The sequence below is a fragment of the Nocardioides sp. YR527 genome (assembly GCF_900101045.1).
GTDB lineage: Bacteria > Actinomycetota > Actinomycetes > Propionibacteriales > Nocardioidaceae > Nocardioides.
Window position 1 is genome coordinate 731,320 of record NZ_FNFN01000001.1, and the last position, 55,038, is coordinate 786,357.

55 protein-coding genes and 1 riboswitch (2 of these 56 cut by a window edge) are annotated in these 55,038 nt (G+C 70.0%); of the genes, 29 read left to right on the forward strand and 26 right to left on the reverse strand.

Going from position 1 to position 55,038, the window contains the following annotated elements; translation table 11 throughout:
- Nucleotides 1–801, reverse strand: partial view of a lipase family protein gene (locus tag BLT25_RS03520; RefSeq protein ID WP_176883567.1) — the 5' portion only. It extends 540 nt beyond the left edge of the window; 801 of the gene's 1,341 nt are visible here — the first part of the coding sequence; its start codon is at nt 799–801; its stop codon lies off the left edge, out of view.
- 87 nt (nt 802–888) lie between these two features.
- The gene (locus BLT25_RS03525) at nt 889–1,512 is read right to left on the reverse strand and encodes a GyrI-like domain-containing protein (protein WP_091041923.1); all 624 of its coding nucleotides are present in this window, start codon (nt 1,510–1,512) and stop codon (nt 889–891) included.
- Nucleotides 1,513–1,572: 60 nt separating this feature from the next.
- Between BLT25_RS03525 and BLT25_RS03530 the strand changes: the two genes are divergently transcribed.
- Nucleotides 1,573–1,986, forward strand: a complete 414-nt coding sequence (locus tag BLT25_RS03530) for an MmcQ/YjbR family DNA-binding protein (protein ID WP_091042477.1) — start codon at nt 1,573–1,575, stop codon at nt 1,984–1,986.
- The gene (locus BLT25_RS03535; protein ID WP_091041925.1) at nt 1,983–2,498 is read left to right on the forward strand and encodes a putative immunity protein; all 516 of its coding nucleotides are present in this window, start codon (nt 1,983–1,985) and stop codon (nt 2,496–2,498) included. The genes BLT25_RS03530 and BLT25_RS03535 overlap by 4 nt, the downstream gene beginning before the upstream one ends.
- A gap of 11 nt (nt 2,499–2,509) precedes the next feature.
- Here the strand turns inward: BLT25_RS03535 and BLT25_RS03540 are convergent, their stop codons facing one another.
- Complete coding sequence (locus BLT25_RS03540) at nt 2,510–3,742, reverse strand: low temperature requirement protein A (protein ID WP_091041927.1); 1,233 nt, start codon at nt 3,740–3,742, stop codon at nt 2,510–2,512.
- Between the two features lie 103 nt (nt 3,743–3,845).
- On the opposite strand from BLT25_RS03540, the gene BLT25_RS03545 reads away from it, so the two are divergent.
- Nucleotides 3,846–4,202, forward strand: a complete 357-nt coding sequence (locus tag BLT25_RS03545) for a TraR/DksA family transcriptional regulator (RefSeq protein WP_091041930.1) — start codon at nt 3,846–3,848, stop codon at nt 4,200–4,202.
- On the opposite strand, the gene BLT25_RS03550 is transcribed toward BLT25_RS03545, so the two are convergent.
- Nucleotides 4,199–4,411, reverse strand: a complete 213-nt coding sequence (locus tag BLT25_RS03550; RefSeq protein WP_091041932.1) for a hypothetical protein — start codon at nt 4,409–4,411, stop codon at nt 4,199–4,201. The two genes, BLT25_RS03545 and BLT25_RS03550, sit on opposite strands and share 4 nt — an antisense overlap.
- A gap of 24 nt (nt 4,412–4,435) precedes the next feature.
- Between BLT25_RS03550 and BLT25_RS03555 the strand changes: the two genes are divergently transcribed.
- Together BLT25_RS03555 and BLT25_RS03560 are read left to right on the forward strand one after the other, a co-directional pair.
- A complete protein-coding gene (locus BLT25_RS03555) occupies nt 4,436–4,738 on the forward strand; it encodes a hypothetical protein (protein ID WP_091041935.1) in 303 nt (100 codons plus the stop codon).
- 72 nt (nt 4,739–4,810) lie between these two features.
- Nucleotides 4,811–5,200, forward strand: a complete 390-nt coding sequence (locus tag BLT25_RS03560) for a DUF1304 domain-containing protein (RefSeq protein ID WP_091041937.1) — start codon at nt 4,811–4,813, stop codon at nt 5,198–5,200.
- On the opposite strand, the gene BLT25_RS03565 is transcribed toward BLT25_RS03560, so the two are convergent.
- Nucleotides 5,181–6,179 carry an alpha/beta fold hydrolase gene (locus tag BLT25_RS03565; RefSeq protein ID WP_091041940.1) on the reverse strand — a complete coding sequence of 333 codons (999 nt, stop codon included), beginning with the start codon at nt 6,177–6,179 and terminating at the stop codon, nt 5,181–5,183. The two genes, BLT25_RS03560 and BLT25_RS03565, sit on opposite strands and share 20 nt — an antisense overlap.
- 84 nt (nt 6,180–6,263) lie before the next feature.
- Between BLT25_RS03565 and BLT25_RS03570 the strand changes: the two genes are divergently transcribed.
- A complete protein-coding gene (locus tag BLT25_RS03570) occupies nt 6,264–7,277 on the forward strand; it encodes a tyrosine-type recombinase/integrase (RefSeq protein ID WP_256328431.1) in 1,014 nt (337 codons plus the stop codon).
- Nucleotides 7,278–7,286: 9 nt separating this feature from the next.
- On the opposite strand, the gene BLT25_RS03575 is transcribed toward BLT25_RS03570, so the two are convergent.
- The 3 genes from BLT25_RS03575 to BLT25_RS03585 all read right to left on the reverse strand — a co-directional run bounded on the left by BLT25_RS03575 (nt 7,287) and on the right by BLT25_RS03585 (nt 14,506).
- Complete coding sequence (locus BLT25_RS03575; protein ID WP_091041946.1) at nt 7,287–8,069, reverse strand: class I SAM-dependent methyltransferase; 783 nt, start codon at nt 8,067–8,069, stop codon at nt 7,287–7,289.
- 119 nt (nt 8,070–8,188) lie between these two features.
- Nucleotides 8,189–11,476, reverse strand: a complete 3,288-nt coding sequence (locus tag BLT25_RS03580) for a S8 family serine peptidase (RefSeq protein WP_091041948.1) — start codon at nt 11,474–11,476, stop codon at nt 8,189–8,191.
- Between the two features lie 102 nt (nt 11,477–11,578).
- Nucleotides 11,579–14,506 (reverse strand): helix-turn-helix transcriptional regulator, encoded by a 2,928-nt coding sequence (locus BLT25_RS03585; RefSeq protein ID WP_176883569.1) that lies wholly within the window; start codon nt 14,504–14,506, stop codon nt 11,579–11,581.
- A 181-nt stretch (nt 14,507–14,687) separates the two neighbouring features.
- On the opposite strand from BLT25_RS03585, the gene BLT25_RS03590 reads away from it, so the two are divergent.
- The gene (locus BLT25_RS03590; RefSeq protein ID WP_091041952.1) at nt 14,688–16,052 is read left to right on the forward strand and encodes an FAD-binding oxidoreductase; all 1,365 of its coding nucleotides are present in this window, start codon (nt 14,688–14,690) and stop codon (nt 16,050–16,052) included.
- A gap of 10 nt (nt 16,053–16,062) precedes the next feature.
- Here BLT25_RS03590 and BLT25_RS03595 read toward each other — a convergent pair whose 3' ends face one another.
- Entirely contained in the window at nt 16,063–16,440 is a 378-nt protein-coding gene (locus BLT25_RS03595; RefSeq protein ID WP_091041954.1) for a hypothetical protein, read from the reverse strand.
- A 117-nt stretch (nt 16,441–16,557) separates the two neighbouring features.
- Here BLT25_RS03595 and BLT25_RS03600 point away from each other — a divergent pair, with 117 nt between their 5' ends.
- The gene (locus tag BLT25_RS03600) at nt 16,558–17,076 is read left to right on the forward strand and encodes a pyridoxamine 5'-phosphate oxidase family protein (protein WP_256328432.1); all 519 of its coding nucleotides are present in this window, start codon (nt 16,558–16,560) and stop codon (nt 17,074–17,076) included.
- Between the two features lie 70 nt (nt 17,077–17,146).
- Complete coding sequence (locus tag BLT25_RS03605; protein ID WP_256328433.1) at nt 17,147–18,352, forward strand: M20 metallopeptidase family protein; 1,206 nt, start codon at nt 17,147–17,149, stop codon at nt 18,350–18,352.
- Between the two features lie 4 nt (nt 18,353–18,356).
- Here BLT25_RS03605 and BLT25_RS03610 read toward each other — a convergent pair whose 3' ends face one another.
- From BLT25_RS03610 to BLT25_RS03630, 5 genes are all read right to left on the reverse strand, one after another.
- Entirely contained in the window at nt 18,357–18,869 is a 513-nt protein-coding gene (locus BLT25_RS03610) for a hypothetical protein (RefSeq protein WP_091041957.1), read from the reverse strand.
- Between the two features lie 30 nt (nt 18,870–18,899).
- Nucleotides 18,900–19,184 (reverse strand): DUF202 domain-containing protein, encoded by a 285-nt coding sequence (locus tag BLT25_RS03615; protein ID WP_091041959.1) that lies wholly within the window; start codon nt 19,182–19,184, stop codon nt 18,900–18,902.
- Nucleotides 19,181–19,540, reverse strand: coding sequence for a YidH family protein (locus BLT25_RS03620; RefSeq protein ID WP_091041961.1), 360 nt, complete (start codon nt 19,538–19,540; stop codon nt 19,181–19,183). Before BLT25_RS03620 ends, BLT25_RS03615 begins: the two co-directional genes overlap by 4 nt.
- Before the next feature lie 5 nt (nt 19,541–19,545).
- Nucleotides 19,546–20,865, reverse strand: coding sequence for an MFS transporter (locus BLT25_RS03625; RefSeq protein WP_176883571.1), 1,320 nt, complete (start codon nt 20,863–20,865; stop codon nt 19,546–19,548).
- 101 nt (nt 20,866–20,966) lie between these two features.
- Nucleotides 20,967–21,572 carry a TetR/AcrR family transcriptional regulator gene (locus tag BLT25_RS03630; RefSeq protein ID WP_091041967.1) on the reverse strand — a complete coding sequence of 202 codons (606 nt, stop codon included), beginning with the start codon at nt 21,570–21,572 and terminating at the stop codon, nt 20,967–20,969.
- A gap of 65 nt (nt 21,573–21,637) precedes the next feature.
- Between BLT25_RS03630 and BLT25_RS03635 the strand changes: the two genes are divergently transcribed.
- From BLT25_RS03635 to BLT25_RS03650, 4 genes are read left to right on the forward strand one after another with little or no spacing between them, the layout of a single operon-like run.
- On the forward strand, nt 21,638–23,248 hold the full coding sequence (locus BLT25_RS03635) for a class I adenylate-forming enzyme family protein (protein WP_256328434.1): 1,611 nt from the start codon (nt 21,638–21,640) through the stop codon (nt 23,246–23,248).
- Between the two features lies 1 nt (nt 23,249).
- Nucleotides 23,250–24,434, forward strand: a complete 1,185-nt coding sequence (locus tag BLT25_RS03640) for an acyl-CoA dehydrogenase family protein (protein ID WP_091041973.1) — start codon at nt 23,250–23,252, stop codon at nt 24,432–24,434.
- Nucleotides 24,434–26,254: an alkyl/aryl-sulfatase gene (locus BLT25_RS03645; protein ID WP_091041976.1), complete on the forward strand. Its 1,821-nt coding sequence runs from the start codon at nt 24,434–24,436 to the stop codon at nt 26,252–26,254. The genes BLT25_RS03640 and BLT25_RS03645 overlap by 1 nt, the downstream gene beginning before the upstream one ends.
- The gene (locus BLT25_RS03650; protein ID WP_091041978.1) at nt 26,251–27,747 is read left to right on the forward strand and encodes an acyl-CoA carboxylase subunit beta; all 1,497 of its coding nucleotides are present in this window, start codon (nt 26,251–26,253) and stop codon (nt 27,745–27,747) included. Before BLT25_RS03645 ends, BLT25_RS03650 begins: the two co-directional genes overlap by 4 nt.
- On the opposite strand, the gene BLT25_RS03655 is transcribed toward BLT25_RS03650, so the two are convergent.
- The 3 genes from BLT25_RS03655 to BLT25_RS03665 form a co-directional block, all read right to left on the reverse strand.
- Nucleotides 27,744–28,247: a DUF5994 family protein gene (locus BLT25_RS03655; RefSeq protein WP_091041980.1), complete on the reverse strand. Its 504-nt coding sequence runs from the start codon at nt 28,245–28,247 to the stop codon at nt 27,744–27,746. The genes BLT25_RS03650 and BLT25_RS03655 overlap by 4 nt on opposite strands.
- A gap of 96 nt (nt 28,248–28,343) precedes the next feature.
- Nucleotides 28,344–29,222, reverse strand: a complete 879-nt coding sequence (locus BLT25_RS03660; RefSeq protein WP_091041983.1) for an LLM class F420-dependent oxidoreductase — start codon at nt 29,220–29,222, stop codon at nt 28,344–28,346.
- Between the two features lie 42 nt (nt 29,223–29,264).
- The gene (locus BLT25_RS03665; protein ID WP_091041984.1) at nt 29,265–29,612 is read right to left on the reverse strand and encodes a winged helix-turn-helix transcriptional regulator; all 348 of its coding nucleotides are present in this window, start codon (nt 29,610–29,612) and stop codon (nt 29,265–29,267) included.
- A gap of 129 nt (nt 29,613–29,741) precedes the next feature.
- Here BLT25_RS03665 and BLT25_RS03670 point away from each other — a divergent pair, with 129 nt between their 5' ends.
- Complete coding sequence (locus tag BLT25_RS03670; protein WP_091041987.1) at nt 29,742–30,092, forward strand: DoxX family protein; 351 nt, start codon at nt 29,742–29,744, stop codon at nt 30,090–30,092.
- A 17-nt stretch (nt 30,093–30,109) separates the two neighbouring features.
- On the opposite strand, the gene BLT25_RS03675 is transcribed toward BLT25_RS03670, so the two are convergent.
- Nucleotides 30,110–31,528, reverse strand: coding sequence for an alpha/beta hydrolase family protein (locus tag BLT25_RS03675; RefSeq protein ID WP_091041988.1), 1,419 nt, complete (start codon nt 31,526–31,528; stop codon nt 30,110–30,112).
- A 116-nt stretch (nt 31,529–31,644) separates the two neighbouring features.
- Here BLT25_RS03675 and BLT25_RS03680 point away from each other — a divergent pair, with 116 nt between their 5' ends.
- A complete protein-coding gene (locus BLT25_RS03680) occupies nt 31,645–32,067 on the forward strand; it encodes a PPOX class F420-dependent oxidoreductase (RefSeq protein ID WP_091041990.1) in 423 nt (140 codons plus the stop codon).
- Between the two features lie 66 nt (nt 32,068–32,133).
- Here the strand turns inward: BLT25_RS03680 and BLT25_RS03685 are convergent, their stop codons facing one another.
- A complete protein-coding gene (locus tag BLT25_RS03685; protein WP_091041992.1) occupies nt 32,134–32,568 on the reverse strand; it encodes an SPW repeat protein in 435 nt (144 codons plus the stop codon).
- 135 nt (nt 32,569–32,703) lie between these two features.
- On the opposite strand from BLT25_RS03685, the gene BLT25_RS03690 reads away from it, so the two are divergent.
- The 7 genes from BLT25_RS03690 to BLT25_RS03720 all read left to right on the forward strand — a co-directional run bounded on the left by BLT25_RS03690 (nt 32,704) and on the right by BLT25_RS03720 (nt 37,588).
- Nucleotides 32,704–33,069, forward strand: a complete 366-nt coding sequence (locus BLT25_RS03690) for an MmcQ/YjbR family DNA-binding protein (RefSeq protein WP_091042483.1) — start codon at nt 32,704–32,706, stop codon at nt 33,067–33,069.
- A gap of 84 nt (nt 33,070–33,153) precedes the next feature.
- Nucleotides 33,154–33,429 carry a hypothetical protein gene (locus tag BLT25_RS03695; protein WP_091042485.1) on the forward strand — a complete coding sequence of 92 codons (276 nt, stop codon included), beginning with the start codon at nt 33,154–33,156 and terminating at the stop codon, nt 33,427–33,429.
- 97 nt (nt 33,430–33,526) lie between these two features.
- Nucleotides 33,527–34,276, forward strand: a complete 750-nt coding sequence (locus tag BLT25_RS03700; RefSeq protein WP_091041995.1) for a VOC family protein — start codon at nt 33,527–33,529, stop codon at nt 34,274–34,276.
- 9 nt (nt 34,277–34,285) lie between these two features.
- The gene (locus BLT25_RS03705; protein ID WP_091041997.1) at nt 34,286–35,410 is read left to right on the forward strand and encodes an endonuclease/exonuclease/phosphatase family protein; all 1,125 of its coding nucleotides are present in this window, start codon (nt 34,286–34,288) and stop codon (nt 35,408–35,410) included.
- An 89-nt stretch (nt 35,411–35,499) separates the two neighbouring features.
- Nucleotides 35,500–36,780 (forward strand): CehA/McbA family metallohydrolase, encoded by a 1,281-nt coding sequence (locus BLT25_RS03710; protein WP_256328435.1) that lies wholly within the window; start codon nt 35,500–35,502, stop codon nt 36,778–36,780.
- A gap of 92 nt (nt 36,781–36,872) precedes the next feature.
- Complete coding sequence (locus BLT25_RS03715) at nt 36,873–37,064, forward strand: hypothetical protein (protein WP_091042002.1); 192 nt, start codon at nt 36,873–36,875, stop codon at nt 37,062–37,064.
- The gene (locus tag BLT25_RS03720) at nt 37,061–37,588 is read left to right on the forward strand and encodes a DoxX family protein (protein WP_091042005.1); all 528 of its coding nucleotides are present in this window, start codon (nt 37,061–37,063) and stop codon (nt 37,586–37,588) included. Before BLT25_RS03715 ends, BLT25_RS03720 begins: the two co-directional genes overlap by 4 nt.
- On the opposite strand, the gene BLT25_RS03725 is transcribed toward BLT25_RS03720, so the two are convergent.
- Nucleotides 37,543–38,013 (reverse strand): GNAT family N-acetyltransferase, encoded by a 471-nt coding sequence (locus tag BLT25_RS03725; protein WP_218131222.1) that lies wholly within the window; start codon nt 38,011–38,013, stop codon nt 37,543–37,545. The two genes, BLT25_RS03720 and BLT25_RS03725, sit on opposite strands and share 46 nt — an antisense overlap.
- Before the next feature lie 185 nt (nt 38,014–38,198).
- Here BLT25_RS03725 and BLT25_RS03730 point away from each other — a divergent pair, with 185 nt between their 5' ends.
- Nucleotides 38,199–38,927, forward strand: a complete 729-nt coding sequence (locus BLT25_RS03730; RefSeq protein WP_091042008.1) for a peptidylprolyl isomerase — start codon at nt 38,199–38,201, stop codon at nt 38,925–38,927.
- A 126-nt stretch (nt 38,928–39,053) separates the two neighbouring features.
- Here the strand turns inward: BLT25_RS03730 and soxR are convergent, their stop codons facing one another.
- Nucleotides 39,054–39,527: a redox-sensitive transcriptional activator SoxR gene (gene soxR / locus BLT25_RS03735; RefSeq protein WP_091042011.1), complete on the reverse strand. Its 474-nt coding sequence runs from the start codon at nt 39,525–39,527 to the stop codon at nt 39,054–39,056.
- Nucleotides 39,528–39,588: 61 nt separating this feature from the next.
- Here soxR and BLT25_RS03740 point away from each other — a divergent pair, with 61 nt between their 5' ends.
- Nucleotides 39,589–40,287 (forward strand): SDR family NAD(P)-dependent oxidoreductase, encoded by a 699-nt coding sequence (locus BLT25_RS03740; protein WP_091042012.1) that lies wholly within the window; start codon nt 39,589–39,591, stop codon nt 40,285–40,287.
- Complete coding sequence (locus BLT25_RS03745; RefSeq protein ID WP_091042015.1) at nt 40,284–41,345, forward strand: S-adenosylmethionine:tRNA ribosyltransferase-isomerase; 1,062 nt, start codon at nt 40,284–40,286, stop codon at nt 41,343–41,345. Before BLT25_RS03740 ends, BLT25_RS03745 begins: the two co-directional genes overlap by 4 nt.
- Nucleotides 41,346–41,358: 13 nt before the next feature.
- Here the strand turns inward: BLT25_RS03745 and BLT25_RS03750 are convergent, their stop codons facing one another.
- Nucleotides 41,359–41,796, reverse strand: coding sequence for an OsmC family protein (locus tag BLT25_RS03750; protein WP_091042016.1), 438 nt, complete (start codon nt 41,794–41,796; stop codon nt 41,359–41,361).
- Nucleotides 41,797–41,833: 37 nt separating this feature from the next.
- On the opposite strand from BLT25_RS03750, the gene pepN reads away from it, so the two are divergent.
- From pepN to BLT25_RS03770, 4 genes are all read left to right on the forward strand, one after another.
- The gene (pepN, locus tag BLT25_RS03755; protein WP_091042019.1) at nt 41,834–44,284 is read left to right on the forward strand and encodes an aminopeptidase N; all 2,451 of its coding nucleotides are present in this window, start codon (nt 41,834–41,836) and stop codon (nt 44,282–44,284) included.
- A gap of 61 nt (nt 44,285–44,345) precedes the next feature.
- Nucleotides 44,346–45,545 carry an exonuclease SbcCD subunit D gene (locus tag BLT25_RS03760; RefSeq protein WP_176883573.1) on the forward strand — a complete coding sequence of 400 codons (1,200 nt, stop codon included), beginning with the start codon at nt 44,346–44,348 and terminating at the stop codon, nt 45,543–45,545.
- Complete coding sequence (locus tag BLT25_RS03765) at nt 45,545–48,466, forward strand: AAA family ATPase (protein WP_091042023.1); 2,922 nt, start codon at nt 45,545–45,547, stop codon at nt 48,464–48,466. Before BLT25_RS03760 ends, BLT25_RS03765 begins: the two co-directional genes overlap by 1 nt.
- 192 nt (nt 48,467–48,658) lie before the next feature.
- A complete protein-coding gene (locus BLT25_RS03770; protein WP_091042026.1) occupies nt 48,659–49,882 on the forward strand; it encodes an SGNH/GDSL hydrolase family protein in 1,224 nt (407 codons plus the stop codon).
- A gap of 50 nt (nt 49,883–49,932) precedes the next feature.
- Here BLT25_RS03770 and gcvP read toward each other — a convergent pair whose 3' ends face one another.
- The 4 genes from gcvP to BLT25_RS03790 all read right to left on the reverse strand — a co-directional run.
- Nucleotides 49,933–52,821: an aminomethyl-transferring glycine dehydrogenase gene (gcvP, locus tag BLT25_RS03775; protein WP_091042028.1), complete on the reverse strand. Its 2,889-nt coding sequence runs from the start codon at nt 52,819–52,821 to the stop codon at nt 49,933–49,935.
- 64 nt (nt 52,822–52,885) lie between these two features.
- Nucleotides 52,886–52,976: riboswitch (glycine riboswitch) on the reverse strand.
- 81 nt (nt 52,977–53,057) lie between these two features.
- On the reverse strand, nt 53,058–53,675 hold the full coding sequence (locus tag BLT25_RS03780; RefSeq protein ID WP_091042031.1) for a MerR family transcriptional regulator: 618 nt from the start codon (nt 53,673–53,675) through the stop codon (nt 53,058–53,060).
- A 175-nt stretch (nt 53,676–53,850) separates the two neighbouring features.
- Nucleotides 53,851–54,318, reverse strand: a complete 468-nt coding sequence (locus BLT25_RS03785) for a bifunctional nuclease family protein (RefSeq protein ID WP_091042032.1) — start codon at nt 54,316–54,318, stop codon at nt 53,851–53,853.
- A 64-nt stretch (nt 54,319–54,382) separates the two neighbouring features.
- Nucleotides 54,383–55,038, reverse strand: the 3' portion of a protein-coding gene (locus BLT25_RS03790; protein WP_091042035.1) for a transcriptional regulator FtsR. The gene runs 97 nt beyond the window's last position; 656 of the gene's 753 nt are visible here — the last part of the coding sequence; its start codon lies beyond the right edge, outside the window; its stop codon occupies nt 54,383–54,385.

Below are 55,038 nucleotides of genomic sequence, written 5' to 3' on the forward strand. Positions count from 1 at the left end.
GTCGATGCCCTCTGCGGTCGCCCGGAGGTCTGCGGGCGGCGCGCCGACGTAGGCGCCGACGAGGTTGATCTCGGGAGCGTACGTCGCGGCGAGCTCCGAGGCCGATCCGGTCGCCCCGCCGCCCTGGCTGTAGCCGTAGAGCGCGACTCGCGACCCGGCGGTCACCGATGCCTCCGGCACCTCGCGCGCTGCCCGCGCGGCGTCGAGGACGGCGTGACCGCCGTCGACACGGTCGACGTAGGTGTGGAGCCGGTCGGTGGCGCCCAGGCCGACGTAGTCGGTGACCATCACCGCCACGCCGCGCGCCAGGAGACGGTAGATCCCGATGTCCTCGTAGCCCACCGAGACCGTCTTGCCGTTGAAGAGGATCGGACGCTCCAGACCCAGTGAGGCGGAGCACTGGTCGCCCTGGCCCATGGTGCCGGGCGCAACGACCACGAGCGGCCGGTCGCCGGCACCGCTCCAGGCCGCGAACGGCTCGATGTAGGCGCCGGTCACCGCGGCCGGGGCGCCGTTGTTGTCGGTGGTCTTGTACATGACCCGGGTCGCGGTGCCGGGCAGCGAGCCGATGCCCGGGATCGAGAGGCCGACGCCGAGGGGGAGCGGCTCGGTGCGTACGAGCGCTCCGTTCGCGCCCGGCAGCGTCGCCGGCGGGTTGTAGAACTCCGGGATCTCGACGCCGCGGGAGACGACGGTGGTGCCGGTGTCAGCGGCGACGGCAGGGGCAGCCAGGGCGGCCGGAGCGACCGCAGCGACGGCCAGGGCGGTGGCAAACAACATCCGTGGTGCGTGCTGAGACATGGGGGACTCTCCTCACGTGAGCGGGACCACTTCGTCCCGAGTTACTGAAGAGTAATGTGATCGCCGTCACGACGACAAGGGTTTCAGTCAACATTCGTACACCGAAACCGGCTGACGCAGGATCGTCCTCAGCCTGGCGGGCTCCACCCGCCGCGGATCACCGAGATAGATCTCGTGATGCTTCCCGGTCATCCGCAGCCCGCGCTCCGGGATGAACCGCTCGTGCATCTCCTCGAGGACCGGGCCCTCCGCGTCGTACGGACCGATGTGCAGGGTCTGCACACAGGAGCCCTCCGCGAGCGTCTCCCGCCGGACCTTGTCCAGGCTTGCGGGACGGTCCTTGGCGGAGACCTTGGCCACGGCATCCTCGAACATCTGTTCGGTGATCCAGTCGGGCGTCATGATCATCGCCGTCCAGTCCCACTGCGACTTGTCCCGCGTCCGGGTGAACGCGTCCATGTCCTCGGCCCACCACAGCGCCTCCAGCGGCGGCACCACATAGTCACGGCCATCCGTCTTGCTGGCGAACTTCAGCGTGTACGCCACCGGATAGAGCGCCGCCAGCGCGTCCGCGTACTCCTGGGCGGTGTTGGGGTCGCCGTGCCCGTCGACCATCAGGTAGGGGAGTGGTGGCATCTCGAGGACCCGGAACTCACCCTGTCGCGCCCGATAGCCGTCGATCGTCTTCTTCAGATCCACCTTCGCCGCCATGGGCCCATGATGCCGCGAAACTCGGGTGCCGTCGGCGGAGTCTGCGCCTACGCTCCGGACATGGCAACCGTGGAGGACGTGCGCTGGCTCGGCTCGAGCCTCGAGCGGTCCTACGAGGTCTTCGTACGCGGTCGGCTCAAGTTCCGGGTCGGCTCGATCGTCTATGTCGCCTTCTCCCTGGACGAGACCGAGATGGGGTTCGGCTTCCCGAAGGAGGAGCGTGCCGCCCTGGTCGCCAGCACGCCCGAGAAGTTCCATCTGCCCCGCGAGTCGGAGATGCGGTTCAACTGGGTGGAGTCGTCCCTGGCCGAGCTCGACCCGGTCGAGGCGTGCGAGTTCGTGGTGGACGCCTGGCGCCTGTGCGTACCGAAGAAGGTCTCCGCCGCCTACGACCTCACCCATCCCGGCGGCCCGGGACCGGACCGTCCCGAGACCGGGCCAGCAGACGGGCCGGCGAACGGGGGAGAGCGATGATCCTGGCCAAGGAGCGCGACCCGCGCCTGATCACCGTCCGCCGCGGCGGGACGCTCACCGACACCGACCACCACCTGCTCGCCCTATGGGCGGCGACCTGCGCCGAGCACGTCCTCCCGCTCTTCGAGGCGGAGTGTCCCGACGACCCGCGGCCGCGAGAGGCCATCGAGGCGGCCCGGGCCTGGACCCGCGGTGAGCTGAAGATGATGGAGGCTCGCGCTCTCGGCGGTCACGCCATGGGTGCGGCCCGGCCGTTGAGCGGAGCCGCCCGCAATGCCGCCTACGCCGCCGGCCAGGCCGGCGTGGTCGCCCATGTCGCGGCCCACGACCTGGGCGCGGCGGCGTACGCCATCAAGGCCGTGCGCGACGCCGCCCCACCTGGCGAGGCCGTCGAGGCCGGGCGCCGGGAGTGCCACTGGCAGCGCGCGCAGCTCCCGGATCCCGTCCGCGACCTCGTCCTCGACGACCAGCGGATCCGCAACGACATCTGCTGGTCGGTCTTCGACTGCTGAGGTCAAGCCGTTCAGATGGCCTCGACATCGGCGGCGACGTGGCGATAGCCCCACGTTTCGTAGACGACGACCGTCACGAAGGGCGCGGCGGCAACGATCAGCAGCGACCAGCCGAGCGAGACACCGGTCGCCGCCGCGACCACGCCGAGCGCCAGGACCGCGAGCATGCCGACGGCCAGGTTGACGTGCAGCATGTCGATGCGCCTCATCAGTGCTGAGTAGATGCCGAAGTACGCGATCGTGAAGACTGCCAGCGGGATCACGACCGACAGCACCGCTCCGAGGACGCCGATGGTCGCCTCGCCCTCCATGACGTACGCCGCCACATGGATGCCACCGCCGAAGGCTGCCACCGAGGCGAAGATGAGGATATGGCCGTAGGCGAAGACCCAGGCCCGTTCTCGATGGCGCTCGATGAAGTGCGCAAACGGAATGATGTAGTAGTCCCACCAGATCCCGAATGCCAACAGCGTGCCGGCGACCACGAGCAGGATCGACTCCTGTGACCAGCCGACGTGCTCGACGGCCGAGGCCACTGCCGCGACCGTTCCGAGGATGACCTCGCCCAGCGTGATGATGAGCAGCAGCCCGTAGCGCTCAGCGATGTGTTCGGCATTCCAGGGCATGCCCCAGCGGCGTTTGGCGTAGATCGGGCCGATCATCTCGATGCCGTAGAAGATGACCGACGCGAGCACCACCAGTGCCACAGAGCTCGTCTGAGCCACCGCAAGGCCCACCCAGCCGACCTGCGCGACAAGGATCGAACCGGCATAGGTGAGCGCGGTGTTGCGGTAGGCGGGGGACTGTGACGCAGCCCGGAGCCATTGGGCGACCATCGCGACGCGCATCACGATGTAGCCCCCGACCAGGACGCGGTTGTCGAGCACTCCACCGTGGTCGATCGACTCGAACAACGGCGCGACGCCGAGGGCCACGACGATGGCGCCGGCCATCTGCACGATCGTCAGCGCGCGGAAGACCCAGTCGTCGGTGTCGAACCCGGAGGCGAACCACGCGAAGTTGATCCATGCCCAGCAGATCGCCACGACGGTGAACAGGAACCCGCCGATCGCGGGCCCCAGGTGCTCCTCGGCCACCAGGTGAGCGAACGCGTTGCCGGCTTGCGCGAACGCGACGACGAACGCAAGGTCGAACAGCAGCTCCAGGGGAGTGGCGGAGCGACCCACCTCGTTGGGGTCGCGTCCGCTCATCCGCATCAGCCGATGAGGTCGCACCACGGTCATGGCGAAGATCCTGCCACCACCGCGCCGTCGCGGCGAGAGGAGTTTTCAGGACGCCAGGCGACGTCGGAGCACCTGCGGTGACCATCGAGTTAACGTCGACCACATGGATCAGGCGCGCGAACGGCTCGAGGCGGAGCGCCGCCAGACGCTCGCGCGCCTGGCAGACCTCAGCGACGACTTCGACGCCGTGGTCGCGGCCTCGCGCGACACCAACGCCGATGACGAGCACGATCCCGAGGGCGCGACGATCGCCTTCGAACGGTCCCAGGTCCAAGCGCTCGTACGTCAGGCGCGTGAGCATCTCGACGAGATCGAGGCTGCACTGGAGCGCCTGGGTGCGGGTACGTACGGGACCTGTGAGGAATGCGGGCTGCCGATCGGCGAGGGCCGGCTCGAGGCGCGCCCGGTGGCGCGCACCTGCATCAGCTGCGCCGGGAAGCCGAGGACACGGCTCCGCTAGCCGCGATGACGGCGATGGCGGCCGGGCTGGTGACGCATCTCGACGAGATCGTCGTTGATCCGGCGTGCGCGCCGTCTCTCCAGCCTCGCCAGCAGGAAACCGACGGCAGCCGCGAGCACCATCAGGACGAGGAGCACCACGACCGTGGCTCCCACCATGTCCAGAACGTGGCTCATGGCGAGCAGGTACCCGATGTCGGCAGCGCCCATGCGCACTCCGATACGTTGACTCTCATGTCAGATGCACCCGAAGGTCCGATCCGCCTGTGCTGCCTCCTGTGGGCACACGGGGGAGAGGCCGAGGCCCTCCATGCCTACGAGGACCGTGTCCTGAAGCTGATCTCGGAGCACGGCGGGGAAGTGGTGCACCGTGCGTTCGCCGACGACGCACCCGGGCAGCCCGACGAGGTCCAGCTCTTCCGGTTCCCGGACCAGGCCTCGCTGGACGCCTACCTGAGCGACGAGCGGCGTACGGCACTCAGCGCCGAGCGCGACGCGGCCGTCGCACGCACCGAGCTGTTCCCGGTCCGGTTCTGAGGATCGGTTCTGAGGATCGGTTACTGTCAGCCTCAGCCGGTGCTCGAGCACCCAACCCGGAAGAGGTCTGTGATGGTCGTTGCTGGATTGGTGCTCGCCGCGCTGGCCGCCCTGGTGCACGTCTACATCTTCGTCATGGAGTCGTTGACCTGGACGAGCCCGAAGACGCGCGCCGTGTTCGGGCTGGGCGCCGAGGAGGCCGAGGCGACCAAGGAACTGGCCTTCAATCAGGGCTTCTACAACCTCTTCCTCGCCATCGTCACCGGGGTCGGTATCGTCCTGTTCCCGGTGTGCTCCGAGGCGGTCGGCGCCGCGCTGGTCTTCGCGGGAGCAGGTTCGATGGCGGCCGCGGCGGCGGTGCTGTTCGTCTCCTCGCCCGACAAGCGCGGCGCGGCCCTCAAGCAGGGCGTGATCCCGCTGCTCGCCGTCGTCACCCTGGCGATCAGCGTGGCTGTGAGCTAGCCAGGAACTCGAGCAGGAGCCGGTTGGTCTCTTCGGGGCGCTCCTGCTGGACCCAGTGACCGCACCGGGGGAGCACCGCCGACCGAGTGAGTCCCGGCAGGGTCTGGTCGAAGCGCTCGATCTGGCGGCGGCCGGTGATCGCGGGACCGTCGTACTCACCGGCTACGAAGAGCGAGGGCACCGTGATCGGCACGTCTCCGAAGGCCGCGAGATCCTCCCAGTCGCGGTCGATGTTGCGGTAGCGCGCCAGCGGACCGAAGAAGTCGGACTCGGCGAACTCGCGGGCGTAGAAGTCCATATCGGCATCGGTCAGCCATGCAGGCATCTCGGCGGGATGGATGAACTGGTCCGAGAGCCGGTCGCCGCGTGGCACCAGCCCGAGCGCCCCACGCGGATCCCCACCGGCGGCGAGGACGCCGTCGCCCGAGATCGAGTAGTAGATGCCGAGCAGCCAGCGGCGTACGTCGGGCAGGATCTCGGCCTCGACGACACCCGGGGCCTGGAAGTAGGAGATGTAGAAGTCTTCGTCCTCACCGCCGGCCTGGGCCATCGCCTCGGTGGGCCGACGGCGTCCGGAGGGGCTGAACGGCACCGACAGACCGGCTACAGCGGTGAAGACGTCGGGCCTCAGCTGAGCCGACGTCCAGGCGATGGGAGCGCCCCAGTCGTGGCCGACGATGGTGGCGGTCTCCGCGCCCAGGGCGTGCACCAGAGCGACGTTGTCGCCGACATGGCGCAGCATCCGGTAGTCCTCGATGGCGGTCGGCTTCGAGGAACCGCCATATCCGCGGACGTCCATCGCGACCGCCCGGTAGCCCGCATCGGCGAGCGCGGCGATCTGGTGGCGCCACGAGTACCACGACTCCGGAAACCCGTGCACCAGGATCACGAGCCGGCCGGCCGCCGGCCCTGACTCCACCCAGTGCAGGTCGATTCCGTTGACGTGTTCGGTGCGGTGAGTTATAGCGGTGTCGGCCACGGCCGGAGTCTGCCATCTCACCCAAATTCCGCGATAGTACCCCCTATCGCAGAAATGTTCGAAAAGACTGTAATATCGGGGGATGTGAGCGTACCTGACGATGGTGTGATGTTCGGCGATGTCGTCGAGGACTTCCTGACCGACCGGGCGACTCTCACGCGCCGCGGGCTCAACGACAAGTCTCGCAGCGCCTACCGCCAGGACATCACCGCCTGGGCACGGCAGCTGCATCTCGACGCCGGCAGCGAGCCTGACACCGAGGTCCTGGCGCTGGTCCCGATCTCGGCGCTGACCGACCAGAACGTACGCATCGCCTACAGGTCGCTGCGGGAGAGCTCGGCCGCGGCGACCTGTCAGCGTCGCGTCGGCACGCTGCGGCTCTTCACCCACTGGCTGCAGCTCGAGGGACACCTGCTGGTGGATCCCACGCTGCGCATCGAGGCGCCCGAGCGGCCCAGCCGGCTGCCGGCCGGCTGGAGCGTCGACGAGCTCCGTCGCCTGGCGCGGGTGGCTTCGACGCCACGCGAAGGCGCCGACCGGCGCCGCTGGCCGGCTCGTGACCGGGCGATCTTCGCGGTCCTGGTCACCACCGGCGTACGCGCCGCGGAGCTGTGCGGTCTCACCGTCGGCGCCATCCGGCGCGAGCCCGACGGCGAGACGCTGGTGCGGGTCATCGGCAAGGGTGACAAGCAGCGCAACCTGCCACTGCCGCCCGAGGCCGTGGATGCGGTCGACGTCTACCTGGCCGAGCTGGAGGCCCGTTTCGGGGCGCGCGACACCGCCGACCACCTGTTCGTACTGACCTCGGGCAAACAGCTGCGTCCCGGCGCGCTCAACCATCTGGTCGAGACCTGGATCCGCCTCGCCGGCGTCCCGAAACAGCCTGGCGAGGCCGCGCACGCGTTTCGACACAGCGCCGCCAAGGGGCTGATCCGTTCCGGCGTACCGGTGCCGGCGGTGCAGGGGCTGCTCGGCCACGAAGACCTCAAGACGACCGGGATCTACGTCAAGGCGACTGCCGCCGACACGCGCGACGCCGTCCTGCTCTCACCGGCGCGCGAAGTCCTGCGGGAGACGGCTGTGCCGCCATCGGACTGAACGTGGTGATCACGCGTGCGGCTTTACCGCACGGGTTGCGATGTAGGCGGACAGGTGCTGGGCCGTGGCGTCGGCGTGGTGTGGCGCTTCGCTGAGGTGGGTCAGGATGAATCCTGCCGCCAACTGCCCACCGATCTGTTCGGTCAGCGAGTGGCTGTACTCGATCGGGCCGCTTCCGTAGGCGCGCATCCGGTCGTCCTCGGAGAGGTCGAGCGAGCTGAACGGCAGCCGGTGACGTACGACCAGCTCCTGCCGGTCGAGCGCCACCTCGTCGAAGATGTAGACGTCCGGGTTCATGAATCCGACCATGAGCGTGCCACCGGGACGCAGCACCCGAGATGCTTCCTGCCAGACCGGCGTCAGATCGGGACAGAACACGTTCGACACCGGGTTCACGATCACGTCGAAGCTGGCATCGTCGAAGACACCGAGGTCGCGCATGTCGCCGAGCACGGTGCGAAGCTGCAGCCCGTCACGAGCGGCCACCTCGTCGTCACGGGCCAGCTGCTTGGGCGAGTTGTCGAAGACGGTCACCGTGGCGCCTGCAGCCGCGAGGACGGGTCCTTGCTGGCCACCGCCTGACGCCAGGCAGAGCACCCGAGCACCCGCCAGTTCGGACGGAAACCAATCACGCGGAATCGGCTCGTGACCGATCAGCACCACCGACCAGTCGCCCTGACGTGCCTTCGCGATCACCTCGGGGCCGACCGGCCGGGACCATTCGTTGTCATTGTCGACCAGTTCGTCCCACGCGACGCGGTTGTGTGCGGTCGGGTCGAAGTCTTCTGCCACAACAGCGAACCCTAACGCTCCAGCCCTGCTTTCGACCGGTGGATAATTCGCCGATAATGCACATTATGTCAAGTGAAGCAGGAGTGCCCGGGTCGAGAACGACCCGGGCACTCCCCTTCCTACTGGAAGCGGTACGCGCGGATGATGGTCTGCCGCACGCTGTTGCCGGCGGAGTCGGTCGCCTGAGCCCGCAGGGAGACGAAGCCGCTGCCGCTCGGATGCCGCACCCAGGTTGCCGCCTTCTCGTCGTGCCGGTCGACGTCCAGCTTCCGCCAGGTCTTGCCGTCGTCGAACGACGCCTCGACGCTCAGGCTCCGGGTCTTCGCGGGCGCCGCGCCGATCTGCCGGTCCAGCGAGATCGGCACCCTGAGCGACCGGCCCGCGGGCGCGGTGCTCTCGATGTCGAGATCCGGAGAGAACCGGACCGCCGTCATCGGAAGATGCACCAGCTCGCCCTCGGGCACGTGCGCCGACCTGAAGGTCCATTCCGCCTCGACCAGTGTCGACAGCGTGAACGCGGGGTCGCTCTCGAACCTCGCGTGGATCCGGTAGCTGCCGGGCTCGGCGGGGACGTCGATGGCGTCCCTGATCCACGATGACCGACCGACCAGCGTCTCGTTCCGATGGACGGTGACGTCAACCTTTCCGCTCCGCGGGAAGCGGAAGCCCTCGTGCCCGCTGCCGTCTCCGTGCAGCGGCCCCGGGACGCCCATCGTGTCGCCCCAGTAGCGGGTCGCGTACTGCTGGTCGAACTCCGGTTCCGGGAACACCGGACCCTCGACACCACTCGCCCACTCCTCCTCGTAGACCCGTCCGGGCTTGTACGAGGTCCAGTTCGACTCGTAGTGGGTGTAGCCCTGCTGGCTGTTCGAGATCAGCCATTCGGCTTCCTGGTCCCGGTTGTAGTGCTCGACGATGGTGCGCGGCGCGTCGTACCTGAGCGTCAGCGGCCTGGTCCTGCCGTCCAGGCTGCTCATGATCGGCGAGTTGCCGGGTGCCCGGGCCACCGCGACCCGGTCCACCGGTACGTCGGGGACGTCCGCCCCGACCCGCGACCGCACCGTGGCGAAGTCGCCGGGACGCAGAGTCTTCGTCTTCCCGGCCATCATCCGACCGCGCTCGTAGAAGTAGACCTGGTAGACCGAGTCGCTGTTGATCTGCGCCTGGGCCCAGGTCCCCGAGATGTAGGAGACGAAGCCCGCCGCCTTCTTGCTGCCGCTCGCCCGACCGGTCCGGAGATCGGCGAGGTTCACGTTCATCAGCGTCGTGTAGGGGTCGTTGGAGCCCCAGATCTGTGGTGCCTGGGTGCGGATCGTCCAGCCGACCTCGGTGTGCCGGAGGACGGCCGACCTGTCCGGGACCGTGATCGCCACGGCCTTGGCGGAGCGTGCGTCCATCGTGACGGACCGATCCGCGTCGAGCCTCACCCCCGGGTCGACCAGCGAGGTGATCGCGGGGGCCTCCTCCGAGCCGGTGAGCAGGTAGGACTGGGCGACATAACGACCCGCCGGCAATCGCACCGAAGCGGTGTCGCCGGTGTGCGCGATCGACCGGATCGTCTGCCGGTCGACGTCGGTCAGGATCGTGACCCACCGCGGGTTGTCGCCGGTGGCGCCCGGCGTACGCACGGTCAGCGTGTGTCGTGCCTTGTCCAGCGCTATCGGCGTCTGCACGCGCGCGGCGCCCGAGGTGGCGGTGATCTGGCCGCCGTAGGGCTCGTCCGGCAGGTCCTCCCCCGGCGCGACGGTGACCTTCACCGACGCCTCTCCCCCAGCCGGCACGGTGAGGGTCGAAGCACTCAGGGTGAACAGCCCGGCCGGCGCGTTCGAGCGCAGGCTCAGGTCGAGCCTCACCTCCGACTCGCCGCTGTTGGCGTAGGTGACGGTGCCGTCCTGGCCCGTCGTCGCACGGTCGAAACCGAGACTGACCGGCTCGGCGGTGACCTTCTGGTCGATGGCGCGCGCGACGTCGACGAAGCCCGCACCCTGCTCGTACGAGGTGTGGTCGGCGTCCGGTGCGGCCGCCGACATCAGCGTGGCCTTGAGCTGTCGCGCGGTCCACTCGGGATGCTCCTGGGCCAGCAGGGCGGCGGCGCCGGCCACGTGCGGCGTGGCCATCGAGGTGCCGTTCAGGCTGGCGTACGCCCCGTCCTCGGTGAACGGCGGCAGGTCGCTCGCCGAGGAACGGGCCGCCGCGATCGCCACGCCGGGCGCGGTGATGTCCGGCTTGACGTCCGCGTCGGTCGTCGTCGGGCCACGGCTGGAGAACTCCGCGAGCTCCTTGGTCTTGGAGACCGCGCCCACGGTGAGAGCTTCCTCGGCGCTGCCCGGCGAGTTGATGGTGCCCTCGTCGGGCCCGCTGTTGCCCGCGGCGATCACGAAGAGGGTCCCGTACTGCGCCGTCAGGTCGTGGACGGCGGCCTCGAGCGGATCGACGCCCGGGGTGTCCTCGCCGCCCAGACTCAGGTTGGCGACGGCCGCACCCTGCTCGGCCGCCCACTGCATGCCCGCCAGGATCGACGACTCGGGGCAACCCTCGACCAGACACACCTTCGCGCTGAGCAGCTTCGCGTCCGGGGCGACGCCCTTGTACCGGCCCTCGGAGGCGACGCCGGTCCCGACAATCGTCGAGGCGACGTGCGTGCCGTGTCCGGCGTAGTCGGTGAGGTCATCGGAGCCGGTGAAGTCGACCGCCTCGGCGACCCTGCCGGCCAGATCCGGATGCTGCAGATCCACGCCGGAGTCGATCACGGCGACCTTCACGCCCGTCCCGGTCAGCCCGGACTCCCAGGCCGTGGTGGCGCCGGTCAGCGGCACGCTCACGTCCAACGTCGGCTTGCGGAGCCCGTCGAGCCACACCTTGGTGACGCCGGAGCGCAGCTCCCCCGCGTCGGTGAGACTCTTCCAGAGGTCGGCGGGCTCGTCGCGGTCCTGCTCGTACGCCGTCACCCCATCGAGCCGTTGCGTCGATCGAGCGCCGTCGAGCCTGGCGTGGCCCTGGATCAGCAGGGGAAGGGTCCGGCGGGTGTCGTCGTAGCCGAAGTCCAGGAGCGTCGAGACGTCGAACAGGCGTTCGTCGAGTCGACCGCCGGCGAGGAGGCCGGCTGCGTCTGCCGGGATCACGCGTACGTCCTCTCCCGCGCTCGCGGTGACGAACGGGATGTTCTCGCGGCCCTCGCCCGGCTCCACGTCCACAACGGCCTGCCCGTTGCGCCTGCCCACCCGCACCGTGTCACCGGTGATCAACGTGACCGCACGCGTCTTCGTCTCGCCGGGCGGGGCGGATCCCACGGCGGCAGATACGGCGGCGAGCTCTGGGGGCTGCCCGACGGCGACGCCGCCTGGTAGCGCGGTCCACACCGCGGCGCTCGCCGCCGCCAGTGTCGCCGTGATACGGACAAATCGCATGGCTCTCCTAGTCTCATTCCACCTACGGAGAGTCACCATCCACCCGACCGAGCACTGTCGCGAGTGTCCACATGGACCATTCTTTATCGGCGCTGTGGACGCTCACCGGCCGGATTCGGACGCCAACATGCCGGCAGCGCTCGCTGCCATGGCGAGCGCCGTACGCGAGGAGACCTCCAGCTTCCGCATCGCCGACGACAGGTGGCGGTGGACGGTCCGAGGACTGATGAACAGTGTGGCCGCGACTTCCTTGTTGGTCATCCCGCGAGCGACCAGCTGGATCACCTCCACCTCACGAGGGGACAGCTGCTCGCCGTATCCGCGCCGTCCGCGACGCCACGTTCGGGTGACCTCGACACCGTGTTGCCGAAGGACGCGAGCCACCCGATCGGCGTCCCATCGCACCCCCAGCCCGGCGAGACGCTGCTGAGCGTCCGAGAGCACCTGCACCCCCTGGTCGTGCTCCCGCGCCGCCAGCAGGCATCGGCCATGCCGCTCGAGGGCCAACAGCTCGTCGTACGGTCGTGGCAGGTCCGCCCAGGCGAGGGCCGCGTCAGCGAACAGGTCCGCCGCCACGACCAGGTCCCCGTTCGCCTCGGCGAGGATCGCCCGGCAGGTCAGCAGCGCAGCGTCCGCAGCGGGTGCTGCGCGGCCAGCCGTCCAGGTCGCGAAGTCGTCGACCACGTCCGTGGCGCGGCTCAGCTCGCCGTCGGCGACGAGGGCATCGACGTGGACCGGCGCCACGTCGCTTGCCTGGAGCCAGATCCCTTTCCGCCTGATCGCTTCCATCGGAGCTGCCGTCACCCGCACGGCCTCCTGGACGGCGCCATCGGCCAGCAGCAACCTGCCCAGCGCTACTGCTGACAAGGTCGTCGGATCGTCCAGGGTGCCGGTGGCGTGCTCCAAGACCTGTCGGGAACGCCGCTCGGCGGCGTCGCGGTTGCCGACCGCGACCTCCTGCATCGCCCGAACCGACGAGGCCGCCAACCGAAGGAGCGGGTGAGTCTCTTCGTCATCGCCCATCACGGACAGGGTCTCGGCCAGACCGTCCCACCTGCCCGTGTACCAGTCGAGCAGGGCGATGTGGAATCGCGCGTACTCCCCCACGCGCTCGAACCCGGCGTGATGGGCGGACTCGGCGGCCTCTTCCAGTCGTCGGCGCGCCTCGGCGTAGCGGCCCCAGTGGACGGCGCGGTGGGCGACGTTGAAGACGACCTTCACCAGCTGTCGGCGCTCGCCCAAGGTGTCAGCGGACCGTGGAATCTCCTCGGCAGCCCGCCATCCGGTTTCCTCGCCCAGGCTGAGCAGACCTGTCACGCGGTCGAGCGACAGCGCCCGCCGCTCCGCGGGTGACTGGATCTGCGGAATCAGGCGTGTCGCCTGCTCCATCCACTGCAGATGTCGTTCCGCCGGCCAGGAACGTTTCGACTCCGGATCGGCGAGGAACAGCATCGCCCTGGCCGCACGTGCTGGTCGTGACCTCAGCTCACCGACGGCGGTCTCGAACTCGGCATGGCCTGCCTCGAACTCGCCCGCCTGGAACTGCATCCAGCCCAGCAGGAGCCGTACCTCTCCTCGTTCCGCCTCAGGCACATCAGTCACGTCGGGGTCGGCGAGGATTCCCGCGAGGGTCTCCTGGACCACGCTCTCCATCCCGCCCAAGGGAGTGAGCCGGTTGACGGCGACATCGCCCAACCGACGGGCCAGGCGCACCCGCCGAACGGGTGGGTGGGCGATGCTGGTCAGCAGCTCGTGCAGGAGCGTCACTGCCGTGCGCTCGTCACCGGACTCGAGTGCCAGCTCCGCGGCGGCTTCGGCGTAGTGGCTCCACTGCTCGGTCTCGCCGGCCTCGTGGAAGTGGTGGGCCAGACGTACGACGGGCTGTGGCTCCTGTCGCAGCAGGCGATCGGCCGCCCGGCGGTGCAAGGCCCACCGCTCGGAGGCTGGGATCGCGGCGCCGATCGCGAGGGCATCCAGCACGTGCCGGAACGCCAGCCAACCGTTGCCGGCTTCGCGCAGCAGCCCCGAGCCGAGCGCGGCAGCCACCCCGCGCCTGGCCGCGGGCTCATCCAGATCGGCGACGCCGGTCAGGAGAGCCTCATCGGTGGGCTCGGCCAAGATCGCCGCCGCCTGCAGGACCATCCGTCCTTCAGGGGGAAGCCTGCCGGCGCGCTCGAGGACGGAGTCGCGCAGCGTCGGAGGTACGTTCAGTCCCTCGAGCGCTCCTCGGGTCCACCCACCGTCTTGGCGGACGATGTCGTGCCGGTCCCGGAGCATCCAGATCGTCTCCTCCACCGCGAGGGGAAGCCCATCGGTGCGTTCGTGCAGGACGACCGCGAACTGCTCCGACACGGCGTCGGTCTCCAGCATCGACCCCACCAGCTCACGGGTGTCGGCGATGGTCAACGGCGTGAGCTCGATCCGGACCCGTGCGGCGGTCAGCGGGCGTGATGTCAACCGCAGCAGGAGCGACCCCGGCGGAACCTCGGTCGCCCGGTACGTCACCACGACCGACGTCTCCAGGTGGCCCGACGCGGTGAGCAGGAGCCACTCCAGCGTCGCCGCGTCGGCCCAATGAGCATCTTCGACCACCATCACATCGACGCCGAGCCGGTCGACCAGCTCGGACAACGCTGCCAGCAACCGGTGCCGGGTCTCGGCCGGATCGTCCAACGGCTCCGGTGCGGGAGGAAGCCGGGCTGCCCATTCCGGGAACAACGGCCGCAGCGCGCCGGCCAACGGACTCAGCTCGAGGTCGCCCAGCCCGGGTCGCAACCGCCGCAGCCCGTCCACCACCGGTCCCAGCGGGAAGGGTTCGATCATCGGCGGACAGGTCACCATCAGGACCCTGCGGTCGGCCAGGTCCGGCGCCTGCAGGCACTCCCGTACCAGCCGGCTCTTCCCGATCCCCGCCTCTCCCTCGATGAAGGCGACGGTCGGCGGATCGGCCAGCGAGCCGACGAGGAGCGCGAGCTCGGCGGACCGCCCCACGAGAGCGGGCGCCGCCGCCAGCCTCCCGGGTCGAGCCATTCCTGAACCGCCGTGTTCGTCATCGGCGCCGAGACAGGTCGGCGCCTGGGGTGAGGAGATGGTCTCACCCGAGCCTGTGAACCGATTCAAAGGGGCGCGATCTTCGGCTCCCTGTACCGGAACTCGATGACGTCGCGTCTCCGGACAGATCGCCGCGACCTCGGCGGATGACGCTGGCGTCATGACATCCATCAACGAACTTCTCGACAACGTACGAGGCCGGGTGATCACACCCGACGACTCCGACTACGACACCGCACGAGCGGTATGGAACGGCATGATCGACCGTCGTCCGGCCGCTGTCGTGCTGGCCGAGGACGCCGCCGACGTCAGCGCAGCGGTGAACTTCGCGCGCGACAACGGCCTGGCGCTGGCCGTGCGCGGCGGTGGGCACAGCGCGCCGGGTTACGGGACGGTCGATGACGGCGTGGTCGTCGACCTGTCCCCCATGCGTTCGGTCGAGGTCGACGCCGAGGCTCGAACCGCTCGCGTGGGCGGCGGCGCGACGCTCGCCGATCTCAACGAGGCCACCCACGCGCACGGCCTCGCGACCCCCGGCGGGATCGTGTCGACGACCGGCGTCGGCGGCCTGACGCTCGGCGGCGGTATCGGCTACCTCACGCGCGGTTTCGGCCTCTCGATCGACAATCTTCGCTCGGTCGAGGTCGTCACCGCGGACGGACAGGTCCGACGCGCCAGCGAGTCCGAGAACCCCGACCTGTTCTGGGCGCTCCGCGGAGGAAGTGGCAACTTCGGGGTCGTCACCACCTTCGAGCTCGACCTGCACCCCGTGGACCAGGTGGTCGTCGGGCTCTTCTTCTACGAGCTGGAGCACGCCGGCGACCTGCTGCGCTTCTTCCGTACCTGGATCACCGACGCCGACGAGCGCTACGGCGGCTTCCCGGCGTTCCAGATGGCCCCTCCCCTCCCCTTCCTGCCGGAGGAACGCCACGGCGACATGTTCTGCGTCGCCGTCGTCCACTGGAGCGGCCCGATCGAGGAGGGCGAGGCGGCGATGCAGCCGTTCCGCGACCTCGCGCCGCGTGTGGGCGAGATGGTCTCGCCCATGCCGTACCCGTGGCTCAACAGCGCCTTCGACGACCTGTTCCCCCGTGGCGTACGCAGCTACTGGAAGGGCAACTACGTCACCGAGCTGACCGACGAAGCGATCGAGGCGCACCTGGCCCATGGCCCGAAGGCGCCGAACCCGAGCTCGACGATGCACCTGTACCCGATCAACGGTGCCGCCTCCCGCGTCGGCGCGACCGACACCGCGTTCTCCTACCGCCACGCGACCTTCTCGACCGTCATCGTCTCGGCCTGGCCGGACGCTTCGCAGGACGCCGCCAACATCGCCTGGGTTCGCGACTACGCCGCCGCACTCACGCCGCACTCCGAGGCCGGCGGCTACGTGAACTTCATGTCCGACGACGACCAGGGCCGCATCACCGACACCTACGGCAGCAACTACGAGCGACTCAAGAAGGTCAAGCGGGCCTACGACCCGGGGAACCTGTTCAGCCACAACCAGAACATCGCGCCCTAGCCGGGTACACCTAGCGCCGGGACGGTCCGTCCTCACCACGACTCAGCGCGAGGATCGTCCGGGCGTCGGCAGCGGTCGCGAACACCAGCGCCGAGGCCGCGATCTTGGGCCCGACGTTGCCCTCGCTGCGTGCCAGATGGGTGCAGTACGCCGCGATCGCCACGTTGAGCCCGGCGCGGGCAGCCATCCACGGCAGCCGGCGGCGCCCGGCCAGCAACCCGGGTACGAGGGCGAGATCGGCGGCACCGATGACGCGCAGCGCGACCGGATGATCGCCGAGCTTCAGGGTCCGGCCCACCCATTCCGGCTTGAGGAGGATCGCCGCCCCGATCGGCAGCGTGGCCAGTCCTACGAAGGCGGCCGAGCGCCGCGCACTCTCGTGGTCCATGAGAACCATCTTGTCCGACGGCTGGTCATCCCGTGCGCGATGTAGATACGACGCGAACGTCTCCGTCCATGGAATGAAGGCGACCTACCGAGGTCGCCCGCATCCAAGGAGAAGCAGATGTCGAACACCATGCAGCCCGACGAGATCAACGAGGTCCTCAGCCGTCCGCTGAGCCGGGAGCTCCTGGCGCGTGACCTGACCCGCCTGGCGTACGTCGCGAAGGACGGCACCCCGAGGAACGTCCCGATCGGTTTCGCCTGGAACGGCTCACAGGTCGTCATGTGCACCACGCCCAACTCCCCCAAGCTCATCTCGCTGCGCCACAACCCAGCGGTTGCGCTGACCATCGACACCGAGGTGCACCCGCCCAAGATCCTGCTCATCCGCGGCACGGTCGAGCTCGACCTCGTCGATGGAATTCCCGATGAGTACCTCGAGATGAACGGCTCCTACGAGATGACGCCCGAGCAGCGGGTCTCCTGGGAGGCCGAGGTCCGCTCGCTGTACGACAGCATGGTCCGGATCGTCCTCACCCCGACCTGGGCGAAGCTGATCGACTTCGAGACCACGCTTCCGACTCAGGTCGAGGAGCTGGTCCAGCAGCGCACCGAGCGCGACGCCGCTCGATCCCAGTAGGGCATCCCGCGAGCCGTTGCACTCCCCTGGGCGATGACCGGTGTCACCGTCGTTTGATAGTTTTCTGGACATGATGTCCAGTATTGCCGCATTCAAGGCTCGGATCGTCGCCTCCGCCGACGCGCTCGTCCCCGACCTGATCGCGCTTCGGCGGAGCATCCACGCGGAGCCGGAACTCGGCCTTCACCTCCCGGCAACACAGCGCCGGGTCGTCGAGGCGCTGGCGGGCCTGGGCCTGGACATCACCGAGGGACGGTCGCTCACGTCGGTCACGGCGGTGCTGCGCGGCGGGCGGCCGGGTCCGACCGTGCTGCTCCGCGCCGACATGGATGCACTGCCGATCACCGAGGCGGTCGAGGTCCCCTACCGTTCCAGCAACGGCGCGATGCACGCCTGTGGTCACGATCTGCATGTCGCCGGCCTCGTGGGTGCCGCCCGCGTTCTCGCCGAGCACCGCGCTGACCTGGCCGGAAACGTCATCCTGATGTTCCAGCCGGGCGAAGAGGGACACGGTGGCGCGAAGCTGATGATCGAGGAGGGAGTGCTCGACGCGACCGACGACCGGCCGGTCGCGGCGTACGCGATCCACGTCGGCAACGCGCCGCGCGGCGTCTTCCTCACCCGGCCGGGCACGGTCACCGCGAGCTCGACCCATCTCAGGATCAGCCTCGAGGGTCGCGGCGGTCACGGCTCCCGCCCGCACGAGGCCCTCGATCCGGTCCCGGTCGCGGCCGAGATCGTGCTGGCGCTGCAGAGCTACACCGCGCGCCGCTTCGACTCCTTCGACCCGGTCGTGATCTCGGTGACGAACCTGACGGCGGGCACCGGAGTCGACAACGTGATCCCTGAGTCGGTCGAGCTCACCGGAACCGTACGCACCGTCGATCCGAACACGCTGTCCAGGATCGAGGAGGAGCTTCCCAGGCTCGTCGAGGGCATCGCGGCGGCTCACGGCCTGGCCGCGAGGATCACGCTCGACACCGGCTACCCGAGCGTCGTCAACGACGAGGCGACCGCCCGGCAGGCGATGGAGACACTGCGCGACGTCTTCGGGCCGCGGGTCGTCGAGGTGCCGCGGCCGACGATGGGCGCCGAGGACTTCTCGTTCGTCAGCCAGCAGGTCCCGACCACCATGATCCTGTTGGGCGCCGCCCCGGCCGACGATGCCGCGCCCAACCACTCCCCCGAGGCCGCCTTCGACGACAGCGTGCTCGGCGACCAGGCGGCGGCACTCGCGCTGCTCGCGATCGACGCCTTGGCCGCAGGGCGTCGGTGAGGTCTCAGCCCTTGTCAGGACCGTTGGCGCGTACACGCTCGACGTTGACCAGCGACTGCTGGAGCTCGTCGAGCCACTCGCTCGAGTGCTGCTGGACGAGCTTGACGCACCAGCCGAGCGCGTCGCTCCGGCTCCGGGCGACGCCGCCGGAGACGAGCAGGTCGAGGACCGCCCGCTCAGGCTGACGCAGCCGGGTCATCACCGGAGCGGAGACCGTGGTGAACATGTGCCGCTCTCCCCCGACCTCCACGCCCCAGGAGACCTTTCGGTCGAAGCGTCGCTCCGCCTGCCTCGCGACAGCCATCCGGTCCTCGCGGGTGCGCTCGCGGAACTCGCTCGCGCGCCCCTCGTTGGCAGCCGCCCGCTCTTCGTCCGAAGCGCCCTCGGCGGTCTTCGGCTCCTTGATCCGCCCGACCACGGTGATCTCCTCGCGGTCGACCACGACGTCGACGATCTCGTCGTACACACCATCGGGCAGTCGTCCGCTGAACCACCCTCGCAACTCGTTTGTAAGCATGTAATCATGCTTACCTCGGTGATCACCCGATCACAAGAGCGGGCTGGAGAGTCCAGCGATCCTGACCACCTCGACAAGGGCGATGGCAGCCGCTACCACCGCAGTGGGGAGAACGCGGCGCCGCCCGAGAAGCAGGTACGCAGCCAGCCCGCCCACCGCCAGTGCGGCCGCGAGCCGCCACCACAGCTGACCCTCGGCCAGCGGGTGCCGGGCCACGACGAGGGCGGCCACCACCAGGGAGAGATGGGTGCGCCGCCAGGCGAGCTCGGTCCGCTCCGGTTGCAGTCCGGGGTCGGCCGCCTCTCCCCCGCTCACGCCAGCAGCGCCAACGAGACGAGGGCGATGGAGCCGAGCACGCCGAACACCAGGGGAAGCGGTGCCCGGCGGGTCGGGAGGGCGTCGCGGCGGCGGATCGCGCGCTCGCTGCGTACCCAGCTCCACCAGGACCAGGCGGCGCAGCCGGCCGCCAGGAGCGCCAGGCTGAGCGGGGCGAGGACGGCCAGTGCCGTTCCGCCGCCCACCTCCAGGGTGTCGACCGCGACCGCGACGGCAAGGAACGCCAGCGAGGTGCGGATCCAGGCCAGGAAGGTGCGCTCGTTCGCCAGGGTGAACCGGACGTCGGGCTCCTCGGTCTCGTTGTAGAGCCAGCTGTCCAGCCGGCCTCGTCCCATGCGGTTCACGAGGTCGGCTGGGCGACGGCCTCGGCGTCGGCGTCGGTCCGGAAACGACGACCCGTCGCGGCGGGGACCAGCGCCGCGGTGAGGGTGAAGAGGACAGTCGCGACCCACACGACCGTCATCCAGCGCTCCCAACCGCCTGTCGCCTCGACCACCCGCGGCGCGAAGAGGACCGTCGCCAGGATGAAGGTGCGGTTCAGGAGGTGGTTGAGGCCGAAGGCGCGGCCCTGGATGTCGGGGTGGACCTCCTCGACGTGCTCGGAGAAGCTCGCCATCCACGGGCCGAAGGTCGCCGCGAGGGCCACGCCGATGCCGATGAACAGGACGACCACCAAGCTCGAGGACGCCTCGCTCCCCCGACCCATCAGTGCCAGGAAGGCGCCGAGGAAGATCGCCGCGGCAACGCCGCCGCCGACCATGAAGGCCTTGCGTCGCTGCGTTCGGTCGGAGACTCGGGCGAAGACCAGGCTCAGCGCGAGGTTGCTCAGCCAGAAGACCATCGTCATCGCCGAGGCGGCACGGACCGAGACGCCGAACTGCTGGACGAGCATGGTCTGGGCATAGGCGTTCATGGTGGCCAGCAGGACGTAGAGGAACGACATCGCCAGCACGTGCGTCCAGAACTCGCGGCGCGCGACGAGCAGTCGCAGGCCCTTCGCGCCCTGCGGCACCTCGACCGCGTGCGACTCGCGCTCGGTGAGGCGTACGGCACGGCGGACCTCCGGGGAGAGGTCACGCAGGGTCAGGGCGACCACGATGGCTCCGACCAGGGCGGCGCCGGCCATGATGAACAGCTGCGAGCGCCACTGGTTGCCGAAGACGCCCAGGGTCGCCGAGGCCACGGCGGCGGCGAAGAAGTTGGCGCCGACCGAGCCCCAGCTCCAGAACGCGAACGCCTGGGCGCGGCCCATCCGCGGGGTGAAGTCGCGGATCAGCGGCTGGGTGCCGGCGACGGCGACGCCCTCGACGAACGCCAGCACGATCCGGGCGAGCGCGAAGTGTCCCACCGAGTCCGCGGTCGCCATGAACAGACAGGCGGCAGCGGAGAGGAACATGAACGGGACCAGGATCCTCACCCGGCCGACGCGGTCGGCGAGCTCGCCGCCGAGATAGCCCGCCAGAGCACCGAAGATCAGCGACGCGGCCGTGATGAGGCCGTACGTCTTCAGCGACATCCCGAGATCGTCGAGCAGCAACGGCAGGACGGGAGCCAGCTGGCCCTCGAACGCCGAGATGAACAGGGCGAGCACGACAACGGCCAGCAGCACGCGACGGCGTGCTCCGACTGGGTACTCGGTGAGCAGGGTGCGGTAGGACACGGGGATCCGCCCTTCAAGATGCTAGACAGTGCGTCTAGTAACGGTCGTCGCGTCCGACTGTAAGGTCAGTGACCCGCGCCACACAAGACACCGCGTCCAGATCAGCGCGGGTCGGAGTCGAATCCCGTCGCCCACAAGCGCCCGCGACGGGAGAGCTCGACGAGCGTCTCGACGACCTGGTCGGTGGCCGGCCGCGGCTCCGGAGCCTCCAGCCACCACAGCAGCACGGCCATCTGCTCACCGACCCAGGCCCGCGCCAGCACCTGGAGATCGACCCGGGGGCGTACGGCGTTCGCCTTGACCCGCGCCGAGAAGATCTCATGGGCTGTCGTGCCCCAGGCATCCTCTAAGGCCCGCAGCCCACGCCCGTCCCCTTCGCCCCGCAGGATCATCCGGTACGCATCGGGCTGCTCGGCCGCATGCCGGAAGACCTCGGCCACCGGCTGACCGGTGAACCCGGCGTCCTCCGGGGCCAGCACCTGAGCCAGTCGCTCCTTCAGCTCCTGGAGCACCGAGGCCACGACGTGGTCGTAGAGCGCCTCCTTGTCCTTGAAGTGCGTGTAGAAGGTCGCCCTGCCCACATCGGCTGCGGCGACGATGTCCTCCACCGTCACCGCGGCGTAGCCACGCTCGAGCACCAGGGAGACGAGCGCGTCACGGAGCGCCCCTCGCGTTCGCCGGCTGCGCCGGTCCTCAACCACCGTCATGCGCACTGTTCTAGCACTTTTCCGGACGACTGGACCGTTTCTGGACACACTGTCTATGATCGTCGGTGACCGCGCTCACAGCAGCGACCCCGATCACCAGGAGGGCACCCGTGAATCTCGGCAGCTATCTCACCCGCACCGCGACCTTCACCCCCGACGCCACCGCCCTGGTCTCCGGCACCGACCGATGGACCTACCGCCAGCTCGAGGACGACACGAACCGGCTCGCGGCCGCCCTCATCGCCCGCGGCTGCACGCCCGGCACTCCCGTCGCCACCCTCGCCACCAACCGTGGCGAATTGGTCGTCGCAGAGATGGCGATCTGCAAAGCGGGTGCTCTCCGAGTCCCGATCAGTGCCCGGCTCGCCGCTGCCGAGGTCGAGCACGTGCTGCTCGACGCCGCGGTGAAGGTCGTCTTCACCGGCGGCGCCCACCTCGAACTCGTCCGCAAGATCGTCGATGCCCACGGCCTGGACGCTCTGGTCGTCGACCTCGACAACGGCATCGCCGCGGGCGCCGGCACGACGGCGTACGACACCCTGCTCGCCGAAGGCGCCACCGATCCGGTTGCCGTCGATGTCGACGAGCACGCCCCGGCGGTCCTCAACTTCACCTCCGGCTCCACGGGCACCCTGAAGGCGGCGGTCCAGACCGTCGGCAACCGGCTGGCCAACATGCGCAAGCTGGCGATGAACCCCTACGGCTCGATCTCCGCCGAGGCGGTCTACCTCGCCCCGGGACCGATCACCCACGCCAGCGGCATGGTGATCCTCGGCTGCTTCTTCCGCGGCGCGGCCGTGGTCGTGCTGCCCGCGTTCGACACCGAGGCCTACCTCGACACCCTCGAGCGCGAGCGGGTCACCCACACCTTCGTCGTGCCGGTCATGCTCAACCTGGTCCTCGCCTCCCCCACCCTGGGTCAGCGCGATCTATCCGCGCTGCGGAGCCTCACCGTCGGCGGCGCCCCGGTCAGCCCGGCTCGGCTGCGCGAGGCCGTCGAGGCCTTCGGTCCGGTGGTCAACCAGGGCTATGGACAGGGCGAGACGACGAGCGCGATCACCTTCCTCAGCTCCGAGGACGTCGTCCGCGGAATCGAGTCGGACCCGGAGCTGCTGCTCTCCTGCGGCCGTCCGGTCTACGACACCGAGGTGATCGTGGTCGACGACGACCACCACCCGCTGCCTGCCGGCGAGATCGGTGAGATCGTGGCGCGCGGCCCGGACTGCGTACGGGAGTACTACCACGCACCCGAGGCGACCGCCGAGACCTTCCGCGACGGCTGGGTTCACACCGGTGACCTCGGCCGCATCCGCGAGGACGGGTTCGTCTTCATCGTGGACCGGAAGAAGGACATGATCATCTCGGGCGGCTACAACGTCTACTGCTCCGAGGTCGAGGCCGCGCTCTACGAGCACCCGGCGGTCCGGGAGGCCTGCGTCGTCGGCGTCCCCAGCGAGAAGTGGGGCGAGACGGTGAAGGCGTACGTCTCCCTCGCCGAAGGCGACACGGTGACCGAGGATGAGCTGCGCGACTTCTGCCGCACCCGGCTGTCCGGGGTGAAGGTGCCCCGGATCATCGAGTTCGCCGACGCACTCCCCCTCAACCGCAACGGCAAGGTCGACAGGCGGGCGCTGCGCGAGCGCGACTGGGCCGGCACCGAGCGGAAGGTCGGCTGAGATGACCTTCTCCCTCACTCCGTCCTACCCCGACAACCCGCGCCTCGACGAGCTGGTGACCCGGCTGCGCGACTACCTCGACGGTGAGCTCGCCGACTACGAGCGCGACCTCGGCCTGGGCCCGGAGACGCCGTTGGACCGATCGATGCTGGAGCCGGTCTGGCAGCGCAGCCGGGAGCTCGGCTTCTACGGCATCCACCTGCCGACCTCGCTCGGCGGACAGGGCCTGAGCTTCACGGAGCTCGCCGCTCTCAAGGAGGAGATCGGCGCGTCCGGTCGTCAGCTCGCCACCAGCGTGCTCGGTGACATGGGCGGCCCGCTGCGGGTCGGCGCGATCTTCGAGCATGCGACCGAGCACCAGGTCGAGAAGTATCTGATGCCGGTCGTCCGCGGCGAGAGGGCCTGCTGCTTCTCGATGACCGAGGACGACGCGGGGTCGGACGTACGCCGGATGCGGACCACAGCCACCCCGACCTCGGGCGGCTTCCGGATCAGCGGACGCAAGGTGTTCAGCACCGGCGGCACCTTCGCCGACTTCGCGATCCTGGTGGCGCGGATGGCCGGCGAGGAGGAGTCGTACGCAGCCTTCTTCGTCGACCTCGACTCCCCCGGCTGCCGGGTGCTGCCCGGCGACCTGCCGCTGTCGGGGCAGAACATCGAGAGCGATGTCGTGCTCGAGGACTGCTTCGTGCCGCAGGAGAACCTGCTCGGCGAGGTCGGGCAGGGGCTGCGGATCGCGCTCGGCCGGGTCACCGCGAACCGGCTGCTGCACTGCCCGACCGCGCTCGGCGCGGCCCGCCGGGCGCTCGCGCTGGCGCTCGACTTCGCCGCGCACCGCACCGTCTTCGACGGGCTGCTGCTGGAGAAGCAGGCGATCCAGCACCGGCTCGCCGACATGGCCACCGACTACTACGCCGCCCGGTCGATGACCTACGACGCCCTGGCCGACCTCGACGCCGGCAAGCGCCCGCGCATCGAGTCGTTCATGTGCAAGCTCTTCGTGGCCGAGCGGTCCTTCGAGATCGCCGACGCGGCGCTGCAGATGCACGGCAAGGCGGGGATGGTCCGGGGCGCTGAGATCGAGGTGATCTGGCGGCGGCTGCGGATGTTCCGGGTGCTGACCGGGTCGTCGGAGATCCAGCGCAACGGGGTCATCCGCGACCTGGTGAAGTCGCTGGGGGCGTGATGACCGACTTCCGTCAGGAGGAGGCCGACGCCCACCGTGGGTTCGTCGCCGCGCTGAAGCCGGGCGTCGTGACCAGGGCCGACGGCACCGTCGTGTTCGACGCGGACGCCGACGCCTTCCTCGACTCCCCCGCGCCGGCCACCGCACACACCGGGCTGTGGCGGCACAGCCGGCTCGCCTCGCTGCAGGGCCTCTTCCAGGTCACCGAGGGCATCTATCAGATCCGTGGTCTGGATCTCGCCAACCTCACGATCGTCGAGGGCGAGCGCGGGATCATCGTGATCGACACCCTCACCACGGCCGAGACCGCGACCGCCGCCCTGGGGCTCTACCGCGAGCATCGTGGCGACCGTCCGGTCACCGGCGTGGTGCTGACCCATCCCCATGCCGACCATTTCGGCGGCATCGCCGCCGTGCTCGCGGCAGCCGATGGTGACGTACCCGTCTTGGCGCCGGAGGGGTTCTTGGAGCATGCGGTCTCGGAGAACGTCAACGTCGGTCCGGCGATGGGCCGGCGCTCGGGCTTCATGTACGGCAGCATGCTGCCCGTCGCGCCGGACGGACACGTGGGCTGTGGGCTCGGCCCGCGGCTGGCATCCGGGACCATCGGTCTGGCCGAGCCGACCGACTCGATCACGCGCACCGGGGAGACCCGCGTCATCGACGGCGTCGAGATGGAGTTCCAGCTGACACCGGGCAGCGAGGCGCCGGCGGAGATGAACATCTTCCTCCCCGGCCGCAGCGCGCTCTGTCTGGCCGAGAACGCCGTTCACACCCTGCACAACATCCTCACGCTGCGCGGCGCCGAGGTGCGCGACGCCCGGCTGTGGGCGCGCTATCTGACCGAGGCGATCGACCTGTTCGCCTCGCGCTCCGAGGTCGCGTTCGCGACGCATCACTGGCCGACCTGGGGCGCACAGCGGATCGAGGCGTTCCTGGCCGGGCAGCGTGACGTCTATGCCTACCTGCACGACCAGACCGTACGTCTCATCAACCGCGGCCTGACTCCGAAGGAGATCGCCGAGGAGCTGGTCCTGCCGCCGGCCCTCGACGCCCAGCCGTCGACGCGCGGCTACTACGGCTCGTTGAGCCACAACGTGAAGGGGATCTACCAGCGCTATCTCGGCTGGTACGACGCCAACCCGGCCCACCTGTGGGAGCTGCCGCCGAGGGCGGAGGGCGAGCGCTGGGTGCGGCTGCTGGGCGGTGCGGCCGCTGCCGTGGACCACGCCGCTGTGCTCGTGGCCGGCGGTGCGACCGATGACCTGCGGTTCGCCGCCACGCTCCTCAACCATGTGGTGTTCGCCGAGCCCGCGGAGTGCGCTGCGCGAGAGCTGCTGGCTGAGGTCTACACCCGGCTCGGGCACGGCGCCGAGAACGCGACCTGGCGCAACATCTACCTGACGGGTGCCCGCGAGCTCGTCGGCGGCCCGAACGTTCCGCCGCGCGGCGGTGGGCGCGGCCTGCTCGCCGCCCTGACCGTCTCCCAGCTGCTGGACTCGCTGGCGATCCGCGTGGACGGCCCCCGCGCGTGGGATCTGGATCTCCGCATCGACTGGCACCTGCTCGACCACGACGGCACGCCCGAGGGTGGCTGGTGGCATGCGCGGCTGCACAACGGCGTACTCGTGCACCGGCGTGACAGCGCTGCCGACCCGGCTGCTGGCCTCACCCTGACGCTCGCCCGTCCGCAGCTCGCCGGCCTGTTGGGCAGGCGGAGTCTCGACGGAGTCGAGCACTCCGGTGACCTCGGCGTGCTCCAGCGGCTGCTGGGGGTGCTCGAGGCACCCGATCCGGCATTCCCTATCGTGACCGCGTGACCGACGACACACCCGCCACCGGACTGACAGAGCTGCACGCTCGCCGCTTCCTGACCACGGACGCGGCCCGAGCCGCCAAGGTCGCCCGATGGCACGCCAAGGGGCGGCGTACGGCTCGGGAGAACATCGCCGACCTGGTCGACCCGGGCTCGTTCGTCGAGTACGGGAGGTTCATCACCGCCGCCCAGGAACGCCGCCGTGACCTCGCCGAGCTCGTCGTCGAGACACCCGCCGACGGCATCGTCGGCGGGACGGCGACCGTCGCCGGAAGGCCGTGCGCGGTGCTGTCCTACGACTACCTGGTGATGGCCGGTACGCAGGGCATGCGCGGGCATCGCAAGTCGGACCGGCTGATCGAGGTCATCGGGCGGATGCGGCTGCCGGCGGTCTTCTTCACCGAGGGCGGCGGCGGTCGTCCCGGTGACACGGACATCCCGCTGGTCTCCGCGCTCGACGTCGGCTCGTTCGCGCTGTGGGGAGAGCTCGAGGGCGTGGTGCCGCGGATCGCCGTCGTCTCCGGACGGTGCTTCGCCGGCAACGCGGTCCTGGCCGGCAGTGCCGACCTCCGCATCGCCACTCCGGACGCCAACCTCGGCATGGCCGGGCCGGCGATGATCGCCGGCGGCGGGCTGGGTTCCTTCGCACCGGAGGAGATCGGTCCGGTCAAGGACCAGACGGCCAACGGCGTCATCGATCTGCTCGTCGACGACGAGGCGGCGGCCGTCGAGGCCGTACGCGACATCCTCACCTACCTCGAGCCGGCTGCCGACGGCGGCGAGGCCGGAGACCAGACCGACCTGCGCAGCCTCCTGCCCCACAACGACCGGGAGGCCTTCGACGTACGTCCGGTCGTCGAAGCTCTTGCCGACATCGACTCGGTCACCTGGCTCCGTGAGGCGTACGCCCCCGAGCTGGTGACGGCGCTGGCGCGGATCGACGGGATCGCGGTCGGAGTGATCGCCAACCAGTCGACCCGCCTCGCCGGAGCGCTCACCAGCGAGGCATCGGTCAAGGCCGCCGACTTCCTTGCCCTCTGCGAGCGCTGGGGCCTCCCGGTGGTCTCGCTGGTCGACACCCCGGGGTTCATGGTCGGTCCCGAGGCCGAACGTGGCGGCCTGGTCCGTCACGCGTCGCGGATGGTCGTCGCCGGCGCACAGCTGTCGACCCCGCTGGTCGGGGTGATCCTGCGCCGTGGCTATGGGCTCGGCGCACAGGCGATGCTCGGCGGAAGCACCCATCGCCCGCTGCTCACCGTCGCCTGGCCCGACGCCCACCTCGGCCCGATGGGCCTGGAGGGCGCAGTGCGCCTCTCCATGGCCGCCGAGCTCGCCGAGATGCCCGAGGCCGAGCGCGAGGAGCGGGTCGCCGTGCTCACCGAGGAGTACCGCAAGCAGGCCAGCGCGCTCAACGCCGCGCGGATGTTCGAGATCGACGATGTCATCGATCCTGCCGAGACCCGCGGCGTCATCGCCGCCACGCTACGCCGGGCCTAGGAGGCTCCGCCGTCGTTGTCCCAGATCTGCTCGCCGATCTGGCTCTGGTCGTGTCCATCGAGACCGAGCAACTGCGCCGGGCGGAAGGTGTTCCGGTCGTCGGCCGCCTGAGCCATGATCTTCTCGGCACGCTCGGGGGCGGTGTCGTGAGGCACCACCAGCAGGCGCAGCCGGTCGCCGGTGGCCATCGACAGCACGATGAGGTGGGTGTCGTCGGAGGGGAACGAGCCGACCTTCACGATCCCGCGGGCGGCACGGATCTTGCGGACGCTCGGTTCTCCCGGGACCGAGTCCCAGTCGGGCCGGGAGAACAGCAGCCGCGAGATCCGGCCGACGGGATGGGGAAAGTGGTCGATCAGGTCGGCGGCCTCGTCCTGCAGGTCGCGCGACTGCGGCCACCAGGCCCCATCGAGCGGCCCAGAGCTGAAGCTGTTGTCGAGGCGGATCCGGAGCCCGACGCGAACGGCGGTCGGGAGCTCTTCTGTCGGTGACGTCGTCATGACGCCCACCTTTCGTGCTGCCCTGCGGACTCGACGAGTCCGGCCGGCAGTGTGGTTAGAACAAGTGTACGGCGCGGGCCGCCGAGATCCCGCTTCCTAGATCTCCTTCAACCGCGGCACGAGGTCGACGACCGAGGTGGCCCACGGCACCGGGTCGACGTACGGCGTCGGCATCAGCCCGACGAGCGTGATGCCCAGGGCCGCGTACTCCGCCATCGACCTCAGGAAGGCGTCCGGGTCCTCGACCGAGGGGCCCTGGAAGAGGATCGTCTTCTCGATCGCGTCGTAGTCGGTGCCGAGGTCGTCGCAGTGGCCACGCAGCACCTCGAGCTTGTGCCTGACGGTCTCGACCGCCTCGGGGCCGGGGCCGCCGAACAGGTTCGTCCCCTGTCCGTACTCGGCGACCAGACGAAGCGTCTTCTTCTCGCCTCCCCCGCCGATCAGGACCGGGACCGTGCCGTGGACCGGCTGCGGCAGCGAGATCGTCTCGGCGAGCTGGTAGTGCTTGCCGGCGTAGGCGCCGTCGTTCTCCGACCACATCTGGCGGCAGATCTCCAGGGTCTCCTCCAGGCGCTCGAACCGCTCGGCCGTCGGCGGGTAGGGCACGCCGAGCCCCTGGTGCTCACGCTCGTACCACGCTGCGCCGATGCCCAGCAGCGCGCGGCCTCCGGAGAGGCGGTCGAGGGTCGTGACGGTCTTGGCGAGCAGCCCGGGGTGACGGTAGGTCACTCCGGTGACGAGGAGGCTGAGACGTACGTTGTCGGTGATCCCGGCCAGGTAGCCCAGCGTGGTGTAGCCCTCGAGCATCGGCTCGAAGGGGCCGCCGGCCTGCTCCATCTGGAACCAGTGGTCCATGACGGTGAGCAGGTCGACGCCGCCCTCGTCCGCGATGCGAGCGGTCTCGGTGAGCTTGTCGGCCAGCGTGGTCTCCCACTCGGGGTGGGTGAACGTGAAGTAGTGGAGTCCAAGATCCATACCTCAGACGCTATGTCTTCGAGCGCGCTCGAAGACAAGCCCTCAATTCGACTCGGGCAGCTCCGCCAGGTGCTTGTGGCCCCATTCCCCCAGCGGCTGGAGGGCGGCGATCAGCTCTGCCCCGGCAGGCGTCGGGCGGTAGAGGACCTGAACCGGCGTCGACGGGATCACCTCCCGCACCAGGAAGCCGTCGCGCTCGAGCTCCTTGAGGCGCAGGGCGAGCATCCGGTCGGAGATGCCGTCAATGGCGCGGCGGTACTCCCCGAAGCGGCGTGCGCCGGCCACGGACGCGAAGAGGACCGCACCCGACCAGCGTTGCCCGACGCGCTCGAGCGTGCGCTGAAAGACGGCGCACGACCTTCCGTCGACCTGTACGTCATCCACTGTCACTTACTCAGCATAAGTTGCTAACACGCCAGTTGCAACGCTGTGTCGCGCCACTCAGACTCTGCGGTTGTCGGCTCATCGGTCCGGCCTCGAGATCACCCGCCCGAGCGGGTCTGCCCAAGGAGTACACGCGTGTTCATCGCGTACATCGTCGTCTCGTCCCTGCTCGCCCTCGTCTGCCTGGCCTCCGGAACGGCCAAGGTGACCTCACAGCCGGCCCTGGTCGAGCAGCTGGGTGGGCTCGGCGTCGCCGCCAAGCACGTCCCCCTTCTCGGTGCGCTGCTCGTGCTCGGCGCCGTCGGCCTCGTCGTCGGCATCTGGGTCGGAGCCCTCGGCGTCGCGGCCGCAGGGGCGCTCGCGCTCTACTTCGTCGGCGCGATCATCACCCATCTGCGTGCCGGCGACGCCAAGGGCTCCGTGCCCACGGTCGCTCTCACCCTCACCTCGGTCACCGCGCTCGTGCTGGGGCTACTCGCGCTCTGACCTCGGCGAGGCCCGGGTCAGCGCAGCATCGGCTCCCGCTTGAGGTCACGCTTGTCGAGCTTGGCGTCGTAGGTGGCCAGCGGCTTCGCCTTCGACGCGTCGGCCTCGACCGCGGCGGTCGCCACGCCGGCCCACTCCAGGATCCGGGCGGTGGCGAGCTCGCGCTCGTCGGCGACCAGGCCGGCCACGTTGGCGCCGTGGTTCATGCCCGGGGCGGTGAAGACGTAGGAGTCGGTCGTCTTGTGGCCCGGGCGGAAGCGCTCGGCGCCCCACGGGTCGGCCTCGCCGTAGACGAAGAGCATCTGGTGCGCGTTCTTGCGCACCCAGGAGTCGACGTCGCGCATCGCGGACGGGTCGAACCGCATGTCGATGTCACGCGGGACGAAGCTGCGCGGCGGCTGGTAGCCGTAGCGGATCAGCTCGTCCTCGATGTGCGGGAAGCCGATCGTCGGCGCACCGAGCTCGGTGCCGGCCTGGTAGTAGTAGGGCGTGTAGGGGCTCAGGCCCTGGTCGGTGTAGAACCCGAAGCCCGAGTAGTAGTCGATCGAGTCCCAGATCTCATGGTCCGTGGCGGTCGCCGCGTCGGCAGGGATGTTGGCGCACTCGCCCGTGCCGGCGTACTGCCAGAAGGCCCAGACGTAGTCGAGCACCACCATCTCGTACGCGGAGTCCAGGCTGCCCACGGTGTCGAAGGTGTAGCCCTCGGTCTCGGCGAGGTCGGCGTAGGTCGCCTTCAACGCCTCGCGGCGCACGAGCGCTTCGCGCTGGACGCCGTTGAGCCGGTCGCGGCAGTCCTCGGTGCCGACGGTGGCGAAGAAGTCGTCGTAGGCGGAGTCCTCGCGGTTGACCACGTCGTTCGGGGCGACGTAGGCGACGATGCCGTCCATGTCACGGGGGTAGAACCGCTCGAAGTAGGTGGCGGTCATCCCGCCCTTCGAGCCGCCGGTGGCGAGCCAGTTCGCGGAGTAGATCGGCTTCAGCGCCTTGAAGATGGCGTGCTGGTCGCTGGCGGCCTGCCAGATGTCGAGATCGTCCCAGTCGGCCGGGTCGGGGCGCGACGGGGTGAAGAACCGGTATTCCATCGAGACCTGGTTGCCGTCGATGATGCGGGTCGGCTCGCTGCGGCCGGGGTTGGTCGAGACGTTGTAGCCGCTGGTCTGGAACACGGTCGGGCGGGCGGTGTCCTTGTGCAGCACGGTGAACCGCTGCTGGAAGGTCTTGCCGTGCGGCCTGCGGTGGTCCACGGGCTGAGTGAAGTTGAGGACGAAGTAGCGGTAGCCGGCGACCGGCTTCTCCTGGATGAGGCTGACGCCGTCGATGGCGAGCAGGCGATCGAGGATGTCGTCCTCGGCGGCTGTCGCGGGGCTGGCGGGTGTGACGAGGAGCAGGGATACCAGCCCCATCGCCACCAGAATCCGGCCGATCAATGCACGCATGTGGGGTCTCCTTCGGTGCGGGTCCTCGGCAACCTAGCCGACCTCCGCGCCGGGCACCTCCGAATTCCGGATGCGTCCTCGGGAAGGAAGTCGCACGGCGACGCGTTCGGGTCGACATGACGTTCGATCCGCACGAACTCCTCGCCGCCACCCGCCACGGGATCCTGGCCACGATCAAGGCCGACGGCCTGCCACAGCTCTCACCCGTGTGGCAGTTCTACGACCGCGAGCGCAGCGAGATCCTGATCTCCACCCGCGAGGGGCTGGTGAAGACCAAGAACCTCCGCCGCGACCCGCGGGCGGCGATCGAGGTCGATGGGCCCAAAGGGCGGTCCTGGGCCACGGCCGAAGGCACCGTCACGCTGACCGGGCCCGGCGCCACCTTCGACAGCCCGGAGATCGACGCTCTCGTCGACTACTACCGTCGCGGCGCCGGCGAGCACCCCGACTGGGACGAGTACCGGGAGGTGATGGTCACCGACCGCCGCGTGCTCATCACCATCGCGGTCACGAAGGTCTACGGCGCGGACATCGGCTGATCTCAGCGGGCGTAGGGCCGGCCGAGCGCTCCTCGCTCGGCCGGTCGGTGACGGTTCCGCGCGGGCTCACCTACGCGGATTGAACAACGTGCCGAACCCGGACGCACCGAGTCCGCACAGCATGATGACGGCTCCGACGATCACGTTGGAGGCGATCATTCCACCGGTGGTGTCGACGCCGTTCATGAGCCACGGCGAGACGATCGCCCATGCACCCATGAGCGGGACGGTCCAGGCCAGACCGTGTGTGCGGCCGAACGCCGACGCGAACCCGAGCGCCAGCAGAGCGACAGCGAGACCGATGATCAGGTTGCTGACCATCAGTGGTGATGCCGTGGTGTTGAAGCCCACGACCCACGGCGAGATGGCCAGATAGAGACCGGCCATCATCGTGACACCGTCGACCACCTGAGCGGTGGCGGAGGAGCCGGTCAGATCGAACCGGTCCCGGAGTGCCGCGATGTCGGGATGTTCCTGAATGGACAGGTTTTCAGACGACATTTGAATTCACCTCCTCAGCCCCATGCCAAAGGAAGAACAACTGTCCTCGCGATCATTCTAGGCCCGCGAAGCGGTAATTGACCCGGCCGAAATCGCCGGCCCCGAGCGGGCTCCGGCGGTGGCACCATGGTCGCCATGGACGTGACGTCGCTGCAGGCCTACTGCCTCACCAAGCCGGGTGCCTGGCCGGACAACCCGTGGGATCACGAGCACCCGGTGATCAAGGTCGGGCCGGGTGAGCGCGGCAAGATCTTCGCCTTCCTCGGGGCCGCGAAGGTGGGGCTGAAGTGCGGTCCCTCCCGCGAGATCGCCGACGAGTGGCTGCTGCGCTATCCCGGTGATGTGGCCGTCACCGGCTACATCGGCCGGTCGGGGTGGAACGACCTCGCCTGGGGCGGCGCGATCCCGGACGAGGAGATCCTGGAGGCGGTCGACGAGTCGTACGCAACGATCGTCTCGAAGCTCCCGAAGAAGCTCCGACCGGAGGGCTGGGACGCCTGAGCCCGGCATGCCGGGCTTGAACGAGGCCGTTCGGTGAGGAATGGTGGAGCGGGTACTCCGTACCCAACCATGGAAGATCTCGACATGCTTCAGCTGACCGAGAACGCCACCACCATCGTCCGCTCGATCTCCGAGCAGTCCCAGGGCGCCGGCCTCCGGCTCGCCTCCAACGCAGAACCGGACGGCGCATTGAGCGCCGCACTCGTCCCGACGGCCGAGGCGGAGGACCAGGTCATCGAGCAGGAGGGCGCGCGGGTCTTCCTCGACCAGGGCGCTGCCGCCGAGCTCGACGACAAGGTCCTCGACGCCGGGATGGATGCCTCCGGCAACGTACAGTTCGGGATCTCTCAGCAGGCTTGATCCCGCGCTACGCCGGGGTGTGCCGCAGACGCGGTGCGCCCCGGCGTAGCTGATTTTGGGACTGCGTACGCCTCGCCGTTTGCGTAGGGTCGCGGACATGAGCACCACCGCCGCACCTGCCTGGTTCCACCTCTTCCTCGACGTCCCGCGGGAAGGCTGGGAGGAGGCGGTCGGTTTCTGGTCGGCGGCGACCGGATGGGCGCTCTCCGCGCCCCGCGGTGAGGACGGGCAGTTCCTCACGCTGGTGCCCCAGGAAGGCGATGCCTGGCTGAAGATGCAGGCGGTCGACGACGCCGCACCACGGATCCACCTCGATCTCGACGCCGTCGACCGTGAGGCAGCGGTCAAGCGGGCTGCGGACCTCGGGGCGAGCCCGGCGTGGACGTACGAGGACGTGCCGGTGATGCGCTCCCCCGGCGGGCTCCTCTTCTGCCACACGTCGGTCGAGAGGTCCGGTCTCCGCTTCGCGCGCTCGGAGCCTGAGCGGGTGCTCGACCAGGTGTGCATCGACATCCCCCGGGTGCGCTGGGAGCAGGAGGTCGCGTTCTGGGCCGAGATCACCTCGCGGACCCCGGAGCCGGCCAAGACCCCCGAGTTCGTACGCCTCGCCGACCCCGATCCGCACGGCGGGCTCCGGATCCTGCTGCAGCGGCTCGAGGACGAGGACGGCGAGGTCCGCGCCCATCCCGACCTCGCGGTCGCCCACCGGGCCACGGAGACCTGCCGTCACGAGGCGCTCGGCGCCGAGACCGTCGGCGTCTTCGAGTGGTGGACGGTGATGCGGGCGCCGTACGGGCAGGTCTACTGCCTCACCGATCGTGACCCGGTGACCGGTCGGGTGGCTTAGCCTGGAGGGATGCGACTCGCATCGTTCAACGTCGAGAACCTCTTCGCCCGGCCGAAGGCGATGGACACCGACGCGGCCAACGCTACGACGCGGCGAGCGGTCCTGACCGCTCACTCCCGCGTCTCCACGCTCCTCGCCCAGCCCAGCTACCAGGGCGACGAGCAGGAGATCCTGGACAACCTCGAGAAGCTCGGCCTCCTGAAGAGCGACGAGGGCGAGTTCGCGCGGCTGCGGAAGATGCGCGGCGCGCTGCTCAAACGCCCGCGCTCTCGTCCGGTCCAGCTGGTCGCGCAGGGGCGCAACGACTGGGTCGGGTTCGTCGAGCTCAAGACGACCGCCGTCGACGAGGTCGCCACGGAGAACACCGCACGCGTCTTCGCCGAGCTGCGGGCCGAGGTCGCGGTGGTCGTCGAGGCCGACGACCGGCCGGGGCTGCACATGTTCTCCCAGACGCTGCTGCCGGAGGTCGGCGCCGAGGCGTACGAGCAGGTGATGGTCGTGGAGGGCAACGACGAGCGCGGCATCGACGTCGGTGTGATGGTCGGCGACGGCTATCGCCTGGTGCAGATGCGCACCCATATCTTCGACCGCGACGAAGAGGGCGTGATCTTCTCCCGCGACTGCTGCGAGTATCACCTCGAGGCTCCCAGCGGCGCGCGGATCGTGGTGCTCGCCAACCATTTCAAGTCCAAGGGCTACTCGGAGAAGGGCGACCCGCTGGGCGCCAAGCGGCGCGGCCGGCAGGCCGCGCGGGTCGCGGACATCTACCGCGGGCTGCTCGAGGAGGGGATCGAGCACGTCTGCGTCGCCGGCGACCTCAACGACTCCCCCGGCGGCGGGTCGCTGGAGCCGCTGCTGTCGGTCTCCGGGCTCGCGGATGCCAGCGAGCACGCGAACTGGGACTGGAACCACCGCCGCGGAACGTACGGTTCCGGCAACGAGGACGACAAGATCGACTACCTGCTCCTCTCCCCCGCGCTGCGCGCCAAGCAGACCGGTGGCGGCGTCTTCCGCAAGGGTGTGTGGCACGGGCCGCGGACCAAGGACCCCTGGGACCTGTTCCCGACCCTGACCGCGGAGCAGCACGCCGCCTCCGACCATGCCTGTCTCTACGCCGACTTCACCGACCTGTGACCTGAAAGCCTCCCGTACGCTGCTGGGATCTGCGTGAAATAGGGGCCATGTGCCTCGGACACGGCCAGCAGCACGGGACCCTTCGGTCGATGAGCGCGCCGCTCACGCGGCGTACGGCGCTGGGAGCGGCGGGAGCAGGGCTCCTACTGGCGTCGATGTCCTCCTCGTTCACGGGTGCGGCGGCCTCGGCGACCGCCCGGGCCGGCGTCGGGGCGAGCCGGACGTCGCGGCTCTCGTCGGGGACCACGCTGGTCCATGCCGACCTGCACAACCACACGCTGATGTCGGACGGCGACGGCGACCCGGACCTCGCCTTCGACTCGATGCGGAGCGCCGGGCTGGACGTCGCGGCACTCACCGACCATGCCACGGTCTCCGACCACATCCTCGGCAATGCGCTCGCGGGGCTGCTGCCGGCGGCGTACAAGCAGATCGGCGGCATCACCCGCTCGGACTGGGCGCGGACACGGGAGCTGGCCGACGCGGCCAACGCCGACGGCACCTTCACCGCGATCCGTGGCTTCGAGTGGTCGGAGCCGTTGTTGGGTCATATCAACGTGTGGGGAACCGAGCACTTCACCGACATCGTCGACGTCGGCGCGATGCGGCCGTTCTTCGACTGGCTGATGCGCTCCCCCTCTACGCCGATCATCGACGGTGGGGCTGACGGGATCGCCGGGTTCAACCATCCTGGGCGCGAGCCGTTCCGGTTCCAGGAGTTCCGCTACGACGCGCGGGCGCGCGAGCGGATGGTGTCGCTGGAGATGTTCAACCGCGGCGACGACTACCTCTTCGAGGGCTTCGCCGACGGCAAGACCTCTCCCCTGTGTCAGTGCCTCAATGCCGGCTGGCGTACCGGGATCAGCGGGGTCACCGACGAGCACGGCACCGACTGGGGCCACCCGGAGGGCAAGGGGCGGACCGGCCTGTGGGTCGCCTCCCACGACCGCGGCGGCGTCTTCGAGGCGATGCGGGCGCGGCGGTTCTTCGCCACGCGCACCTCGGGACTTCGGGTCGACGCGGTGGCCACGCTGGACGGCGTGGAGCACCGGATGGGCTCGGTGGTCTCCGGCCGTGGCGGCGACATGCGTTTCACCCTCGACCTGGCCCGCGACGAGGAGTGGGTCGGCCGGGAGCTGCATCTGCAGGTGCTGCGCCCGGGCCCGTCGGTGCCCGTCGTGGCCGGCGTCGTGGCGTTCCGCGTCGGCGACCCGGTCGCGGTCACCGTGCCGGTCTCGGTCGACGACGGCGACTGGGTGCTGCTGCGGGTCAGCGACCCGACCCAGGCCAACGCGACCCCGGGCCCGGAGGGCCATCCGTGCAACGACCTGGGCATCGCCTACACGAGCCCGTGGTGGTTGCAGCCCTGAGTTTCCTGAGAAGGCGGCTCGCAGGCTGAAGATGCGCTGAAAGCGGGCGTCCGGGCGATGGTTGCGGGCCGTAGCTGTGGCACGCTGGCGAGGTGAACGAGGTGTGGTACGTCGTCGGGCTGGTCGCGGTCTCCGTGGCCGTGCTCGCGCTCGGGGTGTGGTTCGTGCGGCGTGAGATCAGGGACGAGGTCTCTTCCCCGCCGGTGCTGTGGGCCGGCTACGCGGTCGTGGCGGCGTTCGTCGTCTTCGGCGTCCTGCGCACCTCCTGGGTGGTGCTCTCATGAGGACTCGCGCTGATCTGCTGGGCTGGATCGGACTCGCCGGCCGTCTCTACCTCGGCTTCGTGTTCCTCGCCGCCGGCCTCGCCAAGCTGCCCGAGCCGGCGATCACCGAACAGGCGGTGCGCGGCTACCAGCTGCTGCCGTGGCAGCTGGCCCCTGCGTACGCCATCGCCATGCCGATCGCCGAGATCGTGCTCGGCGCACTGCTGATCCTCGGGCTGTTCACCCGGACCGCGGCGGTGGCGACGGCGCTCGGGCTGTGCTCGTTCCTCGTCGGGATCACCTCGGCCTGGGCACGCGGACTCAACATCGATTGCGGCTGCTTCGGCGGGGGTGGCGCCTCGGCCGACCCCGCCTATCTCGCCGATACCTTCCGCGACCTGGGCTGGCTCGCGATCGCGGTCTACCTGATCCTCGTACGCCGCACCAAGCTCGCTCTCGACAACCTGCTGTTCCGACGGGTGACTCCGTCGGAGGAGGACTACAGCGAGAGCTCGAAGAAGACCGAGTTGGGGTCGAGCGCGTAGCTGCCGAAGGGCGGACGCTCGGTGAAGCCGTTGCCCGCGTAGAGGCGCCGGGCGGGAGCGTGGAAGTCCTCGCTCCCGGTCTCGAGGAGGATCCGGCGGCCGCCCGCGGCCCGTGCCTGCTCGATGAGGTGCCGGAGCAGCGCGGTCGCGATGCCGCGGCCGCGAGCATGCGTCGAGGTGCGCATCGACTTCAGCTCGACGTCGCCCTCGGCCAATGACTTGAGCGCGCCGCAGCCGACGAGCTCGGTCCCCTCCCAGGCCGACCAGAACGCGATCTCGGGCACCCTCAGCGCCTCGAGGTCGAGTGCGTGCACCGACTCGGCCGGGCTCACCGCGTACATGTCCTCGAGGTGCTCCTCCAGGAGCCGGATCACCTCCGGCCGGGTCAGATCGTCGAGCTCGAAACGCAGGGAGACCACAGGCACGACTGGAGGCTAGCCGAGCCCTCCCCTTGTCGTGGCGGTTGGGTGCGTCGGGGCTGGTGCAGTATCGCGGCGAGCAACCAAGGTGTGCGATAGTGCGCAGCGCCGACGCTGGCGGCCGAAGCCGGCGGCATCGCTGCGCGGGGTCCGTCGAGGGATCGTTCGGACCGCTCCCCTAGCATCTGGGCATGCCTTCTCGTGCGCTCCCGGCCGTAGCCGCCGCTGCCCTGCTCCTGACGCTGTCCGCCTGTGGTTCCGACGACGGCGGGTCCGGTTCCGACCCCGCCGCGGAGAGCAAGGGCCCGAAGTCGAGCGAGTCCAGCGACTGGAAGTCGATCGTGAAGCCCGGAACGACGGACTGCGACTACACCGAGGACCCGATGGGCGCCTCCAAGGAGGTGGACCAGCCGGAGAAGACCGCGCAGTACACCGGCGAGGTCGCCGCCACCATCAACACCTCCGTCGGCCCGCTCGCGATCACCCTCGACGCCGACAAGGCGCCGTGCACGGTCAACTCGTTCCTCTCGCTGGCCTCGCAGGACTACTACGACGGCACCAGCTGCCACCGCCTCGGCAACAACCCCGGCTTCCAGCTGCTGCAGTGCGGCGACCCGACCGGCGAGGGCACCGGCGGCCCGGGCTACACGATCCCCGACGAGTTCGAGGACAGCGACACCTTCCCCGCCGGCACCCTCGCGATGGCCAACACCGGCCAGCCCAACTCCGGCGGCAGCCAGTTCTTCATGGTCTTCGGCGACACCCAGCTCCCGCCCGCCTACACCGTCTTCGGCACCCTCGACGAGGCCGCCATCAAGACCCTCCAGGAGGTCGGCGAGGCCGGCGTGGCCGAGGCCGGCCCCGACGGCACCGGCGCCCCCAAGACGCCCGTCGAGTTCGAGACGATCACCGTCGGTTGACCCACTCCTGCCGAGGCGTCACCCCGGTCGGGCGAGACGTCACGTACGTCGGCCGAGTAGGCACGTAGGTGACATCTCGGCCGACGCCAGTGACGCTTCGGCCGACCGGGGTGACGCTTCGGCCGGTCAGGGGCGGCGGCGGGGTGGGTCGCGGCGGAGGACCTTCGGGAGATAGGCCGCGCCGGTGCTCTGGGCAGCGGCGGCGTCACCGGGGTTGGAGATGCCGCAGCGCTGCAGGGAGAGGCAGCCGCAGCCGATGCAGGAGTCGAGGTTGTCGCGGAGGCGCTCGAGGGCGTGGATCTGCTCCTCGAGGCGGCGGCGCCAGTGTTTCGACATCCGGGCCCAGTCGGCCTTGGTGGGGGTCCGGTCCCCTGGCAGGCAGTCGAGCTCGGCCTTGATCTCGTCCAGCGACAGCCCGACGTTGGCGGCCGCCCTGATGAAGGCGAGGCGGCGCAGGACGCTGCGCTCGAACGTACGCTGTCCCCCGGCCGACCGCTGAGCCTGGATCAGGCCCTGGGTCTCGTAGTAACGAACCGCGGAGGCGGCATAGCCGCTGCGCCGGGTCACCTCGCCCATCGTGAGCAGGTCATGGGTGTTCATCTCACTCTTTTCTGTCACAGCCCTTGATATCAAGTTCACTTTAGGTTGAATCCTAGGGGGCATGAACAGATCAGACAACGAAGTAGCCGTCATCACCGGCGGATCCGCGGGGCTCGGGCTCGCCCTCGCGACCTCGCTCATCGACAAGGGTTGGAGCGTCGTCACCGACGCCCGCGACGCCGACCGTCTCCATGCCGCACTGCCGGGCAGCGCTCGGGTGACGACGCTGAGCGGCGACGTACGCGATCTCGACCATCAGGACGCGATCGCCGCCGCCGTCGCCCGGCACGGGCGCCTCGACCTGCTCGTGCACAACGCCAGCGAGCTCGGCCCGATGCTTCCCCTGGCCGAGGTCCCCGAGAGCCTCTTCTCGCGCGTGCTCGAGACGAACCTGCTCGCCCCGCTCACCCTGACCCAGCGACTCCTCCCCTACCTGATCGCCTCGCGCGGGACCCTCATCGGCATCTCGAGCGACGCGGCGGTCGAGCACTACCCGACCTGGGGGACGTACGCCGCGAGCAAGGCCGCGTTGGACCACCTGATCCTCACCCTCGGCGAGGAGAACGGCATCCGCGCGTACGCCGTCGACCCCGGCGACATGCGCACCGCCATGCACCAGGACGCCTTCCCCGGCGAGGACATCTCCGACCGACCGCTGCCGGAATCGGTCGTTCCGCACCTGCTCGCGCTGCTCGCAGGCGACGAGCCCACCGGGCGCTACCGCGCCACCGATCTCGCACCGACTGGAGCAACCCGATGACCATGCTCGCCGAACGACCGACCACCAGCTTCCCTGCCCCCGACGACACGACGGCCCCCGCGCCCGCGGAGTGGCGCGGCATCGAACGTGACGGGGTGCGCCTGCTCGTGGCGACCCCTGGCGGCGTACGACATGCTCTGTTCCGCAATCTTGCCGACCACCTCTCCCCCGGCGACCTGGTCGTGGTCAACGACTCGGTGACCGAGGCTCGCCAGCTCGACGCAGACATAGTCGGGCGCGGCCGGGTCGTACTCCACCTCGCCCAGCGCCTCGACACCGGCTGGGCCGTGGAGATCCGCTCGGCCCCGGACGCCTCGCGGTCCGTGCTCGACGCCGCCGAGGGCGACGTGATCGTCACCGCGGGCCTGCGAGTCACCCTGCGGGAGCCCTACCCCGACGGTCGCGCCTCCTCCCCCACCGGCGCGGGCAACCGGCTGTGGCGCGCCCAGGTCACCGGCGACGTGGCCGCCGAACTCGAGCATGCCGGCCGCCCGATCGCGTACGGCTATCTCGACCGGCGCTATCCGCTCTCCGCCTACCAGACGATCTTCGGGCACCGCCCCGGGAGCGCCGAGATGCCGTCGGCCGCGCGCCCGTTCACCCACCCGCTGGTCACCGAGCTGGTCACCCGCGGGATCCAGATCGCGCCCATCACCCTGCACACCGGCGTCTCCTCCCAGGAGGCCGGTGAGGCCCCCGGCGCGGAGTGGTTCGAGGTCTCCGAGACCACGGCACGGCTGGTGGAGCAGACCAGGTACGCCGGTGGCCGCATCGTCGCGGCCGGCACCACCGTCACCCGGGCCCTCGAGTCGGCGGTCATCCCCGCGACGGGCGCGGTCAGGGCGGCGAGCGGCTGGACCGACCGGGTCATCACACCGGCCAACCCGCCGTACGTCGTCAACGGGCTCATCACCGGCTGGCACGACCCGCAGGCCAGCCATCTGCTGCTGGTCGAGGCGGTCGCCGGTCCCGAGCTCACCCAGGCGGCCTACGATGCCGCCGCCGCTGACGGCTACCTGTGGCACGAGTTCGGCGACTCCGCCCTCCTGCTCCCGTGATCGCCGAGGCGGGCTAGGACAGGGCGCCCTCGCCGTAGCTCACCGGGGTGCCGACGGCGACGGTGCGGCCGACGGTGCACAGCCGGGTCTCGGACTTCTTGATCGCGTCCGGGAGGACCTTGCGGGCAGCGTCGCCGGCCTCGCCCTCGGGGAAGGTGATGTCGAAGGTGACCGAGAGGTCGACGAGGCGGTTGCCCTGCTCGTCGCGGATCTTGGTGCCCGCGGCAAGGGCCTCGAAGGTCTCCATCGGGGACCGCTTGGCGGTGATGAAGTCCACGTCCAGGGCGCTGCAGCCGGCCAGGGCGGCGAGGAGCAGCTCGACCGGGGTGAAGTCGGGGTCGTCGCCGTGGCCGATCACCACGGTGCCGCCGCGCGCGTTGGTCGCGCGGAAGCGGTGCTCGCCGATCTTCTCCAGAGAAACCGAGCGCTGGTCTGCCGCATCAGAAGTCATGGGGTAAGACTGCCATCCGCCCGTTAGCCTGTGCGACGTGAGCACCCAGAGTCTGCCCCTGCGCCGAGACGAGGCCGCCGCCCGCGCCAGCCTGCTGAACATCGAGGACTACGACGTACGCCTCGATCTCGGCTCGAGCGAGGAGACGTTCGGCTCCGTGACGACGATCCGGTTCACCTCCAGGGGCGGACCGACCTTCCTCGACCTGAAGCCGGTCTCGGTCGAGCGGATCAGCCTCAACGGGGCTCCGATCGAGCCGGCCATGCTCGCCAAGGGGCGTCTCCCGATCAGCACGCAGGAGGGCCCGAACGAGCTCGTCGTAGAAGCCACGATGCCGTTCCGCAACGACGGCGAGGGGCTCCACCGCAGCGTCGACCCGGCCGACGGGCGGGCCTACGTCTACGGCATGTGCTTCATGGACGCCGCGCCGACGATCTTCGCCTGCTTCGACCAGCCCGACCTGAAGGCGCCCTACACCTTCCACGTGACCGCACCGCACGACTGGACGGTGATCGGCAACGCACCTGGCACCCAGACCGAGCCCGGGACCTGGGAGTTCGAGCGGAGCCAGCCGCTCTCGACGTACTTCGTCACGCTCGTCGCCGGCCCGTGGCACATGATCCATGACGAGCATGACGGGATCCCGCTGTCGCTGAGCTCGCGGCAGAGCATCGCCGCCGACCTCGACAAGGACGCCGAGGAGCTCTTCACGATCACCAAGCAGTGCTTCGACGAGTTCCACCGGCTCTTCGGGATCCGCTACCCGTTCGGCAACTACCACCAGGCGTTCGTGCCGGAGTTCAACGCCGGCGCGATGGAGAACCCGGGCTGCGTGACCTTCCGCGACCCCCTCGTCTTCACCTCGCGGGTGACCCGTGGCATGCGGATCCAGCGCGCCACCACGGTCGCCCACGAGATGGCCCACCAGTGGTTCGGCGACCTGGTCACGCCGCAGTGGTGGGACGACCTGTGGCTCAACGAGTCGTTCGCCGAATACATGGGCAACCGGGTGACCGCCGACGTCACCGAGTACGACGACGCCTGGGCCGACATGTCCTACGCCCGCCGCCAGTGGGGTCTGACCGCCGACCAGCGCGGCTCGACGCACTCGGTCGCCGGGAACGGCGCCGAGGACGCCGTCTCGGCGCTGCAGAACTTCGACGGGATCTCCTACTCCAAGGGCTCGGCGATCCTGCGCCAGCTCGCCGCATCCCTGGGCGACGACGTCTTCTTCGCGGGCGCGATCGACCACTTCACCCGGCACCGGTTCGGCAACGCGACGATGCATGACCTGTTCGCGTCCTGGGCGCGCGCTGCCGAAGAGGCGGGGGTCGCGTTCGACCTCGACACCTTCACCTCCCAGTGGCTGCTCAAGGCCGGCCCGGACACGCTCTCGTGGGACCCGGGCAAGATGGTCGTCAACCGCACCGCTCCGTCGCGGCACCCCGCCGAGCGCTCCCACACCTTCCGGGCGGCGATCCTCAACGGCACGCAGTGGACCACCCAGGACATCACCGTCAACGGCGACAAGACTCCGCTCCAGGTCGCCGCCAACGCGGTCATCCTCGACCCCTACGACGACACCTGGGCCTCCGCCATCCCCGACTGGGAGACCGTGCAGGCGCTCAAGGCGGCACTGCCGGACGTGACCGACGGCGGCCTGCGCGCCGGAGTGTGGAACAACCTGCGCAGCGCCTGGTTCAACGCCGCGGTCGACCCGGCCGACGTCGTCGACATCGCCGAGGCCTCGCTGCCGGTCGAGGACGTCGAGGACAGCCCGCGGCGCACCATGCCGTGGCTCTTCGGCGCGGTCGTGCCGCTCGCCCCCGCCGGGGCGCGCGAGCGGCTGCACGAGGCGGCTCTCCGCAAGCTCGACCAGGTCGCTCCGGGCTCGGAGCTCCAGCTCTCGGCCTACCGCACCGCGATCCGCTCGGCCACCTCCGAGTCCCTGCTGCGGGAATGGCTCGCCACTCCCCCGGCCGGGATCGAGACCGACCTCGACCTGCGCTGGCGCATCCTGGCCAAGCTCGCCGAGAACGGGTTCGCGGATCGTTCGGAGCTGCAGGCGGCGTACGACGCGGAGCCGGCCAACGAGGCCCGCATCCACCTCAACGGCGCGCTGGTCAGCATTCCAGACGCGGAGGCGAAGGCGTACGGCTGGTCGGTGTTCACCGGCGAGACCGACCTGCCCAACTACGACATCCTGGCCGCCGGGCGGGCGTTCTGGACCGGTCCGGCCGAGCTCACCGCGGGCTATGTCGAGCGCTACTTCGCCGAGCTTCCCGCCACCGCCGAGAAGCGGTCCGGCTGGAGCCTGGCCGAGGCCGCCGAGGCGTTCTTCCCGAGCGGTTCGGTGACCGAGGAGACGCTCGCTGCCGCGCGGGCGGTCATCGAGCTGGACCTGGACCCAGGCGTACGCCGTCGGGTCTCGGACGCTGCCGACAACCTGCAGCGGCAGCTGGCGATCAAGGTGACCTATCCCGCGTAGCCGACGCTCCGGCGGTGAGTCGGGGGCAAGACTGTCCGTGCTCACCGATAGTTTTCGTTTCATGCGGATCCTGCACACCTCCGACTGGCACCTGGGCCGGTCCTTCCACCGGGAGGGCATGCTCGGGCACCAGGCGGCGTACGTCGACCATCTCCTCTCCGTGGTGGAGCAGGGATCGGTAGACGTGGTGTGCGTCTCCGGCGACGTCTACGACCGGGCGCTTCCGCAGGTCGACGCGGTGCGGCTGGCCTCGGAGGCGCTCTCCCGGCTCGCGGCCTCGCGGGCGAAGGTCGTCATCACCAGCGGCAACCACGACTCCGCGCAGCGGCTGGGCTTCGGGTCCGAGCTGATCGACGCCGCCGGCATCTTCATCCGCACCGATCTGGCCGGCGTCGGCCGCCCGGTGATGCTCCCCGACGAGCACGGCGAGGTGGCCTTCTACGGTCTCCCCTACCTCGATCCCGACGCCGCCAGGGCGTCTTGGGGCTTGGAGTCGCGCTCCCACCAGGCGGCGCTGGGTGAGGCGATGAGGCGGGTCCGGGCCGACCTCGATGGCCGGGGTGGCCGCAGCGTGGTGATGGCCCACGCCTTCGTCACCGGTGCCGAGCCCTCCGACTCCGAGCGCGACATCTCCGTCGGCGGCGTCTCGATGGTCCCCGCCAGCCTCTTCGAGGACATCTCCTACGCCGCTCTCGGCCACCTCCACGGCCGCCACACGATCACCGACACGGTGCGCTACAGCGGCTCCCCGCTGGCCTACTCCTTCTCCGAGGCCAACCACCTCAAGGGCTCCTGGCTCATCGACCTCGACGAGTCCGGCTTCGTGGCGAGCGAGTTCGTCGAAGCCCCGGTCCCGCGGAAGCTCGCCCGGCTGCGCGGCACCCTCGAGGAGCTGCTGAGCGACCCGCGCCACGAGGTCCACGAGACCTCTTGGCTGCAGATCACCCTGACCGACCGGATCCGCCCCGCCCAGGCGATGGAGCGCCTGCGCCGTCGCTTCCCGCACACGCTCGTGCTGGGGTTCGAGTCGACCGCGCCCGTCCTGGGTGCCCTGTCCCAGCCCGACCCGTCCCGGCCGCGACGCGACATCGACCTGGTCACCGAGTTCGTCGCCGAGCTTCGCGGCGAGCCCGCGGCCAGGGCCGAGCTGGCACTGTTGCAGACCGCCGTGGACGCCTGCTGTGAGGACCCCGAGGTCGACTCGCTCGACTCGCGCTCCGGCGGCGCCGAGGAAGAGGAGTGGCTCGAGGTGCTCTTCTGATGCGCCTTCACCACTTGGAGGTCGCCGCGTTCGGCCCGTTCACGGGCACGGTGAGCGTCGACTTCGACCAGCTCTCCGAGGCGGGGCTCTTCCTGCTCTCCGGTGCCACCGGAGCCGGGAAGACGAGCGTCCTGGACGCGGTCTGCTTCGCGCTCTACGGCGACGTCCCCGGAGACCGTTCGGTCGCGAAGCGCTTGCGCAGCGATCGGGCCCCGGCCGAGGTCGCGACCCGGGTCGTCCTGGAGGCGACGCTGGCCCAGCGACGCTTCCGGATCACCCGATCCCCCTCCTGGGAGCGGCCCAAGCGGCGCGGCTCCGGCACCACGACCCAGCAGGCCTCGGTCGTGCTCATGGAGCAGGTCGGCGAGGAGTGGCGCACCCTCACCACCCGACTCGACGAGGCCGGCCACCTGGTCTCGGACCTCCTCGGGATGACGCTGACGCAGTTCGTGCAGGTCGCGATGCTCCCTCAGGGCCGCTTCCAGGCGTTCCTCCGCTCCAGCGCCGAGGAGCGCAAGCGGCTGCTCGAGCGACTCTTCCGCACCGAGCGCTTCGCCGATGTCGAGCGCTGGCTGCGTGAGCGTCGCGTCGAGCTCCGGCGGCGTTCGGAGGAGCTCAACGCCGGTGTCGCCGAGGTGGTCAGCCGGATCAGCGAGACCGCGGCCGTCACGCTCCCCGACGACTGGGACGTCCACGACCTCGGCCTCCCCGCCGGAGACGGCGCGATCGCCACCTGGGCCCGCGCTCTGGCCGAGGAAGCCACCGAGTCCCAGGCCGTCACCTCCGGCGCCGCGATGGAGGCCCTGGCCGCCGAGTCGGAGACCCTCGCCGCCCTCGACGCCGCCCGCGCGATGGCGGAGAAGCAGCGCGGCCTCCGGGCGGCTGCCGCCGCCGAGAGCCGTCTGGTCGCAGCGGCCCCGGAGCAGGAGGAACGCGTACGCCGCGTCGAGTCCGCCCAGCGTGCCGAGGCCGTGGCCGGGGTCAGCGAGCTCACCGACCAGGCTCGGCGCGAGCACGCCAGGGCCGCCTCGCTCGCCCCGAGCGACCTGACCGTGACCGATGCCAAGGCGGCCGTGGACCGGATCTCGGCGCGGCTCGCGCAGGCTCGCGCCCTGGTGCCGGTCCAGCGGCGTCTGAGCGAGGTCACCCGCGAGCTCGCGTCCACCGGCACTCAACGCGAGCGCCTCCTCGCCCAGGCCCGCGAGCAGGCTCGGCTCGCCGAGGAGCTGCCGCAGCAGGCCGAGGCCCTCGCGGCGGACCTTGCGGCGGCCACCGAGGCCGTCGCGGCGATCCCGGTGCTGCGCGCCCAGGTCGCAGCGGTCACCGAGGTCCGCCGGCTGACCCAGGAGCTCCGCGACGCCCGAGCCAGGCACGAGTCGGCACGGACGGCCGCGATGGAGGCGCGCACCCGCTATCTCGACGTACGCCAGGCCCGGCTGGACGGCATCGCCGCCGAGCTCGCCGGCGCACTCGCCGTCGGCGCGGACTGCCCGGTGTGCGGGTCCCACGAGCATCCCCACAAGGCCTCCCCCGCCGACGGCGCCCCCGACGCTGCGGCCGAGAAGGCGGCCCAGGCGACCTACGACAACGCCAGCGCCGAGGAGCATGCCCGCGACCAGCACGTGCGCGACCTCACCACCCGTCTGCAGCTCGCGCAGGAGGCTGTTGGAGGGACCGACGAGCCGGGTGCGTCAATGACCGAGCGTCTGGCCGTCCTGGAGCGTACGGCCGCCCGCGAGCCGAGCCTGCGCGCCGAACTCACCGCCGCCGAGGAGACCCGGGCCCGATCGGCCACGCTCCGGGCCGAGCTGGAGACCCGCACCGCTGAACTCGAGACCACGCTGCGCCACCTCACCGACGAGCGCGAGCGTCTCGAGGAGCAGCTGACCGACGTCCGCGGCGACCACCCGGATCTCGACGCCCTGCTCACCACGCTCGAGCGCGACCAGCGCGAGGCGACCACGAGCCTCGAGCGGCTCGAGGCGGCCACCCGTGCCGCCGAAGCGCTCGCCGCGGCCGAGCGCACCCTCACCGCCACCGCGGTCCGGGCAGGCTTCGACACGCCCCAGAGCGCCCTCGCCGCCGCGCTGGCACCGGAGCGGGTTGCGGCGCTGAACAGCCAGATCAAGACGTACGCCGACAGCCTGGCGGCCGCCCGGGCGACGCTCGACTCCCCCGGCGCCGCCGAGGTCCTGGCCACCGACGAGCCGGACCTGCCGACGCTCGCCACCGCCCACCGCAAGGCCGCCGATGCCGCTGACGCCGCCCGCTCGGCAGCCGACACCGCCGCCAACCGGGCCGCTCGCCTCGACTCCCTGCAACGCGACCTGACCAGCGCGCTCTCGGCCTGGGCTCCCGTACGCGACGACCTCGAGGTCGCTGCCCGGATCGCCTCCTTCGCCGAGGGCAAGAGCAGCGACAACCAGCTCCAGATGAGCCTGTCGGCCTACGTCGTCGCCTACCGCCTCACCCAGGTCGTCGCCGCCGCCAACGAGCGGCTGGCGAAGATGAGCGACCAGCGCTACGCCTTGGAGCACTCAGCGGCCAAGGGCGCCGGCGACCGCCGCGGCGGCCTCGCGCTGTTGGTCCGCGACGACTGGTCCGGCGAGTCGAGGGACCCGGCCACCCTGTCGGGCGGCGAGACCTTCGTGGTCTCCCTCGCGCTGGCGCTCGGCCTGGCCGACGTGATCATGAACGAAGCCGGCGGCCAGATGCTCGACACGCTCTTCGTCGACGAGGGCTTCGGCTCCCTGGACGCCGACACCCTCGATGACGTACTCGACGTCCTCGACACGCTCCGCGAGGGTGGCCGCATCATCGGCGTGGTCAGCCACGTCACCGAGATGCGCGAGCGCATCCCCACCCAGCTCGCGGTCACGAAGGGCCGTGGCGGGTCCACGTTGCAGGTCTGCGACGGCTGAGCACCGCTCGGTTCGTCTGGAACGGGCCGTGTCGCCGGAAGATCTCAGGCACATTCCTGGATCTACGGGCGAAAATTTGCCTGGCGCTCGACAGGTATTACTTCCAGCCTATTCCCACCACGTGATCTGCGTCTCTAATCTGAGGCCGCTCCGCGCCGCGGAGGCCTGCCCCAGATTCGACCGGAGGTTTCCGTGCCCCGTCTCATCGCTCGCGTCGCGAAGGTTGCCGCAACGCTTCTCCTGCCCGCCTCCCTCCTCTCGGCCACCTCGTTGATGGCCTCACCAGCGCACGCCGACGGCCCCGGCAGCGGTACGCCGTGGATGGTCACCGTCGGTGACAGCTACGTCTCGGGCGAGGCCGGCCGCTGGGCCGGCAACAGCAACAGCAGCGAGTCGCTGGTCGACGCAGGCGGCAGCGCGACGTACTTCGACAACGCCGGCCACACCGCCGAGACGATCAACCGGTGCCACCGCAGCACCGCTGCCGAGGCCTACCTCGGCGGAGGCGTGAACGGGCTCAACCTGGCCTGCTCGGGTGCGATGGTCAGCACGACCACGAGCAGCGACGGCTACTTCAAGCCCGGCGTCGACTTCTACTCCAGCGGCGGCAACCAGGGCCAGGCACTCATGCTGCAGAACTTCGCGACGACCCACAACGTCAAGGCCGTCACGATCGGCATCGGCGGCAACGACTTCAACTTCGCCGCCATCGTCACCCAGTGCGTACAGAACTTCCTGACCTCCTCGTCGTGGTTCAAGGACTACTGCAAGGACGACTCGGTGGTCACCAGTGCGATGGCCGCCGGCAACGTCGCCGCGGTCCGCGCGCGGATCGCGACGGCCTTCCAGAACGTACGCACGGCCATGCGCAACGCGGGCTACGCCGACAACGCCTGGACCCTCATCGTCCAGAACGTGCCCTCACCGCTGGCAACCTCCTCGGTCTACCGCTACAGCGAGTCGGGCTACACCCGGCAGAGTACCGGCGGCTGCGGCTTCTGGAACGCCGACGCCGACTACGCGTACAACACGATCCTGCCGACCATCAACAACGCGATCTCCGGTGCGGCCGCCGACTCGGGCCTGACCAACATCAAGACGCTGAACGTCTCCGGCGCGTTCGCCGGACGCCGGCTGTGCGAGAGCACTGTGGGCCTCGTCGAGGCTCAGGGCCTGTCCAGCTGGCGCGCCACCGGCGCGGTCGACAAGACCGAGTGGGTCAACCAGATCCGCACCGTCTCCACGGCGGGCGGGAACTACTACATCCAGGAGAGCCTGCACCCCAACTACTGGGGCCAGCTCGCCCTGCGCAACTGCCTGCGCCAGGCCTACAACGCCGGTACGCCGCGCTCCGGCACCTGCACCCACGGCACCGGCCTCAACGCCAACGGCGAGCCCAACATGTCCCTCAGCTGACGACAAAGCCGCCGAGTCGGCTCGTCATGACGAGCCGACTCGGCGAAGGGTCACTCGGCGAAGGACTCCACGGGCGGGCAGGAGCAGATCAGGTTGCGGTCGCCGTAGGTGTTGTCGATGCGGGCCACCGGCGGCCAGTACTTGTCCGGGTCGATGCCGCGCGGGAAGACGGCCTCCTCGCGGGAGTAGGCGCGGTCCCAGTCGCCGACGAGGGCGCGGGAGGTGTGCGGGGCACCGCGGAGGACCGAGGTCTCGGCGGTCCACTCACCCGAGGCGACCCGGTCGACCTCACCCTTGATCGCGATCATCGCGTCGATGAACCGGTCCAGCTCGGCGAGGTCCTCGGACTCGGTGGGCTCAACCATGAGCGTGCCGGCAACCGGGAAGGACATCGTCGGGGCGTGGAAGCCGTAGTCGATGAGCCGCTTGGCGACGTCGTCGACGGTGACACCGGTCTCCTTCGTCATCGGCCGCAGGTCGAGGATGCACTCGTGCGCGACCAGGCCGGTCTCGCCGCGGTAGAGCACCGGGAAGTGCTCGTTCAGACGCGAGGCCACATAGTTGGCCGACAGCACCGCGGCCGAGGTGGCCCGGGTCAGACCCTCGGCCCCCATGAGCCGGACGTAGGCCCACGAGATCGGCAGGATGCCGGCCGAGCCGTACGGAGCGGCCGAGATCGCACCGATGCCCGAGCGCTTCGAGGTGTCGGGGTGCAGGGAGTGCGAGGGCAGGTAGGGCGCCAGGTGGGAGCGGACCGCGACCGGGCCGACGCCCGGGCCACCACCGCCGTGCGGGATGCAGAAGGTCTTGTGGAGGTTGAGGTGGGAGACGTCGCCGCCGAACTCGCCGGGCTTGGCGTAGCCCAGGAGCGCGTTGAAGTTGGCGCCGTCGATGTAGACCTGACCGCCGGCCTCGTGCACCAGCGAGCAGACCTCGGTGATGCCCTCCTCGTAGACCCCGTGGGTCGAGGGGTAGGTCACCATGATCGCGGCGACGTTCTCGCCGTGAGCCTCGAGCTTCGCCCGCAGGTCGTCGAGGTCGACGGTGCCGTCCTCCGACGACTTCACGACCTCGACCTTCATCCCGGCCATCACGGCCGAGGCGGCATTGGTGCCGTGCGCCGAGGAAGGCATCAGGCAGATCTTGCGGTGACCCTGGCCCTGCGCGTCCAGGTAGCCACGGATCGCCATCAGGCCGGCGAACTCGCCCTGCGAGCCGGCGTTCGGCTGGATGGAGACCTTGTCGTAGCCGGTGACCTCGGCCAGCCAGCCCTCCAGCTCCCCGACCAGACGCGTGTAGCCGGCGGCGTCCTCGGCGGGCACGAAGGGGTGCAGGTCGGCGAAGCCGGGCAGCGAGATCGGCTCCATCTCGGTGGTCGCGTTGAGCTTCATGGTGCACGAGCCGAGCGGGATCATGCCCTTGTCGAGCGCGTAGTCGCGCGCGGCGAGCTTGTGCAGGTAGCGCAGCATCTGGGTCTCGCTGTGGTGCGCGTTGAAGACCTCGTGGGTGAGGTAGTCGGTGGTGCGAAGGAGACCGTCGGGCAGCGCGCTGGGCGTGGTGCGGTCGACCTCGTCCAGGTCCGCGCCCGAGACGCCGAACGCGTTCAGCACGGCCGACAGGGTCGAGCGGGTGGTCGCCTCCGAGGTCGAGATGCCGACGGTGTCGGCGTCCACGAGACGAAGATGTACGCCGAAACGACGCGCCGCGGCGACGACATCGGCCGCCCGCCCGGGGACGGTGACACCCAGCGTGTCGAAGAAGGTCTCCGAGACCAGCGGGAGCCCGGCCGACTTCAGGGCGGCGGCAAGGACGGCGGCGTAGCGGTGTGCGCGGGTCGCGATCGACCGCAGCCCGGCGGGGCCGTGGTAGACGGCGTACATCGAAGCGCCGACGGCCAGCAGCACCTGCGCGGTGCAGATGTTGGAGGTCGCCTTCTCGCGCCGGATGTGCTGCTCGCGGGTCTGCAGAGCGAGGCGGTACGCGGGCCGCCCCTCGGCATCGACGGAGACGCCGACCAGGCGACCGGGCAGGTGCCGCTCGATCCCCTCGTGGACCGCCATGTAGCCGGCGTGCGGGCCGCCGTAGAAGAGCGGGATGCCGAAGCGCTGGGTCGAGCCGACGACGACGTCGGCGCCGAGGGTGCCGGGCGCCTCCAGGACGGTGAGCGCGAGCAGGTCGGCGGCAACGACGGCGAGCGCGCCCCGCTCGTGGGCGGCGTCGATGACCGGCTTGAGGTCGGGGACCCGACCGGAGGCGCCGGGGTACTGCACCAGCACGCCGATCATGTCGCCCTCGGGCAGGCCCTTCGAGAGGTCGGCCACGACGACCTCGAGGCCCATCGCCTCGGCGCGCACCTTCACGACCTCGATCGACTGCGGCAGGGCGTCGGCGTCGATGACGAAGGGACCGGATCCCTTCCGGTTGGCCCGGTGGACCAGCGCGAGCGCCTCGGCGGCCGCGGTGCCCTCGTCCAGGAGCGAGGAGTTGGCCACCGGCAGACCGGTCAGGTCGCCAACCATGGTCTGGAAGTTGATGAGCGCCTCGAGGCGGCCCTGGGAGATCTCGGGCTGGTAGGGCGTGTAGGCGGTGTACCAGCTCGGGTCCTCGAGCACGTTGCGCCGGATCACCGGCGGCGTCACGGTGGCGTGGTAGCCGAGCCCGATCATCGCCTCTCCGGGCTTGTTGGAGGCTGCGATCTCCCGTGCCAGCGACGCGACCTGGGCCTCGCTCAACGCGGCCGGCAGGTCCAGCGACTCGACCGAGCGGATCCCCGCCGGGACGGCTGCGTCCATCATCGCGGCTACCGAGTCGTATCCGAGCCGCGCGAGCATGGTCGCCTCGTCAGCGGCCGAGAGTCCGACGTGGCGCTCCACGAACGGGGAGGCGGCGTCGAGCTCGGACAGGGTGGGCGTGTCGGACACAGTGGCTCCTGAGGGCATCTAAGTAAGACAACTCGTACGCCCTCCCCCTCTGTCACGCGCGGATGCACCGCTTCAGAGTTGCCTGGTCCGCACAGTCGTGGGTGCCTGAGAGTTTCCGGGGAGGAATTGCCCCTTCGGCGCTCCTTCGAGAGGAGCTCTCCCGTGCGGGATGGTCAGCACCACCAGCATAAACGACAGGACCCCGAGGTCCCGCCTTGCGGGACCTCGGGGTCCTGTGTCGACTGAGTGCTACGTCACCCGGCGTTGCGCGCGGCGCGACGGGCGGAGAGCTCGTCGGACATGGAGGCCACCTGCTCGCCGTCCTCGGCCGTACGCTCGCTGGGGAGCTCGGAGAGGGTGCCCTCGATCTCGCGCCAGACGCCGCCGATGGCGATGCCGAAGACTCCCTGCCCGCCCTGGAGCAGGTCGATGACCTCGTCGTTGCTGGTGCACTCGTAGACCGAGGCGCCGTCGCTCATCAGGGTGACGCGGGTCAGGTCGTCGGTGCCACGCTCACGCAGGTGCTGCACGGCTGCGCGGATCTGCTGCAGCGAGATCCCGGCGTCGAGGAGCCGCTTGATGACCTTGAGGATCAGGATGTCTCGGAAGGAGTAGAGCCTCTGGGTGCCGGAGCCGGTGGCCCCGCGCACGCTCGGCTCCACCAGACCGGTGCGGGCCCAGTAGTCGAGCTGGCGGTAGCTGATCCCGGCAGCGTTGCAAGCCGTCGGGCCGCGGTAACCGGTGTCGCTCGGCAGGGGCGAGACATCGTCGGTGAAGAGAAGGCCCTGCTCGTCAGCCTGCTCCGCCGCGCGTTGCGCGTCGTCGGCGCCGTGGCCGGGCTTCTGCTCGTGGTCGAACACGATGTCCTCCATCGTCTACTCCGTTGCGCGTAACTCCACTCGGGGAATGAACGGCTGCGGCGGGGGGACCACATCGTTGGAGTTACAACAGAGACAACTACAAGGTAAGCGTCGCAAGGGCCCTGGTCAAAGAACCCCTCCGGCGTGTCGCCGGGGCTAACCCTCAGGTTGAACTTGAGGGTTTCCGTCAGTGAGACTCGAAGTCCTCGGGCGTGATCTCGTCGAGGAACTCGCGGAACTTCTCGATCTCGTCCTCCTGCTCGGCCGGGACAGCGAGCCCCGCCTCGTCGAGGACCTCGTCCGAGACCACGATCTTGGTCCCCGTCCGCAGCGCCAGCGCGATCGAGTCCGAAGGCCGAGCGCTGACCTCGACGCCGGAGGCGAAGACCAGGTTGGCGTAGAAGACGCGGTCGGTGACCGAGGTGATCTGCACCTCGGTCAGCTCGTTGCCGGTCGCCTCCAGTACGTCCTTGAGCAGGTCGTGGGTCAGCGGCCGAGGCGGAACCACGCCCTGCTGGGCGAAGGCGATGGCGGTCGCCTCCACCGCGCCGATCCAGATGGGCAGGTATCGCTCACCCGCCACCTCGCGCAACAGCACGATCGGCTGGTTGGAGGGCATCTCCACTCGGACTCCGAGCACATCGACCTCGCGCATGTCATCCACCCTACCCGTCTCCGGGTCACCGCAGCAGCCCGGTTGACCGGCGACACGAACAGAGTCAGCGGTCGCGCAGGCCCGACTTCACCAAGGTGGCGTGCAGACGGACCGCCAGGGAGGCGATCTCGCTGCCGATCTCCTCGGCCCGACCCTGCGCCCCGGCGTTCCCGGGGCGCCGCAGCGGCGCCACGATCTGCTCGATCAGACCGACCTCGCGGTCGGCGGCGGCCTTCATGCCGCGCAGGTGACGAGGCTCGATACCGAACTCGGCCAGCTCCTTGGCCGTGCGCGCGATCGCGAGGGCGTCGGTGTCGTAGTGACCGCTGCGCAGCGGCACCACCAGCGCCATCTTCTCCAGCTCGGTCAGCAGCGCGTCGTCGACCTCGGCCACCTTGAGGAGCTCGCGCCGCGAGATCCTCATGCTGTCCGTACGCCGGAACGACTCCGCCCCCGGCGCGCCGCTGGGCGTCAGGGCGACCGTCGGGACGGTGGGCACGGTCGCCTCGATCGCCGGCGGCTCGAGGCCGCGGTCGATCGCATCGAGGTGCTCGCCGATGACCTTGAGCGGCAGGTAGTGGTCGCGCTGCATCCTCAGGACGTAGCGCAGCCGCTCGACATCACGGCGGGAGAACTTGCGGTAGCCCGCGGGCGTACGCTCCGGCTTGATCAGTCCCTTGTCCTCGAGAAACCGGATCTTCGGGATCGTGACCGTGGGAA

Excerpts from the sequence above, each read along its gene's own strand:
- BLT25_RS03525 (WP_091041923.1), bottom strand. The coding sequence starts at position 1,512 with ATGGCGGCGAAGGTGGATCTGAAGAAGACGATCGACGGCTATCGGGCG.
- BLT25_RS03530 (WP_091042477.1), top strand. The coding sequence starts at position 1,573 with ATGGCAACCGTGGAGGACGTGCGCTGGCTCGGCTCGAGCCTCGAGCGG.
- BLT25_RS03535 (WP_091041925.1), top strand. The coding sequence starts at position 1,983 with ATGATCCTGGCCAAGGAGCGCGACCCGCGCCTGATCACCGTCCGCCGC.
- BLT25_RS03540 (WP_091041927.1), bottom strand. The coding sequence starts at position 3,742 with ATGACCGTGGTGCGACCTCATCGGCTGATGCGGATGAGCGGACGCGAC.
- BLT25_RS03545 (WP_091041930.1), top strand. The coding sequence starts at position 3,846 with ATGGATCAGGCGCGCGAACGGCTCGAGGCGGAGCGCCGCCAGACGCTC.
- BLT25_RS03550 (WP_091041932.1), bottom strand. The coding sequence starts at position 4,411 with ATGGGCGCTGCCGACATCGGGTACCTGCTCGCCATGAGCCACGTTCTG.
- BLT25_RS03555 (WP_091041935.1), top strand. The coding sequence starts at position 4,436 with ATGTCAGATGCACCCGAAGGTCCGATCCGCCTGTGCTGCCTCCTGTGG.
- BLT25_RS03560 (WP_091041937.1), top strand. The coding sequence starts at position 4,811 with ATGGTCGTTGCTGGATTGGTGCTCGCCGCGCTGGCCGCCCTGGTGCAC.
- BLT25_RS03580 (WP_091041948.1), bottom strand. The coding sequence starts at position 11,476 with ATGCGATTTGTCCGTATCACGGCGACACTGGCGGCGGCGAGCGCCGCG.
- BLT25_RS03585 (WP_176883569.1), bottom strand. The coding sequence starts at position 14,506 with ATGGCTCGACCCGGGAGGCTGGCGGCGGCGCCCGCTCTCGTGGGGCGG.
- BLT25_RS03590 (WP_091041952.1), top strand. The coding sequence starts at position 14,688 with ATGACATCCATCAACGAACTTCTCGACAACGTACGAGGCCGGGTGATC.
- BLT25_RS03595 (WP_091041954.1), bottom strand. The coding sequence starts at position 16,440 with ATGGACCACGAGAGTGCGCGGCGCTCGGCCGCCTTCGTAGGACTGGCC.
- BLT25_RS03600 (WP_256328432.1), top strand. The coding sequence starts at position 16,558 with ATGTCGAACACCATGCAGCCCGACGAGATCAACGAGGTCCTCAGCCGT.
- BLT25_RS03605 (WP_256328433.1), top strand. The coding sequence starts at position 17,147 with ATGATGTCCAGTATTGCCGCATTCAAGGCTCGGATCGTCGCCTCCGCC.
- BLT25_RS03610 (WP_091041957.1), bottom strand. The coding sequence starts at position 18,869 with ATGCTTACAAACGAGTTGCGAGGGTGGTTCAGCGGACGACTGCCCGAT.
- BLT25_RS03620 (WP_091041961.1), bottom strand. The coding sequence starts at position 19,540 with ATGGGACGAGGCCGGCTGGACAGCTGGCTCTACAACGAGACCGAGGAG.
- BLT25_RS03630 (WP_091041967.1), bottom strand. The coding sequence starts at position 21,572 with ATGACGGTGGTTGAGGACCGGCGCAGCCGGCGAACGCGAGGGGCGCTC.
- BLT25_RS03640 (WP_091041973.1), top strand. The coding sequence starts at position 23,250 with ATGACCTTCTCCCTCACTCCGTCCTACCCCGACAACCCGCGCCTCGAC.
- BLT25_RS03645 (WP_091041976.1), top strand. The coding sequence starts at position 24,434 with ATGACCGACTTCCGTCAGGAGGAGGCCGACGCCCACCGTGGGTTCGTC.
- BLT25_RS03655 (WP_091041980.1), bottom strand. The coding sequence starts at position 28,247 with ATGACGACGTCACCGACAGAAGAGCTCCCGACCGCCGTTCGCGTCGGG.
- BLT25_RS03660 (WP_091041983.1), bottom strand. The coding sequence starts at position 29,222 with ATGGATCTTGGACTCCACTACTTCACGTTCACCCACCCCGAGTGGGAG.
- BLT25_RS03675 (WP_091041988.1), bottom strand. The coding sequence starts at position 31,528 with ATGCGTGCATTGATCGGCCGGATTCTGGTGGCGATGGGGCTGGTATCC.
- BLT25_RS03680 (WP_091041990.1), top strand. The coding sequence starts at position 31,645 with ATGACGTTCGATCCGCACGAACTCCTCGCCGCCACCCGCCACGGGATC.
- BLT25_RS03685 (WP_091041992.1), bottom strand. The coding sequence starts at position 32,568 with ATGTCGTCTGAAAACCTGTCCATTCAGGAACATCCCGACATCGCGGCA.
- BLT25_RS03690 (WP_091042483.1), top strand. The coding sequence starts at position 32,704 with ATGGACGTGACGTCGCTGCAGGCCTACTGCCTCACCAAGCCGGGTGCC.
- BLT25_RS03695 (WP_091042485.1), top strand. The coding sequence starts at position 33,154 with ATGCTTCAGCTGACCGAGAACGCCACCACCATCGTCCGCTCGATCTCC.
- BLT25_RS03700 (WP_091041995.1), top strand. The coding sequence starts at position 33,527 with ATGAGCACCACCGCCGCACCTGCCTGGTTCCACCTCTTCCTCGACGTC.
- BLT25_RS03705 (WP_091041997.1), top strand. The coding sequence starts at position 34,286 with ATGCGACTCGCATCGTTCAACGTCGAGAACCTCTTCGCCCGGCCGAAG.
- BLT25_RS03710 (WP_256328435.1), top strand. The coding sequence starts at position 35,500 with ATGAGCGCGCCGCTCACGCGGCGTACGGCGCTGGGAGCGGCGGGAGCA.
- BLT25_RS03720 (WP_091042005.1), top strand. The coding sequence starts at position 37,061 with ATGAGGACTCGCGCTGATCTGCTGGGCTGGATCGGACTCGCCGGCCGT.
- BLT25_RS03730 (WP_091042008.1), top strand. The coding sequence starts at position 38,199 with ATGCCTTCTCGTGCGCTCCCGGCCGTAGCCGCCGCTGCCCTGCTCCTG.
- soxR (WP_091042011.1), bottom strand. The coding sequence starts at position 39,527 with ATGAACACCCATGACCTGCTCACGATGGGCGAGGTGACCCGGCGCAGC.
- BLT25_RS03740 (WP_091042012.1), top strand. The coding sequence starts at position 39,589 with ATGAACAGATCAGACAACGAAGTAGCCGTCATCACCGGCGGATCCGCG.
- BLT25_RS03745 (WP_091042015.1), top strand. The coding sequence starts at position 40,284 with ATGACCATGCTCGCCGAACGACCGACCACCAGCTTCCCTGCCCCCGAC.
- BLT25_RS03750 (WP_091042016.1), bottom strand. The coding sequence starts at position 41,796 with ATGACTTCTGATGCGGCAGACCAGCGCTCGGTTTCTCTGGAGAAGATC.
- BLT25_RS03760 (WP_176883573.1), top strand. The coding sequence starts at position 44,346 with ATGCGGATCCTGCACACCTCCGACTGGCACCTGGGCCGGTCCTTCCAC.
- BLT25_RS03765 (WP_091042023.1), top strand. The coding sequence starts at position 45,545 with ATGCGCCTTCACCACTTGGAGGTCGCCGCGTTCGGCCCGTTCACGGGC.
- gcvP (WP_091042028.1), bottom strand. The coding sequence starts at position 52,821 with ATGCCCTCAGGAGCCACTGTGTCCGACACGCCCACCCTGTCCGAGCTC.
- BLT25_RS03780 (WP_091042031.1), bottom strand. The coding sequence starts at position 53,675 with ATGGAGGACATCGTGTTCGACCACGAGCAGAAGCCCGGCCACGGCGCC.
- BLT25_RS03785 (WP_091042032.1), bottom strand. The coding sequence starts at position 54,318 with ATGCGCGAGGTCGATGTGCTCGGAGTCCGAGTGGAGATGCCCTCCAAC.